We start from the raw sequence: 54,292 nt of genomic DNA on the forward strand, positions 1-54,292 counted from the left end.
GGGCGCCGTACTCGGTCCAGTCGGCGGCGTAGACCAGCGTCTCGCCGTGGGTGAGCCGCGTTCGCACCGCGCGGGCGAGGTCGATCAGCGCCGCCACCGCCGGGTAGCCCTCGCCGGCGCCGCGCACGCGGGTGAGGCCGACGAGCTCGCTCGCCAGCACGAAGCCGGCGAGCGGCGTGCCGACGGCCGCCCAGCCGGCCGCGAGGTCGGCATAGTGCAACGCCTGGCGGCGGTAGCCTTCCGCACCCGTGAAGTAGGCCAGCACCTGCGCTTCGGCCGCCGCCGTCCCGTCGGGCGAGCCGGGCAGGTCGGGGGCGGGATCGCAGGTGATGCGGCCGCGCCAGGGGTAGGCCGCCTGGCCGAGCGCACCGGGCCGGTAGGGGTCGGGCAGCGCGTTGCCGACCGCGACGTCCATCATCACGAACGGGTAGAGCACCACCGCGAGGCCGCGGCGGGCGAGTTCCGCCACGAGGCGAGCGAGGCCCGCATCCGAGGGCGTGCCGCCGTAGGCCGGGGTTCCGTCCGGCGCGGTCGAGACCGACCGGGCCTGCGCGCGGTCGAGGCCGGCCACGTGCCAGGTGTCGCCGACGGTCGCCTTGGTGCCGATCTCGACCCGCGGGGCGACCGTGCACTGTCCGGCGCGCAGGTCGTCGCCGAACCACGTCACCACCACCGCGACGCGGACGAGGTTCGGGCACAGCGCCTGAAGCGCGTCCAGCGACGCGACCACGTCGCTCGCCGCCTGCAGCTGGAACCGGTTGGCGGCCTGCGTCCGCCCGAGGCCGAGGTCGACGGTGACGCCGGTGGGATCGAGGCCGAACTCGGACGCGCCGGGGATCAGGTTCACGGCGCGGACCAGCGGCGCGACGCCGTTGACCGGCCGCACCACCTCGAAGGCGAATTGCGGGATGCGGTTGCCGTAATCGGCCAGCGGCAGCCCCTCGAACACCACGTAGGCGAGGCCGCGATAGGCCGGCGCGTCGGCGCCCTCCTTGGCGACGATCAGCGGATCGGGCGCTTGGGTCGCCGCGCCGACGTGGACGCGGCAGGTGATCGCGGTGCGGTCGAGCTCGGTCCCGTCCGCCCAGATCCGCCGGACGAGGGCGATCTCGCCCTCGCACAGGCCGACCGCGAGGTTGGCGAAGTAGGCGTAGCTGGTCCGCACCGTCTTCTGCCCGCCGCCGCCCTTCGACGGGGCGGCGGCGCGCTCGACGGCGGTGTTGGCGACCTCGAGCGGTCGCGTCGCCCAGATCAGGGTGCCGCCGAGCTTCGCCCGGCCGTAGACGCGCGGCACCGGGTCGCCCTCCGTCGAGGACAGGCCGGCGACGTCCGACAGCCGCGGGCCGGCAACGTACCGCGGGCTCGCGCCCGCCCCGAACAGGGCGCCGTCGAGGCCCGCCCCCGCCGCAGCGCCGACCGCCTGTCCGACCACGCTGCCGATCGGCCCGCCGAGCGCGGTCCCGACCGCCGCCCCCGCCGTGGACAGGATCAGCGTGGCCATGGCGGGCTCCGTGGTGGAGATGTGGGGCGGGCACATTCGAAGGCTTGAGGGATCGTATCCGGTCGGATACGATCCAGACTGTGGCGACGATCCTGATGCCGACGCGTTCAGGGGCTGGCTGAGCGGATTGCGAGATGCCCGGGCGAAGGCCCGCATCGCCTCACGCATCCGGTCAGCGACGCTGGGCGATTTCGGAGATGTCGAACCGGTGGGGGATGGCGTCGACGAGATGCGCATCCATCATGGTCCGGGCTACCGCCTCTACTATCTCCGTTGAGGAGCGGCTCTCTACCTGCTCTTGATCGGCGGCGACAAAGCCAGCCAGAGTCTTGATGTTCAGAAGGCGAAGGTGATGGCCGGCGACCTTGATCGGATCTCCTGATGCGCTTCACGCCTTTCGACGCCTCCGAGTTCCTCGACGACGAAGAGGCCATCGCCGAATACCTCGCCGCGGCTCTGGCCGACCCCGATCCCGACTTGTTCGTCGCAGCGCTCGGCGATGTCGCCAAGGCGCGGGGCATGAGGCAGATCGCGCGCGAGGCGGGTGTCGGGCGAGAGAGCCTGTACAAGGCTCTGACACCGGGGTCGAAGCTCCGCTACGAGACGATCCGCAAGGTCATGGATGTCCTCGGTGTCAAGCTGACGGTCGCGTCGCGGGTTTGAGCGCGTCGGAAGTGCCCGCGGCAGCCGAAGCGAGGGCGCGGGGCGCTTCCCGTCGCATCCTCACTCCGCCGGGAACCGGAACACGCCGACGAGGTGCCGCCGCCACCACGGCGTGAAGGCCACCTCCGTCACGGCGGCGTGGTCGTGGGCGTGGATCATGCCGGCACCGGTCGCGATGGCGCAGTGGCGGGCGGGCAGGTGCGCGCGGAAGGCGAAGAGCAACACCTCGCCGGGAGCGGGCGCGTGGCGTGCGAGGTCGGCCGCGACGGGCAGGAGGTGGCGGGACGCGGCCTCCAGGAACGGGTCGGTGCCGGAGGCGGCCGATTCCGCCCAGGTGCCGGCATAGGGCGGGGGCGCCTCGGGCTCGTCGCCCAGAAGGCCGCGCCAGACGCCGCGCAGCAGGCCGAGGCAATCGCAGCCGACGCCGAGCAGCGAGGCCTGGTGCCGGTAGGGCGTGCCGAGCCAGCGCCGGGCCTCGGCCTCGACCGCGGCGCCGTCGAAACGGTTGCGCATCGGAGATTCCTTCAGCGGAACAGCGAGCCGCCGTCGAGGCCGGGGCCCGCGCCGGGGGCGTAGCGCACGACGAAGTCGTTGCCCGGCATGTGCGGAAAGCCCTGGAAGTTCAGAGCGTTCGCGAAGGTGCCGCGGCAGGTGGACAGGCGCTTGTCGCAGCCGGCGACGAGGGTGAAGGCGTCGCCCGGCGCGACGCCGCGCGGCGGCGCCTCCCACAGCTCGACCAGCGCGCCGAGATGCGTGCGCACGTCGCCGGACAGACCAAGGTTGGCGCCGCCGGTCCAGGTCAGGCGACCGCCGGTGAACAGCCCGTCGGCGACGATGCCGGCGAACGACACGGCGAGCGTGCCGGGTTCGGCCAAGCGATCGACCGTGCCGGCCGTGCGGAACCGCGCCACGTCGACGCCGCAGCGGGCGTCGCCGAGGTCCGCGCCGCAGGTGGCGCGGTAGGTGCGGCCGCGCTCGGCGTCGAGCCGGTCGGCGAGGCCGCGGACCTCTGCCACGAAGGCGTCGCCGGCCCGGCGGATTTCGCCCAGCGTGCCCACGTCGAGGAGCAGGCGGGTGTCCGGGTCGGTCCAGTCCACCAGCCAGGTCTCGACGGCGGCGCCGTCGTAGAGCCCGCCGGCGATGTCGGCCTCGGTCAGCCCGAGCCCGGACAGCGCGCCGGAGACATCCCCGCCGGAGACGGCGAAGCCGAGCTCGGCCGCGGCCTCCGCCGCCTCCAGGCCGGTGCGGGCGGCGTAGGTCAGGCCGGCGATCGTCATGTCGCGGTCGTGGTCGGTGAAGCCGAGGGCGACGCCGTCGCGGCGGCGCAGGGCCCAGCAGCGGCAGAGGGTCGTCACGCCGCCGGCGAGATGCGCGGCGAAGGCGGGCGGCAGGTCGCGCATGGTTGCAGTTTCCCTAGGGCACGATCTCGACCAGCGGCACCTTCGGGATCTCGCCCGCGGTGAAGGCTTCGAGGTTGATCACGAGGTCGTCGGCGTCGAACCGGACCGGCACGTCGAAGGCGAAGCCCGCGGTGACGACGGCGCCCGCCGGGGGCACGGCGCCGGCGGCGAAGACGACCTGCCCGGTGGCGGGATCGCAGGCGAAGCGTTGCGCGGGCGTCTCGACGCCGGCCACCGCCACCCGCACGCTGCCGGCCACCGGCTTGGCGATCGCCCGCCGGTAGGGCGTCGGCCCGGTGCCGTAGGTCTTCAGCAGGGCGAACGCCCGGGACGCCCCGTCGCCGATTCCGAGGCGCTGGTCGGTCGGCGCCGGCACCCGGCCCGGCGGCCCGGAGCGGAAGTCGACCCGGTCGCGATAGCGGAAGCCGTAGAGGCGCCCGCGCCGCTCCTCGAAGAAGCTCAGCACCGCGTGGAGCGTGTCGAGCGAGCGGATGCCGAAGCCGGCGTCGTAGCGGCGCCGGGAATCGGCCCAGCGGCTGTTGCGGTGCTCTCGCCCCGAGGCGAGCGTGACGATCTCGGTCAGCCGGGTTGGGCCGCCGCTGCCGCGCAGCGCGACGTCGAGGGGAAAGGACACCTCGTGGAAATCGTCCGGCATCGGTTCTCCTCCGGTCGTGGCGTACGCTCTCACAGCGCGCGCTGGCCGCGGGCCACGGCGCGGGCGAGGCTCGCGGTGACCTGCGCCTCGGACTTGCGGAACGAGGCCGCGTCCGGCGTCGCGATGTTGACGGTGACCGCGACCGGCCGCCCGCCCGGTCCGGCGCCGACCCCGAGGCGGCCGTCGGAGCCTCGCCGGAGCGGCAGGATCGCCTCCGGCCCGGCCTCGCCCATCAGGCCGGTGCCGCCGCTCATCGGGAAGTAGGTCGGGGCCGCGACCACCCCGCCGCCGGCGAAGGCCCGCACCCGGCCGCCCTGGAGCACGCCGCCCCGTGCGAAGGCCGCGTCCGCCCCGACGGCGGAGCCGAGCAGGCTGTTGACCAGGCCGGTGATGCCGGTGCGGACCGGCTTCAGCGCCGCCCGGACCGCGGTTCCGGCCAGGCGCGTCCCGAGGGAGCCGAGCACCCCGTCGAGCTGGCGCCCGGAAGTGAGGCTGCGCGTCAGGGCCGTCGACAGGCTCTGCCCGAAGCGCTGGGCGAGCTTGTCCAGGGTGTCGAGCTGCTTGATGCGGGCGGCGTTCGCCCGGTCGAGGTCGGTCTCCGCCATGGGTCTCTCCTGCAAGCGCGGACCGGCCTCACGCCGTGTCCGGATGGTCCTGGATCAGCCGCGCCAACCCGTCGAGGCCGAGCCCGGCGCCACTGGCTCGGAGCCCGGCGGCGAAGAGCAGCTCGCGCGGCGTGGCGCGCCAGAGGTCGCGCGGCCGCCAGCGCAGGCGCCCGAGCGCCAGCGACAGCGCGTCGTCCCACGGGAAGGCGGGCGTGGTGCCCGGCGCCGTCCCGCCCGTGGCGCTCAAGGGTCCGGCGGCGCTCCGAAGGCGGCGAGCAGGGCCTCGCCAAGGGCCGTGGTGACGGGCTCCAGCCCGCCGGCCAGCGGCAGGGCCGCGACCGCCGCGTCGTCGAGGGCGTGGCCGCCGCCGCGAAGCGCCGCGCCGAGCAGCGCGATCAGGTCGCGTGCCGCGAGCCGGCCGGCGGCGAAGCGCTCGGCGAGGCCGGCGAGGTCGCCCGCCTGCAACGCGTCCTCGAGCTCCGCCAGGGCGCCGAGGGTGAGGCAGAGGGTGTAGCGGGTCCCCCCGAGATCGAGCGGCACCTCGCCGCGCCTGCGGTTGGCCATGGATGGGTGTCTCCTTGGGTGGCCTTCGACCGGCTCGGTCGAAGGCGTCCGCCGCACCGGCGGCGGCGCGCGGTCGCGCTGGCCGACTGCCGTCGGGATGGTTCCTTCCTGGTGGCCTTCGACCGAAACCGGTCGAAGGCGCCCGCCGCACCCGCGGCGGCGCGCGGTCGCGCTGGCCTCCCAAGGTCGGGATGCTCGGCTTGGTGGCCTTCGACCCAAACGGGTCGAAGGCGTCCGCCGCACCGGCGGCGGCGCGCGGTCGCGCTGGCCGACTGCCGTCGGGATGTCCGTGCTGGATCAGAGCGCGGTGAAGGCGACGGCGCCGGCCGATTCCAGGCTCATGTCGAAGGTGACCTCGCCGGCGTGGTCGCCGCGATATTCGAGCGCGGTGATCTGGAACGGACCTTCGAGGGTGCCGAAGGCCGGCACCACCACCTGGAAGGTCTCGATCACCCCGTCGAAGAACACCTGCCGCAGCCGCAGGTCCGAGGCCTCGTCGCGGAACACGCCGGAGCCCGAGATCGCGGCGCGGCGCACGCCGGCGCCGGCGAGCAATTCGCGCCAGCGCCCGGCGGAATCGGCGTTGGTGACGTCCACGGCCTCGGCGTTGAAGGCGACCTGGCGCGCGCGCAGGCCCGCCACGGCGACGAAGCCGCCGGCGCCGTTGCCGGCGCGGATCAGCAGGTCCTTGCCCTTCTGAGCGGTCATGGTGGGTTCCTTTCGGTGACGGCCTGGAGCGTGAGGGTGGCGCGGGCCTCGCCGGTGCGCTCGTCGCGCCGCGCCGCGATGGCCTGGACCCGCAGGGTCACGAGGGCGTGGCCGGTCAGCGCCAGGGCCGGGTCGGCGACCAGCGCCGACATCCGCTCGGCGGCGTCGAGCGCGGTGCGGACCGAGCCCGGCCGGGCGAACACCACGAGGGCGTGGCTGTGCTGGTGGCGGACGGCGCCGTCGACGGAATCGTCGCGGATCTCGGCGTCGCCGAACAGGGCGTAGACCGGCTGCGCGCCGGCCGGCGGCTCGTCGTAGAGGCGGAACGCCCCGCCCATCAGACGGGCGAGCGCCGCGTCAGTGGAGAACCGCGCGATCAGCGCCGCCCGCATGGCGAGGAGCGGGCTCGGCGCTGGCGGCATGACGGAGGGGATGCCGCTCATGCGCTCGCCTCCGGCAGGGCCTCGACGTGGCAGACGAGGTCGCGGCCGCGGTCGTCCGGGTCGAGGATCGCCCGGATGGCGAACCGGCGCGGGCCGGCGGCGAGCCGCATCGCCGCGGTGAGGCCTGCCCGCGCCCTCAGGGTGATGCGGTGGGTCGCGACGCCGTCGTCGCGGCCGCCGCGCAGGCGATCGACGATGCCGACCGGCTCGATCGCCCCCCACAGCACCGGCCCGGCGACGTAGCGCCGGAGGGTGCCGCCGAAGCCGTCCGGCTCGTCGATCGGCAGCTCCAGCACGAGCCGGCGGCGGCGCGCGCCGATCGCCGGCGGAACGGTGGCGGGCATGGCGGGCTCCGGAAAACGCGTGCTTGGAAGCGGGAGGCGGATGCGGCGGCGCGGGTCACAGCCGCAGCCGGCGGAAGGGCGCGGCGCAGGCCGCGAGGTCGCCGCCATCCGGGGCGGCGTCGTCGCCGCGGTGCTCGTAGCGGGCGGCGGTCCGGCGCAGGACCGCGAGCCTGAGCGGCGGCGGCAGCGGCGGGCCGTCGCCGCCGTATCCGGCAGCGACCTCGACCAGGAGGGCGCGGCCGGCCGCATCGGGAAGGGCGCCGAGCTGCAGCCCGGGCGCCTCGATCCGGTCGGCGCCGAGGGCGACGAGGCCGGGGCCGAGTGCGACGAAGCCGCCATCCGCGGCGGAGAAGCCCGCGCGTACCAGGTCGACGAGGGGGCTCAGCGGTACCGGCACCCGGCCGTCCGCGGGCGGGCGGTCCAGCACCAGCCGCCAGGTGCCGGGCACGAGGATGCGCCGCGTCTCGGTCTCGAGCTCGGCGCGGGCGGCGGCGATCAGGGCGGCGAGCAGGTCGTCCTCGGCCGCGTCGTCCGGATCGAGGCGGAGGTAGCCGCGCAGCTCGGGCACGGTCACCGGCTCGACGACGGCGCCGGCCACGCGTATCGGCATCATCGCGCATCTCCATGAATCGGGGATCGAGGGGTTGGTGGATCGAGGGGTCTCGATGGTGTTCCGAGCAGGCGTTCCGCGCCCGGCCGCGATCGGCCTGGCGTGGCTCGCGACCGTGGCCTTCGCCGGCGGCCCGGCGGGCGCGGTGGTCGGCGGCGCCGAGGCGACGCCCGAGGGCGCGGTGATGGTCCTGTCCTCGAAGGGCGGCGTCTGCTCGGCCGTGGTCGTGGCCCCCGACGCGGTGCTCACCGCCGGCCATTGCGCGGCCGCGGGGCTGGAGCACCGCGTCCACTTCCGCGACGCCTCCGGGCAGCCGGTCCTCGTCGCGGTCGCGGCCCGGGCGGTCCATCCGGGCTACGATGCCGGGGCGATCGCCGGCCGGCGCCGGTCGATCGACCTCGCGCTCCTGCGCACGGAAACGCCGCTGCCGTCGCGCTTCGCCCCGGCGACGTTCAGCGCCGCGAGCCCGCGGGCCGGCGAGACCCTGACGCTCTCCGGCTACGGCGCCGACACGCCCGGCGACCCACGCTCCACCGGCACCTTCCGCAGCGTCGCGCTGCCGGTGATCGAGCCGCACGGCCCGAGCCGCATCCTGGTGTGGCTGAAGGGCCCGGGCCGCGCCGGCGGCTGCCGGGGCGATTCCGGCGGCCCGGTCTCGGACGGATCGGGCGTCGTCGCCGTCACCGCCTGGATCGGCGGCGCCTGCGGCGGCCTCACGCAAGCCGTGCTCGTCGCGCCGCAGCGGGACTGGCTCGACCGCACGCTCGCCGGCTGGGGCGGCGCGGCGCGCTGGCGCTGAGCGGACCCACTCCCTCAAGGAACGGAACCTTGGCCGACGGATTGGTTTACGTTACGCTTGAGTCCCACCGGGCCGAGTGCGCCTTCGGCCCCCGGAGTGAACGATGCTCGCCACTGTCCTCCGCGGCGCCCTCCTCGGCGGTTTGTCCCTCGGCCTGCTGAGCTTTCTGCCGGCGCCGGCCTCGGCCGTGATCAACGGCGCGGTGACCCGCGACCCCAACGGCACGCGCAACTTCGTCGTCCGGATCGAGAGCACGCTTGGCGAGATCTGCTCGGGCACGTTGATCGCACCCGACCTCGTGCTGACGGCCGCCCACTGCGTGATGCAGCCGGCCGGCTACAGCATCGTGGCGGTCGACCGCGGCTTTCGCCAGCGCCGGGTCTCCGTGATCGCCGCCTCGATGCATCCCGACTTCGTGCCCGGCACCACGCCGGAGGACCAGCCGGGCATCGACCTCGCCCTGCTCAAGCTCGAGCAGCCGCTCGGGGCGGACTACGCCCCCCTCGATCCGCGCGGCGCCGGGACGATCGGCAACGGCGACGCGGTCGACATCGCCGGCTTCGGCGTCGTCGCCGAGAACCGCCGCAACAGCGCACGCACCCTGCGCCAGGCCCACCTTGTCTCGATCGGCTCGCTGCAGGTCGCCAACCGCGTCACCGTCGTCACCGACCGGCGCCGCATGGCCGAGACCGCCGGCGCCGGCGCATGCCTGGGCGATTCGGGCGGCCCGATCCTGTCGGGCGGCCCCGGCGGCTACCAGATCGTCGGCGTCGTGAGCTGGTCCAGCGGCGCGATGCGCCAGGACGCCCGCCACCGTACCGCCTGCGGCGGCTTCACCGCGGTGACGCCGGTGGCCGAGCACACCGGGTGGATCGCCGCCCGCTCGGCGGAACTCGCGCGGATCGAGGTCGGCCAGGCGATGCCGGCCGGCCGCGGCAACCGCTCGGACTGGATGGCCCGGCCCGGCCGCGCCCGCTGAGACCCACCATCTGATCTTGGAATGGCGGCGAAACACACGGTCGTCGTACCGGCTGCGGGTCGATCGCCGGGAGTGGCGGCGCGATTGTATTTTCAATTCAGTGGATGATACCGCTGGCGGCATCGGCATCGGCGCATCCGGGCCCCGCAAACCCGATGCGCCTTCGTGCAAGGGTATCGTTCATGTTCGACGGTTCGACACCCGTCACGCCTTCGCTCGCCTCGGCGCTGAACGCCTTCGGGTTCGTCGGCGTCTGGGAGACGAACGTCGCGTCGGGGCGGTCGGTGCTGGATGCGGGGGCCTCCAGCGTGATGGCGGGCGACGCGTCGTTGGCCGGAAAGCCGCTCACCCTCGACGAGGCGCTGGCCCGCATCCATCCCGAGGATCGCGATTGGGTCTTCGCACAGATCAAGCGGGTGCGCCGGACAGGCGGGACGTTCGCCGCCGAGTTCCGCATCCTGACGCAGGCCGGCGAAATCCGCTGGATCCGGAACCGCGGGCATCTGGTGCCCACGGCAAACGGGATGCACGGCCACGGCGCCTACGTGGACATCACGGACACACGTCCGAATTTCAGCGTGCTGTCCGGGCCGAAGCTTCGCGTGCTGCCTCCGTCCGACCCGCTGGAGCAGGCCGCCGACCAGATCCTCGCCGCGCGCCTGGCGATCGACCGCACCGGGCAGACGCGGCTGCGGACGCTCGTCGACACGCTCCTCCTCGAAGTCGGCCGGGCGCTGGCGAGGCGCCCGGACGCGTGAGGCCGGCGCGAGACCCGCGCCGCCCTGCCCTCAGGCGAACTTCAGCAGCTTGATCGCGGCGAAGTCCTGCACGCCGCCCCCGACGCGCTTGGTCGTGTAGAACAGCACGTAGGGCTTGGCGGAGTACGGGTCGCGCAGCACCCGCAGCCCGGTGCGGTCGACCACGAGGTAGCCGCGGCGGAAGTCGCCGAAGGCGACGGCGAGGCTGGCCGGCCCGATGTCGGGCATCGCCTCGGCCTCCGTCACCGGGAACCCGAGCAGGGTCGCGGCCCGGTCGGAGGCGGTCGGCGGCAGCCAGAGGTAGTTGCCGTCCGCGTCCTTGAACTTGCGGATCGCGCTCTGCGTGCGCCGGCTCATGACGAAGCCGGCGTTCTGGCGGTAGCCGGCCTTGAGGCCGTAGACGAGGTCGAACAGCACGTCCGCGGGGTTGGCCGCCGGGAACGCGCCGGCCGCGCCGGTGCCGACGATGCCGACCTTGCCCGGCACCCAGGCGTCGTTGGCCACGGTGTCGTAGCTGAGGAAGCCGCGCGGGCGGCTCACGCCGTTGCCGGTGACGAAGGCGACGCCCTCCTGCTCGGAGAACGCGGTCTCGACCTCGTCGGCGAGCCAGGCGTCGAGGTCGACGACGGCGTCGTCGAGGAGCGTCTGGGTCGCCGCCGGCATGGCGTAGAGCTCCATCGCCGGGAAGTTCAGCTCCGACAGCACCGGCCCGTCGGTGGCCGGTCGCGGCGCGGCTTCGCCGATCCAGCCGGCGGACGGGGCGCCGGTCGCCACCGCGCGCTTGTACTGCCCGCCCGAGATGGTGCGGACGCTGGCGATGGCGCGGATCGGCGACAGGGCGGACAGGCGCTTGAGCACCTCGCGCTCGATCGTCTGCGGCACCAGGTAGCCGCCGTCCGGGCCGGAGCCGGCCGAGAGCGCCTTGGCCTCCAGGCCCTTCAGGCCGCCGCTCTCGCCGGCCCGGACGTAGAGGTCGAAGGCTGCCTTGTGCTCGTCGGTCATCGCGTCCCGCGGCTGCTCGGGGCGGCCGAGCGGCGGGCGGGCGCGGTCCAGGGTGATGCGGTCCAGCCGCGTCCGGGCGCTGTCCAGGGCCGCGTCGATCCGCGCCAGCTTCTCCTCGGTGAGCACGTCCGGCCCAAGGCGGCCCTCGATCTGGCCGAGCCGGATGTCGTTCGTTTCCTTGAACGCCTCGAAGGCCTGGGTCAGCCCGTCGAACGCGTCCCGCGCGGTGCCCGGATCGGAGGCGGGCCGCCCGGCCTTGTTCTCCAGGAGCGCGAAGTCGGACTTGGTCTCGAAGGTATCGTGACGGGTCATGGGAACCTCACCGTTGGAAAGCGAAGGGAAATGGAGGGCGGCGGACGCCGCCGCCGGGTGCCAGCCGCCGGGCGAAGGCGCGCAGCTCCGCCGGCAGCGGCGCTTGCGCGACGCGGGCGCCCGGCTGCAGCGGGAAGGTGACGAGCGAGATCTCCCAGAGGTCGACCGCGTGGAGCTGGCGGAAGCCGCCGCGCGGGCGGGCCGCCACGGTGCGGAAGCCGATCGACAGCCCGTCGAGGGCGCCGTCGCGCATCAGCGCGTCGACCTCGCGCGCCCGCTGCACCGCGAGGTTGAGGCGGCCCTCGACGCGCAGGCCGCGCGCGTCCTCGGCCAGCGCCTGCCAGCGGCCGATCGGCTCGGCGGGATCGTGCTGCCACAGCATCCGCACCCCGGCGGCGCCGCGCTGCCGCAGGCTCGCGGCGAAGGCGCCCGCCTGCACCACGTCGCGCCCGAGGTCGGGCACGCCGAACAGGCTGGCATAGCCGGTGAAATGGCCGTCCATGGGCGGTCTCCGAAGCGAACACGGGCAGAAGGCAGGCGTGGCCCGCCCCGTCAGGCGGGCTCGGGCGGGTAGCCCACCGCCTCGCGCTTCTCGGCCGTCGTCAGGAAGTCCGCCGCCTGCACCCGGCGCCAGAGCGACTCGCGCTCGGTGGCCAGCGCCTCGATCGCGTCGAGGTCGGGTTCGAGGCGGAGGTCGCCGAAGGCCGGCGCGAGCCAGTGGGCGAGCGCCTCCGCGGTGCGGCGGGCGAGCGGCACCAGGGTCTGCCGGTAGAAGGCGCGGTTGGCCTCGGCGTAGTTGGCGTGGGTGTTGTCGCCCGGAAGCCCGAGGAGCAGCGGCGGCACGCCGAAGGCGAGCGCGATCTCGCGTGCGGCCGCGGCCTTGGCCTCGACGAAGTCCATCTCCTTCGGCGAGAGCGCCAGCGGCTTCCAGTCGAGCCCGCCTTCGAGCAGCAGCGGCCGCCCGGCGTTGCCGGCGCCCTGGTAGTTCGCCTCGAGCTCGGCCTTCAGCCGCACGAACTGCGCCTCGCTCAGGGACGCCCCGGCCCCGGCGAAGACCAGCGCGCCGGAGGGGCGCGCGGCGTTGTCGAGCAGCGCCTTGTTCCAGGCGCCGGCCGCGTTGTGGATGTCGAGCGAGACGGCCGCCGCCTCCATCGGCGACAGGCCGTAATGGTCGTCGGTGGGGTGGAACAGCGCGAGGTGCAGGATCGGCGGCACGGCGCCGGACTGGTCGTAGACGACGCGGCGCCCGCCGACCTCGTAGACGTAGCCGGCGGGCCAGCCGTCGGCGCCCGGCACCACCCGCATCCGGTCGGGGCGGAGCGCGAACAGCTCGCGCGGGATCCCGTCCAGCGACACCGCCTCCAGGTAGGCGTTCCCGGACACCATCAGGTGCCCGTACAGCGTCTCCAGCAGCCGGGTGCCGCCCTCGCGCGGGTTCGGCCGCGCCAGCAGCGCGGCGATCGGGTGGTCGACGGCCTCCGCGCCGGTGACGACCAGCGGGATCGTCGCGGCGCCCTCGGCGACGAGGCGCACGGCGCGGTGGACGACGGCGTTGCGCTGGTAGCCCTCGCGGGCGAGCGCGGTGCCGTCGCGGGCGGTCCAGACGGCGCGGGCGTCGCCGTACAAGGCGACGCTCGCCCCCCCGAGGGGCGCGGCCTTCACGGCCGGCACGTAGCCGGCGGCGCGCGCCAGCCGGGTGAGCAGGGTCGGCATAGGCGGCTCCTCGGAATGGAAGTTTTCCTATGTCTCATGGGTCGAAACCCATGAGGTCCGGCGGATCGCCGCCGCCCCGCAGTCGCAGGGGCAAGACCTCGATGAGCCGGGCTCATCGAGGCTTGTTCAAAAGCTTCGGATCCGCGGCTCGGCGCGGGGGGCGAGCAGTAGGTGCGTCACCGCCCAGACCAGGGCGTCGAGGCGGTCGGGCGAGGCGCCGGACGAGAGCCCGTCCGGCCCGAAGTCGCAGAGCTCGTCCTCCAGCGCCGGCAGCGCGCCGACGTGGCGGACGCGGCCCTGCGCATAGAGCAGCGAGACCGGCTCGGCCCGCAGGTATTTCCCGCGGGTGGCGCGCACCGGCGTCACCGGCACCGCGGGATCGCACTGGGCGAGCACCGCGGTCGCCATCTCGCCGCCCTGGTTGACCTCGACCACGAGTCCGTCGGCGCCGAGCCGGTGGTAGAGCGCCAGCGCGGCGTTGGCCCAGGCCTGCGGGCCGGCCCGCGCCAGGGTCGCGTCGGCGAGCACGTAGGCGGTGTCGCCGAGCGCGCCCACCGCGACGATCCCGCAGGCGTCGGCCGAGCGGCCGGAGCTCGCCGGCGGATCGACCGCGACGACGATGCGGGGCAGCTCGGGCGCTGCGGCGACGCGGGTCGCCTCGATGATGTCCCGCGTCCACAGGGCGTCGGGCCGGTCGTCGATCAGTTCGCCGTCGAGTTCCTGCCGCCCGAGGCGGGTGCCGGCGTAGCGCCCCACCACCGCCTCCAGGAAGGCGGGGGCGAGGTTCTGGGCGTTGTCGGCGGTGCGCGCCTGGGTAACCACGGTGCGCGGGTCGGCGATGAGGCGTCGGATCAGCGGGATCGGCCGCGGCGTGGTGGTGACGAGGTTGCGCGGGCGGGCGCCGAGCCGCAGCCCGAATTGCAGCATGTCGAAGGTGGCCTCCGGCCGGCGCCACTTGGCGATCTCGTCGGACCATGCGGCGCCGAATTGCGGGCCGCGCAGGGAATCCGGCTCCTCGGCCGAGAACGCCGTCGCCACCGCGCCGTTGGCCCACTCGACGCGGCGCCGGCTCGGCGACCAGCGCGGGCGGGCGCCGCGTTCGGGCAGGCCGAGGAGGCCCGACGGCCCCTCGACCATCACGTCGCGCACGTCGGCGAAGGTCTCGCCGACCAGCGCGATCCGGCCGATCGCCGCGTCGGTGAAGGCCGGGTCGCCGCGGGCGAGCGCGTCGACCCATTCGGCCCCCGTCCGCGTCTTGCCGCAGCCGCGGCCGCCGATCACCGCCCAGGTGGTCCAGTCGTCCTCCCAGGGCGGCGGAAGCTGGTCGGGCCGGGCCTGGTGGAGCCAGTCAAGCGCCAGCGCCCGCAGGAGCGGCGGCGGCAGGCTCGCCAGGAAGGCCGTCATCCGGCCGCTCGTCGCGGCATCGTCCATAGCGGCCCGCGATCTCCGCGCGGAGGCCCGCAAGGTCGAGGGCGGAAGGGTCGGGTGTGCGGCCATCCCCCTCCCCTTCGATCGTGAGGTCGTCGAGCAGGCGCTTGAGGCCGCCGAGGTCGCGCAGCACCCGTGCCGAATCGATCACCGCGGCGCCCTCGCCCCGCAGCGCCTCGTCGAAGGCCGCGATCTGCCGGCCGATATGGGCGCGCAAGGCCGCCCGCAGCGTCGGCAGGTCGGCGGCGGCCAGGCCATGTTCGGCCAAGGCGTGTTCGGCCAAGGCGTGCTCGTCCAAGGCGTGTTCGTCCAAGGCGTGTTCGGCCCCGGCGTGCTCGACCGCGGGCCGCACGACCGCGTCGGGTTCCGTGCTGGCTGGCGTGACGCCCTTGGGTTGAAGGTCCGGACCGCGCCGTGGGCGGGCGAGACGATGCAGGGCGGCCAGCCTCGGAGGCGACGCGTCCCAGTCCCGCCGCCGCTTCCGTATCGGGCGCCAGTTCTCCGCGCGGTTCCACTTGCACAGCGTACCGAGCGACAGGCCCGTTGTGAGGGCGATCGCGCTGAGGGTGAGGTCGCTCTCGCGCATCAATCGCGCGGCGGCCTCGCGCAGCTCCGGCGGCACCCGGTAGTTCGGACTGCCCATCGCCGCCTCCCGAGCCGTCTCGTCACACTTCTGGAGCGTGCGGTTCTTATGCCGGAGGAGCGTGCCGATGTCAAGCACATAATCCTTTTACCGGCCTTTTATCCTTTATCCGGTGTTTGCCCAGAGCCTGCGCTTCGTGCGACGACCCCGGTTGACCAAGCGGGCTGGAGCGCAGATCCCGAGAATGCCGGACGCGACGCACGACACCCTCGCCGCCCTCCGCCGCGGCGACCTCGCGGGCGCCCGCACCTTGCGCCTGCCGGCCGCCGGACTGACTGCGTTTCCACCCGAGATCTTCGGGTTGGCCGACACGCTGGAGCTGCTCGACCTCTCGGGCAACGCGCTCTCCGCCCTCCCGGACGATCTCGGCCGCCTCAAGCGGCTGGAGGTGTTGTTCTGCTCCGGAAACCCGGTCTCGCAGCTTCCGCCGGGCCTGGGGAATTGCACCGCGCTGAGCCAGGTCGGGTTTCGCGGCTGCGGGCTGACGGACGTGCCGGGCGAGGCGCTGCCGCCGCGCCTGCGCTGGCTGACGCTCACCGACAACCGGATCGCGCACCTGCCGGACGAACTCGGCGCGCGCCCGAGGCTGCAGAAGCTGATGCTCTCGGGCAACCGCCTGCGCACCCTCCCGGACAGCCTGGCGGGTTGCGAAAACCTCGAGCTGATCCGGCTTGCGGCCAACCGCCTCGACGCCCTGCCCGCCTGGCTCACCGCCCTGCCCGGCCTCGCCTGGACCTCGTGGGCCGGCAACGCGTTCGAGGGCGACGCGCCCCGCTCCGCGGCGGCCGCGATCCCGTTCGCCGACCTCGATCTAGGCCCGCTTCTCGGCGAGGGCACGTCGGGCCGGGTCCACCGCGCGCTCTGGCGTTCGGGGGCGACGCAGCAGGCCGTCGCGCTCAAGCTGTTCAAGGGGGCGATGACCAGCGACGGCCTGCCCGAGCGCGAGATGGAGGCGTGCCTCGCGGCCGGCGCGCACCAAAACCTCACCGGGGCGCTTGGGCGGATCACCGACCATCCGGACGGGGCCGACGGCCTCGTGATGCCGCTGCTGCCGCCGGGCTGGCGGGTGCTCGCCGGGCCGCCGAGCCTCGCGAGCTGCAGCCGCGACGTCTACGACCCGGCGCTGCGCATCGCCCCGGCGGCGCTGCTGCGCCTCGTCCGGGACGTCGCCGCCGGCCTCGCCCACCTCCACGCCCGCGGCCTGCTGCACGGCGACGTCTACGGCCACAACATCCTGTGGGACGCCGCCACCGGCGCGGCGGCGCTCAGCGATTTCGGCGCCGCCTCGGTGCTGCCGGACGGCCCGGCCGGCGCCGCCCTGCAACGGATCGAGGTCCGCGCCTTCGGGCTGCTGCTCGGGGAAGCGCTGGACCGGTCGGACGCGGATTTCTCGGACGCGGCGGGCTTGCGCGACCTGGAGCGGGCCTGCGTCCAGGCCGACGTGGGCGCCCGCCCGGCGATGGCGGAAGTTTTGCGCGCGCTGTCGTGAGGCGTGGGGACGGCGCTGCTTTGGACTTCCGGGCGTCCTGACGGCGGCAGCGCATCCCCTCGCCCCGCACGGATCTCGGGCTTGCCCGAGATCCGAACCTGCCTGCCGAAGTCGGGCAGGCCCGACTTCGGTGGGGGAGAGGACTTTGCCGACCTCGTCGTCGGCAAAGCGAGGCGGCAGCCGAAGGTGAGGGGGCGCGAACGGAGGAGCCTCACTCGGCACCTCCCCCTCACCGTCGCTTCGGCTTCGCCTCCCGCACGGACGACGAGGTCCGTGCGGGCCTCTCCCCGCCCGCGGGGAGAGGGGAACTCCGCGGTTCACGGTCGACCGGATTGCGCCTCGCGCGTCGGCGATCTCAGAAGAAGATCGGCCGTGCGCTCGCGTGGTGCTCGCCGAGCACCGTGCCGGTGCCGGGCTCGATCTCCTTGAGCACCACGTCGTAGCCCCAGAGGTCGGCGAGGTGCTGCAGCACGCGGCGGGCGTCGTCCTTCTGCAGGGTGATCTTGTTCAGCGCCTTGTGGTGGAGGATCAGGCGGCGGTCGCCCTCGAGGTCCACGTCCACCACCTCGATGTCGGGATCGAGCCATGCCACGTCGTACTGGCGCGCGAACGACCGGCGCATCTTGCGGTAGCCGCGCTCGTCGTGGATCGCGGCGACGTGCAGTTCCGGCTGGTCGGGGTCGTCGGCCACGTGGAACAGGCGCATGTCCCGCATCAGCTTCGGCGACAGGAACTGGGCGATGAAGCTCTCGTCGCGGTAGTTCTCCCAGCAGTCGCGCAGCACCGCCATGCCGTCGCCGGTGCCGGCGATGTCGGGGAACCATTGCCGGTCCTCTGCGGTCGGCTGCTCCACGATGCGGGCGATGTCCTGCATCATCGCGAAGCCGATCGCGTAGGGGTTGTGGCCGCTATAGCTCCGGTCGTCGTAGTTCGGCTGGCGGATGACGTTGGTGTGCGACTGCAGGAACTCGAGGTAGGCCGCCTCGCCGATGAGGCCCTTCTCGGAGAGCGCGTTCATGATCCGGTAGTGGCAATAGGTGGCGCAGCCCTCGTTCATCACCTTGGTCTGGCGCTGCGGGTAGAAGTACTGCGCCACCAGCCGGACGATACGCAGGATCTCGCGCTGCCAGCGCTGCAGGCGCGGCGCCGCCTTCTCCAGGAAGTAGAGGATGTTCTCCTGCGGCAGCTCGAGCAGCGCCTTGCGCCGCTCGATCGCGAGGTCCGGGCGGGCGGCGCCGGCCTTGGCCGGCAGGGTGCGCCACAGGTCGTTGTAGATCTGCTCGCCGTGCTCGACCCGCTCCCGCTCGCGCCGCTGCTCGGAGGCGAGGTCCGGCCGCTTCTTGCGCGGGTAGCGGTGCACCCCCTGGCTCATCAGGGCATGGGCGGCGTCCAGCACCTGCTCGACGGCCTGGTGCCCGTAGCGCTCCTCGCAGCGCGAGATGTAGGTCTTGGCGAAGTCGAGGTAATCGAGGATGCCCTCGGCGTCGGTCCACTGGCGGAACAGATAGTTGTTCTTGAAAAAATGGTTATGCCCGAACGCAGCATGGGCAATAACCAATGTCTGCATCGTCGCCGAGTTCTCCTCCATGATATAGGAGATGCACGGATCGGAGTTGATGACGATCTCGTAGGCAAGACCCATCATGCCGCGGCGATAGCCAGATTCGTGTTGGGCGAAGTGCTTGCCGAACGACCAGTGTTTGTAGAACAAGGGCATGCCGATCGAAGCATAGGCGTCAAGCATTTGCTCAGCGGTGATGATTTCGATCTGGTTCGGATACCACGACAACCCGAGCGCACGCGCCTCGACCTCGCAGGCGTCGTGGATGCGCCGGATGGTGTCGAAGTCCCAGTCGTTGCCGGTGAAGAGGGGCTTGGCGCCACCGGAGATGGTCTGGGGCGTGCGTGCCTCGACGAGTGTCATGCAACCTCCCGATCGATCGGACGATGTCCCGGATAGGCTCGGGACGGGCATTCCCCTCTCCAGCGATGGAGGGACGGACGCGGCGCGGCGCGCATCAACCCTCCGCCTCCGCCCGCGCGTCCTTGCGGCCGAACAGGTCGCGGAAGACCGCGTAGATCTCGCGGCGGTGGTTGACCTTGCGCATCGCGATCGGGCCGCCGGCTTTGGCAATGGCCTCGTAGGTCCGCCACAGGGTGGTGCGGTGCTCGACGAAGCCGGCGCGCGGGCCGTTCTCGTCGCCCACCTCAAGGTAGGCGAAGTGCTGGCAGGCCGGCAGGATGTGGGCGCGCAGCAGGTCGGTCGAGGTCGGGCCGTCCGAGGAGACGTTGTCGCCGTCCGACGCCTGGGCCGCGTAGATGTTCCAGTCGTCGGGCGAGTAGCGCTCGGCGATGATGCGCTTCATCTCCACAAGTGCCGAGGAGACCAGCGTGCCGCCGGTCTCGCGGGAGCCGAAGAAGGTCTCCTCGTCCACCTCCGTCGCCCGGTCGGTGTGGCGGATGAACACGATCTCCACGTGCCGGTAGCGGCGTGTGAGGAAGATGTGCAGCAAAATGTAGAACCGCTTGGCCAGGTCCTTCATATGCTCGGTCATCGAGCCGGACACGTCCATCAGGCAGAACATCACCGCCTGCGCCACCGGGCGCGGATAGGGCTCGAAGCGGCGGTAGCGCAGGTCGATCGGATCGACGTAAGGGATGCGCCGCGTACGCTCGAGCAGGGCCGCCAGCGCCTCGGAGAGGCCGGGAAACGCCGGGTCGCCCGCGGGCAGTTCGGCGATGCGCGCCTCAAGCGCCGCGACCTCGTCCGGCTTCGGCCGCTTGAGGGCGATGCGCCGCGACATCGAGTTGCGCAGCGTCCGGGTAAGCGCGAGGTTGGCGGGCGAGCCGGTCACCGTGTAGCCCGCCCGGCGAAGCGCCTCCGTCTCGACCACGGCGAGCCGGCGCTTGGCGAGGTCGGGCAGCTCCAGGTCTTCGAGGAAGAGCTCCAGGAACTCCTCGCGGGTCAGGACGAAGCGGAAGGCGTCCTCGTTGTTTTCGCCGCCGTCGCCGCCTTCGCCGGAGCCGCGGCCGCCCCCGCCACCTGGCGGTCGCTCGATGCGGTCGCCCTCCACGTAGGTCTTGTTGCCGGGCAGGATATGGTCCTGGAGGCCGGTGCCCGGCTGCCGGGAGAAGCGCGGCTCGCGCACCCCGTCGGCCGGCACGGCGACGCGGCCGTCCTTGCCCAGGTCCTTGATGTCCTTCTCGCGCGCCGACTCGCGCACGGCCCGCTGGGCCACGTCCTTGACCCGCCTGAGGAAGCGCTGCCGGTTGGCGAGGCTCTTGCCCCCTGGATTCAATCGACGGTCGACGATGTGCATTCGGTGATCAAATCCCCGCCCGCAAGATCCGGCGGCGCTTCCGCGCCGACCGGTCGTCCGAAATCACGGCGGATCCCGATCGCGTCCCCCGAGGGGGCGGATCACCCCGCCTGCTTCACCCGCATGTACCACTCGACCAGGCGGCGCACCTGCCGCTCGGTGTAGCCGCGCGCGACCATCCGATCGACGAACTCGCCGTGCTTCTTCTCGGTCTCGCCGTCCTTCTTCGAGCCGAAGGAGATCACCGGCAGCAGTTCCTCGACTTGCGAGAACATCCGCCGCTCGATGACCTCGCGCAGCTTCTCGTAGGAGGTCCAAGAGGGGTTGCGGCCCCCATGCTGCGCCCGCGAGCGCAGCGCGAACTTCACCACCTCGTTGCGGAAGTCCTTCGGGTTGGCGATGCCGGCCGGCTTCTCGATCTTCGTCAGCTCCTGGTTCAGCAGCTCGCGGTTGAGCAGCTGCCCGGTCTCGGAATCCTTGAAGTCCTGGTCCTCGATCCAGGCGTCCGCATAGTCGATGTAGCGGTCGAACAGGTTTTGGCCGTAATCGTGGTAGGATTCTAGGTAGGCCTTCTGGATCTCGTGGCCGATGAACTCGGCGTAGCGCGGCGCCAGCTCGCCCTTGATGAATTCAAGGTAGCGCTTCTCGGTCTCGGGCGGGAGCTGCTCGCGGCGCAAGCTCTGCTCCAGCACGTACATCAGGTGGACCGGGTCGGCCGAGACTTCGGTGGTGTCGTGGTTGAAGGTCGCGGCCAGCACCTTGAAGGCGAAACGGGTCGAGATCCCGTCCATGCCCTCGTCGACGCCGGCCGAATCCTTGTATTCCTGCATCGAGCGGGCGCGGGGGTCGACCTCGCGCAGGGATTCGCCGTCGTAGACCCGCATCTTCGAGAACGCGTTGGAGTTGGCGTGCTCGCGCAGCCGCGACAGCACCGAGAACCGCGACAGCATCTCGAACGTGCCCGGCGCGCAGGACGCCTCCGAGAGCTCGGAGCTCGAGATCAGCTTCTCGTAGATGTGCTGCTCCTCCTGCACGCGCAGGCAGTAGGGCACCTTGATCACGTAGATGCGGTCGATGAAGGCTTCGTTGTTCTTGTTGGTCTTGAAGGTCTGCCACTCGGACTCGTTCGAGTGCGCCAGGATGATGCCGGTGAAGGGGATCGCACCGATGTTCTCGGTGCCGACGTAGTTGCCCTCCTGCGTCGCCGTCAGCAGCGGATGCAGCATCTTGATCGGCGCCTTGAACATCTCGACGAACTCGAGGACGCCCTGGTTGGCGCGGTTCAGGCCGCCCGAATACGAGTAGGCGTCCGGGTCCGCCTGCGACAGCGTCTCGAGGCGGCGGATGTCGACCTTGCCGACCAGCGAGGAGATGTCCTGGTTGTTCTCGTCGCCGGGCTCGGTCTTGGCGATGGCGATCTGGCGCAGGCGCGACGGCCGGACCTTGATCACCTTGAACTGCGAGATGTCGCCCTCGAACTCGTCGAGGCGCTTCAGCGCCCAGGGGCTCATCAGCCCAGTCAGGCGCCGGCGCGGGATGCCGTAGCGGCTCTGGATCTCGGCGCCCATGGTCTCGGGGTCGAACAGCCCGAGCGGGCTCTCGAACACCGGGGAGACCTCGTTGCCGGCCTTCAGCACGTAGACCGGGTGGACCTCCATCAGCGCCTTGAGGCGCTCGGCCAGCGAAGACTTGCCGCCGCCGACCGGGCCGAGCAGGTAGAGGATCTGCTTGCGCTCCTCCAGTCCCTGCGCGGCGTGGCGGAAGAACGAGACGATCCGCTCGATCGTCTCCTCCATGCCGAAGAATTCATGGAAGGCGGGATAGGTCCGGATCGTCCGGTTCATGAAGATGCGGCCGAGGCGGGCATCCTTCGACGTGTCGATGAATTCCGGCTTGCCGATCGCGTCGAGGATGCGCTCGGCAGCGCTCGCGTACATCAGCGGCTCGTCGCGGCACGCCTCAAGAAATTCGGAGAGCGTCATCTCCGTGTCGCGGCGCGCTTCGTACCCGCGGGCGAAGCTCTGGAAAAGGTCGTTGGTCGCATGCATCGGCATTCGATAACCCTCTCAGACCGTCAACAGCTTCATCCTGTCCTGCCGCGAACGCAACCGACAGACCCGCATTTGTCGCAGTGCGGCGAACGCGGTGACGCTGCGTGTGCCGAATGCAACACCTGTCGGGCCGAATTGCGGCATCCGTCAAGCTTCTCCTCGTTGGCTCGGCCGGACTCGAAGAACGATCCGGCCGAAAAAACATGCACGTAAAGATTTCGACTGCCTGCGATCAGAGATCGCTGCTGTCTTTCTTGGCATCGCCATCCTTCTTGGCCGAAGCGGCCTCGACGGTTATTTTGATGTTCTGGGTCTGGACTTGGCCGTCTGAATTTTTGATCTCGAACGTCACCTCGTCGGCTCCGGTGTAGCCAACCTTCGGTTGGTAGAACAGACCCTGAACTGCGGTCTCCTTGTTCGGGCAACGATAGGACGCGGGAGTCTTCTGCTTGCCGACCTTGGTGATCAGGGCACCGTTCTTCGGCGCGCCCGAGACCTTGAACTCCGGCATCGGCCCGGCCGAGCAGTCCTTCTTCAGGTTCGGGACGATGGCGATCCGCACGGTCTTGCCCGAGGCGACGGTCTCGCTCTTGGTGATCGTCGTCTGCGCGAAGGCGGGCGCGGCGAGGAGCAGGCCGCCGGCGGCGAGCGCGAGGACAGGGCGCGCGAGGAGAGGACGAAGGGCGGTCAGGTAGGCGCTCACGGGCGTGTCTCCGAAGGTCTTTTGGCGCGGCATCCGGGGCCGTGAGGCCACGTGCCGGCCGAGTCGATGTGGGGACGCCTCGTGTGCGCGTCGAGGCCGCAGGCCGACGACCAGGGCCGGGAACGCGGCTGCGGTGCCGATTATTGCTGGAGCGCGGCCGCCACGACGCCGGTGACGCGGGCGATCTGGGCGGCGTCGAGTTCGCCTTCGAGCGCGGTCGCGAGGCTGCGCTCGACCCGCGCACGCTCGCCCGCATCCGACGTCGGGGTGACCGGGATGTCGCCCTCGTCGAGGCCGCAGACCCGACGGATCGTCTCGGCCGCAGCCAGCAGCGCGGCCCTGTCGGCCGGTCCCATCTCCCAGAGCGGGTTGCGCAGGCGGCTGACCACCCGCCGGGCATCGCGGTAATCCCGGTCGACGTGGGTCGCGGCCTCGATCTGGCTGACGAGAAACATCAGTTCCAGCACTTCCGAGGCGGCTTCCGGGCAGGTCCGCACGATCCGCATCACGCGGCCGATGAGTTCCTGCGTCGGCGTCATCGAACGGCGGGTGGCGCTCATGCGCCGATCAACGCGGATCGGCTCGCAAAGTTCGCCGAAGCTCGAATCACCGGGCGATCAGGCGGCGCTCAGGCCTCGGGCGGAGCGCGGAAGGCCGCCAGCGCGTCGCGGCAGGCGTACAGCTCCTGCAGCGCGCCGGCCAAGGCGTCACGGTCGATGGTATCCCCATCGAGGGTGCGGCCAATGTTGGCCGCATCGGCGGGCGCCGCCGCGAGGCTGGCTTCCTGCACCGCCGGTGCGGCCGCCACCGCCTCGCCGCGGCCGACCGCCTGGACGAACCGGACGCCGTTCTCCTTGAGGACGCGCTGCGCGCCCTCGATCGTGTAGCGCTGGACGTGGAGCAGGTGGCGGATGCCCGCAACGAGGGCGACGTCGCCGGGGCGGTAGTAGCGCCGGCCGCCCGCGCGCTTGACCGGACGGATCTGGCCGAACCGCGTCTCCCAGAACCGCAGAACGTGCTGCGGCACGTCAAGGGATTCAGCCACCTCGGTGATCGTCCGGAACGCGCCCGGTTCCTTGTCGACGTGTCCCGAATCCTCGGTGAGGGCAGCGAGCGCCATGATTCGATCCGGCTACGAGGCGGCGATGAGGGTGCGGTCGGCGGGGCCGGACGTGTTCAGTCCTCGGCGTGGGCGTCGCCGTTCAGGCCGTTGATCCGGGCCTTCAGCACGTTCGAGGGCTTGAACACCATCACCTGCCGCGGCTCGATCGCCACCTCGACGCCGGTCTTTGGGTTGCGGCCGACGCGCTTGCCCTTCGAGCGGACCACAAAGGAGCCGAACGAGGACAGCTTCACGGTCTCGCCCTCGGACAAGCAGGAGCAGATCTCGGACAGGACCGTCTCGACGAGGGCCGCGGATTCGGTGCGGGAGAGGCCGACCTGCTGGTAGACGGCCTCGCTCAAATCGGCGCGCGTCACCGTCTTGCCTGCCATGCCACGACCCCTCGCGAATTTTCTTGCCGAGAGCCGTCGTTTGCGACGTATCTCTATGATCTGCCACGCTAATCCCCGGTCCCGCCCGGGTCAACCGGCGCGGCTGGGGAAATTCCGGGCTACCAGCGGATCAGCGCCGCGCCCCAGCTGAAGCCGCCGCCGATGGCCTCGATCATCACGAGATCGCCCCGGCGGATGCGGCCGTCCCGGCGGGCCACGTCCAGCGCCAGGGGAATCGAGGCGGCCGAGGTGTTGCCGTGGCGGTCGACCGTGAGCACCACCTTGTCGCGCGGGATGCCGAGCTTGTCGGCGGAGGCCTCGATGATGCGTTTGTTGGCCTGGTGCGGCACGAACCAGTCGAGGTCGGCGGCCGTCGCACCCCCCATCTTCAGCGCGTCCTCGATCACGTCCATCACCGAGCCGACGGCGAAGCGGAACACCTCCTTGCCCTCCATCCGGAGCTGGCCGGTGGTGCCGGTCGAGCCCGGGCCGCCATCGACGTAGAGCTTTTCACGGTGGCGCCCGTCCGAGCGCAGGCTCGCGCTGATCACGCCCCGGTCGGCGTTCGTGCCCGCCGCGTCCTGCGCCTCCAGCACGATCGCGCCGGCCCCGTCGCCGAACAGCACGCAGGTGGTGCGGTCCTCCCAGTCGACGATGCGCGAGAAGGTCTCGGCGCCGACGACCAGCGCGCGCCGGGCGGCGCCCGTCGCCAGAAACTTGTCCGCGGTGGAGACGGCGAAGACGAAGCCGGCGCACACCGCCTGCAGGTCGAAGGCCGCGCCCGCGTGGATACCGAGCGCCGCCTGGATCTGGGTCGCGGTGGAGGGAAAGGTATGGTCGGGCGTCGAGGTGGCGCAGATCACGAGGTCGATGTCGTCCCCGGTCAGACCGGCATCGTCGAGGGCCGCGCGCGCCGCGCGGATGCCGAGCACCGAGGTGGTCTCGGAGGCATCCGCCAGGTATCGCTGCCGGATGCCGGTGCGCTGGACGATCCATTCGTCCGAGGTCTCGACCCGCTCGGCGAGTTCGGCGTTGGTCACCACCCGCGCAGGAAGCCCTGAGCCGGTGCCGACGACGACGGAACGCAGGGTTGTCATCGGTTTCCTTCCCGTCGCGAAACGCGTTTCACAACCATCGGCTGCTAGACCCGCATCGCTCCGATCTCCATCGCGTTCAACCGCCGAACCGGGTCCCGGATCGGCGTAAAGGTCGACGCCGGCTAAAAGCTCACGCCGGCGCGAGGGTGGGCGTCTGGTCGAGCATCTCGCGGATCGTGCGCATCAGGTCGTGGCGCGCCATGTCGTGGGCGAGGTCCACCGCCGCGGCGAAGCCTTGCGCGTTCTCCGAGCCGTGGCTCTTGATGACGATGCCCTCGAGCCCGAGGAACACGCCGCCGTTGGCCCGGCTCGGATTCATCTTCTCCCGCAGCGCACGGAACGCCTGGCGGGCGAACAGCGCGCCGATCTTGGCCGACAGCGTCCGCGTCATCGCCGAGCGCAGGTAGGTGCCGATCTGCTTGGCGGTACCTTCGGCGGTCTTCAGGGCGATGTTCCCCGTGAACCCTTCCGTGACCACCACGTCGACGGTGCCGCGGCCGAGGTCGTTGCCCTCGACGAAGCCGTGATAGGCAAAGTTCGGCAGGTCGATCTCGCGCAGCAGGCGCGCGGCCTCCTTCACTGCCTCGTTGCCCTTCATCTCCTCGGTGCCGACGTTGAGCAGGCCCACCGTCGGGCGCTCGAGGTCGAACACGATGCGGGCCATGGCGGAGCCCATCACCGCCATCTCGATGAGGTGCTCGGCATCGGTGCCGATGGTGGCGCCGACGTCGAGCACGACGCTCTCGCCGCGCACCGTCGGCCACAGGCAGGCGATGGCCGGGCGCTCGATGCCGGCCATGGTCTTGAGGCAGATCTTCGACATCGCCATCAGCGCACCGGTGTTGCCAGCCGACACCGCGGCGTCGGCCTCGCCGTCCTTCACCGCCTGGATCGCCTTCCACATCGACGACTTGCCGCGGCCCTGGCGCACCGCCTGGCTCGGTTTGTCGTCCATGGCGACGGCGTAGGTGGTGTGCCGGATCTCGACGGCGCCCTTCAGGCGCGGCTCGGCGGCGACGAGCGGGGCGACCACCGCCTCGTCGCCGAAGATCAGGAAGGTGGTTTCGGGGTGGCGCTCGCGGGCAATCGCGGCGCCAGGCACGACGGTCGACGGTCCGTGGTCGCCGCCCATGGCGTCGAGCGAGATGCGCACGCGTTGGGGCATGAGGGGGGTTGTCGCGGCCTTCGATGGGATGCCGTCGCGGGGGCGACGGCCGGGATCGGCGCGGCGGAAAATAGCGATCCCGCCCCGGCGGGCAAACGAATTCTCGCGCGGCGTCGCGCCGGGCGGCGCTCAGGGCTCCTCGAGGCGCAGGGTGCGCAGGACGTCGAAGGGCTTGGCGTCCTCGCCGAGCTGGACCTCCTCGAACACCACGCCGGGCTTGCGCGGGTAGGGATCGATGCCGAGCGCCAGGAACTCGGCGGTCAGCAAACCGAAGTCGATCCGGCCGCCGACGATCGGGTCGGGGATGTCGGCATCCTCGGCATCGGTGCCGGCGAGGCGGTCGGTGTCGGTGAACGCCACCTCGACCGGCTCCGACACCTTCGTCTCGAACGGCTCCAGGCTCACCGTGCAGACCAACGTGACGGTGCCTTCGACCGTGCCGGTGACGACGAGGCGGCTCGTCGGCCCGGCGACGGCGAAGCGTCCGACGAGGTCGCGGATCGCCTGGATCTTGAAGTCGGCGGCGAGGGCCGCGCACTCCGCCGGCGTCGCCTCGACGGTGACGGCGCCGCGGCCCGGCGGCAGCCGCGCCACGCTCACCCATCGGGACAGGGGGGTCTCGCTCGCGCTCATCGGTGTTCCGGGTTGGATGTCGGGGTGGCGTCCGCGGGCGGAAAGGGCGGCCCGGCGCCGAGCAATGCGTCGAGGTCGGCCTCGGCCAAATCGCGGTCGGCGGCGAGGACGTAGGCGGCCAGCCCCGAGGCCGCCCCCGCGTCGTCGCCGCCGAGCACGTTTCGAGACAGCGCCGTGGCGAGCGCGTCGGCGTCGCCCGCGTCGAGCGCCGCATCGTAGTTGGCGGCCCGCCCGTAGAAGGCGGCGCCGAGCTTCTTCATGCGCTTGGGCACGCCGAAATCGCCGACACCGAGCTCGCGCAACGACGCGTCGAGCTGGAGGAAGACCGAGTTGACGAGGTCCTGCGCCACGTCCGCCGCCGGCGCCGGCAGGCGGTTCAGCCGGCGCAGCACCAGGATGACATGGAGGATCAGCGACTCGAAGCGGCCCTCCACGCCGTCGGGCACGCCGAGCCCGGTATAGAGGCCGGGCTGCCGCGAGGCGGCGTTGATGCGCATGTGCAGGGTCTCGATGGACCGCCGCCGCGCGTCGTTGCGGCGAAAGAATCGGGCGATCATGCGGTGCGCCTCGGCCCCATGGGTCGACCCCCGGACGGGGCCCGTCGGAACGATCCGGCGCGCTTCCGCTGCGCTGTGGCCTGTGGCCGAGCTTGCCTTGTCAAAGCCATAACCCCGCGGTACGGCAACCCACGGTCAAGGTGCAAGCACTCTCAGACCGCCCCTGGTGTCGCGCTCCGGCGTGCCTAGCGGCGTCCCGTCCCATCAGCAACATAAGGTGGCCGATGTCGCGCCGTCTCGTTCCGTCCCTCGCGCGTCTCGGCCTCGTCGGCCTGCTGGGCCTCGGCCTGTCCGGCTGCATCGGCGAGGAACTCCGCCACGGCTACCAGATCGACCAGGCCGCGCTCGCGACCGTGAAGCCCGGCATGAGCCCGGAGCAGGTGCTGCAGACGCTCGGCACGCCGTCCACGGTCTCCACCGTCGGCAACAAGTCCTGGTACTATATCTCCCAGAACACCTCGCGCACGGTCCTGTTCCTCGGCGAGCAGGTCGAGGACCAGAAGGTCACGGCGGTGTACTTCACCCCTGGCTTCAAGGTCGAGCGCGTGGCCCTGTACGGCCTGCAGGACGGCAAGGTGTTCGACTTCATCGAGCGCACCACGCCGACCAGCGGCGCCGACCGCGCCTTCCTCAGCCAGCTGTTCAAGGGCCTGACCAAGTACGAGCCCTTCGGCTCCGGCAACGGCGCCAGCGTGGTCCCGGGCGCCCAGCGCGGCATGTGAGGCGTCGGGCAAACGCCCGACGGTATCCCCCTCCCCCCTCTGTGGGGAGGGAAGAACGGAGCGCTTGATCGCTCATCAGCCCCGCGCGGGCAGGACGGCCTCCAAGAGCTGCGCGGGCTCAGAGAGCAGGCGATCCGGGCCGGCCGCCGCCAGCGCCGCTGGGTCGGTGTAGCCCCACGCGACCGCCCAGAAGGCGCAGCCCACGGCCCGCGCGGCGTCGAGATCGCGAAGCTCGTCGCCGATGCAGAGCACTCCGGCCGGCTCGATTCCCATCCGGCGCAAAAGGCCCCTCAGGCGCCGCGCCTTGCCGAACACCGACGCGCCGCAGGCGTAGCGGTCGATCCGCCCGGCGACCTCAGTCCCGAGCACGCGGCGGACGTTCGCCTCGGTATTCGAGCTGAGCACGGCCGTCGCCACCCCCGACTCCGACAGCCCCGCCAGCGCCTCCGCGATCCCCGGGAACAGGTGCAGCTCGGCGGCGTCGCGCGCGGCGAGCCCGTGCATGTGGCGGGCGATCAGCGGCAGCTTCCAGCGCGGCACGCCGAGCCGCGCCATGATCGCGCGCGCAGGAAGTGTGCGGAGTTCGTCGACCTCGTGCGCGGCGATCCGGCGAAAGCGGTAGCGGTCGGCCACCGAGCCGAGCACGCCGCAGAACCACGGGAAGGTGTCGGCGAGCGTCCCATCGAAATCGAGGACGACGAGGCGGTATCCGCCGCCTGGGGCCACGCGCGTCAGAACCGCAGATTCTCCGCGGGCACGTCGAGGCGCAACACCAGGCCGCCGGGGGCCCAATCGTGCTCGAGGCTGCCGTCGAGCTGACCCGCGACGCTGCGCTCGGCGAGTTCCGTGCCGAACCCTTTTCGCGATGGCGCGGCGGCGATGGGCGGACCGCCCTGCTCCGCCCAGGTCAGGCAGTAGCGCGACGCGGTCTGCAGCCCGGTGAGCGTCACGGTCCCGGCCTCGTTGGAGAGCGCGCCGTACTTGACCGCGTTGGTCGCCTGCTCGTGCATGATCAGCGCGAGCGCCGTCGCCGTGCGCTCGCCGACCACAGCGTCGTCGCCGTCGACGGCGACGCGGCAGCGCCCCTCCTCGGCATAGGCCGACAGGATCAGGCGCATCAGCCCGAGGACGGTCTGGCCACCGTCGCGCCGCGCGCTCTCGGTGGAATGCGGGCGGACGTATTCGTGGGCCTGGGCCAGCGCCCCGAGGCGCTCGCGGAACACCTTCGCGAAGGACCGCGCGCCCGGATCGCTGCGGGCGCTGAGCGCGGCGATGCCGCCGACTACGGCGAAGATGTTCTTGATCCGGTGCGACAGCTCCTTGATCAGCAGGTCGCGCGCCTCCTCGGCGCGCTTGCGCTCGCGCAGGTCGCGGGTGACCGTGCCGTAGCCGGCATGGTGGCCGGCCGCATCCCGCACGGCGAACACCGTGAACAGGACGGCGATGGCCTCGCCGGTGGCGAAGTGCCGGAAGGCGAGCTCGCCCTCCCACCAACCGTCGCGCGCGAGGGCCGGCACCACCGTTCCTTCGAAGGCTTCGCGGCTTTCCGGCGTGAAGTAGTCGGCAATCGCGGTCCGCCGCGCCGCTGCGAGGTCGAGCAGCCCGACGAGCCGCAACGCGGCCTCGTTCAGGTGCGCGATCCGGCCGTCCTCGCCGGCCAGGCCGATGAAGTCCTTCGAGGTCTCGACGACGGCCGCGAGCTTGCGCGCGTCGGCGACGGCCTGCTTCAGCTCGTGGATGTCGGTGCAGGTCCCGAACCAGCGCTCGATCCGCCCGTCGGCGCCGCGGATCGGCATCGCGCGCCCGAGCGTCCAGCGATAGGCACCGCTGTGGTGGCGCAGGCGGTACTCGACCTCGTAGGGCTCGCCCGTCGCGAGGCTGTCGCGCCAGCGGCGCCACGCCTCCGGCTGGTCGTCGGGGTGGAACATGTCGGTCCAGCCGGCGCCGTCGGTCGAGCCGTAGGGCACGCCGGTGAACTCGTACCAGCGATCGTTGTAGAAGTCGTGGAAGCCGTCGGGCAGCGTCGTCCAGACCATCTGCGGCATGGCCGAGGTCATCACCCGGAAGCGGCGCTCGCTCGCGGCGAGTTCGGTCTCGCGAGCGTCGACGTCGGCGAGGGTCCGGCGATGTTCGACCAGGGTCGAGACCTGGCGGGCGAGCGCGCCCAGGGTCTCGCCCTGCGCCTTCGTCAGCCCGCCGGGACGAACGGTGCGGTCGAGCACGCACATCGTCCCGATTGGGACGCCCGAGCGGCTGCGGATCACCGCGGCGGCGTAGAAGCGGAACCCGTCCTCGGCCTGGATCGCGGGGTTGTCACGGGTGCGCGGATCGGCGGTCAGGTCTGTGATGACGAAGAGGCCGTCGGCCTGCACGTCGTCGGCATGAAGCGCGTGGACGCAGACCGATCGGTCGATCCCGGTCTCGCGCTCGCCGTAGCCGATCTCGGCCTTGAACCATTGCCGGTGGGCGTCGACGAAGCCGATCAGTGAGACGGGGACGGCGCAGACCAGGGCCGCGATGCGCGCGAGGTCGTCGTAGGCCGGGTCCGGCTCAGTATCGAGGATCCGCAGCGCGCGAAGCTCCGCCAAGCGCTCGGCCTCGTTCCACCGTTCCCGCTCCGTCGCACGCGTCTGGTTCGCAATTGTAATCGGCCGCTCCCGGATTCCGCAGTTACAGATAGGGACACGGAACGGCCACGCCTAGATTCACCGGCAGACGAACCGGCGAATTCGAAGGACCTTCGCTGCAATAGATCGATGATCGATAGGGCTGCGGTTCGCAAAGTAACAAATGATACGATGCGAACCGCGAACGATAGCCTCAGGCGGCCTTCGCGGCGTGGAGAGTCGGATAGTCGACGTAGCCCTCTGGGCCCTGGCTGTACCAGGTCGCGGCCTCGTCCTTCTGGAGCGGGGCGTCGGCGGCGATGCGGGCCGGCAGGTCCGGGTTGGCGATGAACGTCCGGCCGTAGGCGATCGCGTCGGCTGCGCCGGCATCGAGCGCCGCCTGTCCGCTGCGGCCGTCGTAGTCGGCGTTGAGGATCATCGTGCCGGCGAAGACCCGCTTCATCGCCGGAGCGATCGGCGGGTGGTCGGCCTTGCCGAAGGTGCCGTTCGGGCCGGGTTCGCGCATCTCGAGGAAGGCGATGCCGACGTCGGAGAGCGCCTTGGCGGCGGCCACGAACAGCGGCTCGGGGTTCGCATCGTTGGTGCCCTGGATCTCGCCGTTGGGCGACAGGCGCACGCCGGTGCGGTCCTTGCCCGCGATCTCGGCGACCGCCTCGGTGACCTCGCGCAGGAGGCGCACGCGGTTCTCGATCGAGCCGCCGTAGGCGTCGGTGCGGTGGTTGGTGCCGTCGCGGAGGAATTCGTCGATCAGGTAGCCGTTGGCCGCGTGGATCTGCACGCCGTCGAAGCCGGCGGCCATCGCGTTGCGGGTGGCGCGCCGGTAATCCTCGAGCAGCCGCGGGATCTCCTCGGCCGGCAGCGCGCGCGCCTCGGCGTAGGGCTTCTTGCCCTGGTAGGTGTGGGCGGCGTCGGGCGCGGTGGTGGCGGAAGCCGAGATCGGCGGGGCGCCGTCGAGGAAGTCCGGGTGGACGAGCCGGCCCATGTGCCAGATCTGGCAGACGATGCGCCCGCCGCGATCGTGCACCGCCTTCACCACCGGCTTCCAGGCTTCGACCTGCGCGTCGTTCCAGATCCCCGGTGCGAAGGGCCAGCCGAGGCCTTCCTGGCTGATGCCGGTCGCCTCGGTGATGATCACGCCGGCGGTCGCGCGCTGGGCGTAGTACTCGACCATCAGCGGGGTCGGAACGTGCTCGCGGGTGGACCGGCCGCGGGTCAGCGGCGCCATCCAGATGCGGTTCTTCGCGTCGATGGCGCCGACGCGGATCGGATCGAGCAGTGAAGGCATGGCATTCCCTTGTTCTGTCTGCGGCGGGTGCGGAGCGTCGCACCTCGTGCGACGCATAGGTGGCGGGGAGGACGCCCGCCGCAAGGCACCGGGCGCATGGCCAGCGGTGCCCGCGTGCGCGGTCGCACATCGGTCCCCCGCGGCGTCTTTCGCGCTGCCTTGATCACAGGATCCGGGCATGCTGGGCACGCATTCGCGTTCGCGGGGCCGATCGGGTATGATCCGGCCTCTCATTTCCAAGGTCTTTGCAAGAACATGGCGACGGCGTCGTTCGACACCGCCCGGCGCACGGGCAGCGATTTCTCCGACATCGAGAAGGCTCCCGAGTTCCGGCCCGAGCCGACGCCGACGGCCGTGCCGGGTCAGCGCAGCTCGCTCGTCGGCCTGCCGCGGGCCGCTCTGAAGGAGCGCCTGCTCGCGATCGGCGTCACCGAGCGCGAGAGCCGGATGCGCTCGGGCCAGCTCTGGAATTGGTTGAACGTCCGCGGCGCGCAGGACTTCGACCAGATGACCAACGTCGGCAAAGCGCTGCGGGCGCAGCTCGCCGAGGCCTACACCCTCGACCGGCCGGAGGTCGTCAGCCAGCAGGTCTCGCGCGACGGCACCCGCAAGTGGCTGCTGCGCATGGCGCCGACGGGGCGGCACGACCACAACCGCGGCGCCGAGATCGAGTGCGTCTACATTCCGGGGCCGGATCGCGGCACGCTCTGCGTCTCGTCGCAGGTCGGCTGCACGCTGACCTGCTCGTTCTGTCACACGGGCACGCAGCGCCTCGTGCGCAACCTGTCGGCCGCCGAGATCACCGCCCAGCTCGTCGTCGCCCGCGACGCGCTCGGCGACTGGCCCGGCCTGATCCCCTCCCGCGACGCCTCGGGCGGCGGCGAGGTCGGACGGCTCGTCACGAACATCGTGTTCATGGGGATGGGCGAACCGCTCTACAACCTGGAGAACGTCGTCGACGCGGTGGCGACGATGTCGGACCCCGAGGGGCTTGCGCTCTCGCGCCGTCGCATCACGGTCTCGACCTCCGGCGTCGTGCCGCAGATCCGGCGGCTCGGCGAGGAGGCGCACGCGATGCTGGCGATCTCGCTGCACGCCGTGCGCGACGAGCTTCGCGACGAGCTGGTGCCCCTGAACCGCAAATACCCGATCGCCGAGCTGATGCGCGCCTGCCGCGAGTATCCGGGCCTCACCAACGCCCGGCGCATCACCTTCGAATACGTGATGCTGAAGGGCGTCAACGACACCGACGGCGACGCGCGCGAGCTGGTGCGGCTGCTCAAGGGGATCCCTGCCAAGATCAACCTGATCCCGTTCAACCCCTGGCCCGGCAGCAAGTACGAGTGCTCGGACTGGGAGCGGATCGAGCGCTTCTCCGAGATCGTGTTCGACGCCGGCTACGCCTCGCCGGTCCGCACCCCACGCGGCCGCGACATCCTCGCCGCCTGCGGCCAGCTCAAGAGCGAGACCGAGAAGCTGCGCGCCCGCGAGCGGATGCTGCTCGACGCGGGCGGAGACTCCGAAGGCGCGGTTTCGGCGCAGGGCTTCTACGCCCTGCACGACGGCGAGGAATAGGGCCGGTCGCCAATCGGTGGGTCGTCCGGTGGAAGGTGGCCGCCTCTTCCCTCCCCACTCTGCGGGGGAGGGTGGGCCTCGCGTCAGCGAGGGGCGGGAGAGGGATGCACCCTATCCGGATAACGTGCACCCCTCTCCCGACCCACTTCGTGGGCCACTCTCGCCCGCAAAGGGGGGAAGGGAGATCTCCGCCCGCCTCAGCCCTGCGGCAGGTCCGGCGTGATGCCGAGCGCGTCCATGCCCTCCTCCAGGAGGTCGCCGGCGTCGGGCGTGCCGAGAAGCGTCTTCACCGCGCCGTCGCCGGCGCCTTCGCGCTCGCGGGCGAAGCGGACCGCCTCGGCCCACTCTTCGGGCTCCATGTCGCCGCGGCCGACATAGAGCAGCGCCAGCAGGTCGGCGCGCTCGTCGTCGTTGAGGCCGGCGATCATGCCGCGCAGCTCGGATTCGGTGGCGTCGTCGGTGCCGGAGGTGAGCACGTCGGTGGCGCCGTCGTCGATGGCGTTGGAGCCGGCATCCGGATCGGTCGCGCCCTCCTTCACCTCGACCGCGCGCAGGCGCAGGATGATCTCGGTGACCGTATCGGGGGCGATGTCCATGTCGAGCTCCGGTTGGCGGGCCCGTCGAGGCCCTGAAGCAGCGACAACTGGCGAGAGCGGTGCCGGTTCGCCGCGTCCGGCCCCATCATGCGCCGAGCCGCAGGGTTTGCGGCGCCAGCCGGCCCTGCGCGATGCTACGCTGCCGCCCGAACGGGGGCGCGCCGGGGGACACGGATGAAGCGGGACGGGCTCGTCGGCTGCCTCGCGCTCTACGCCGCCCTCTACGGCGCCTACGGCTGCATCTCGCCGATCTTGCCCAACGTGCTCGCCGCAGGGGGGCTCTCGCCGGAGCGGATCGCGGTCCTGCTCGCGGCCGCGACTCTGGTGCGGCTGGTGGCGGGACCGATGGCCGGGCGCTCCGCCGACCGGCACGCGGCGACTCGTCCGATCCTCGCCGCCGCCTGCGGCCTCACCGGACTCGCGGCCCTCGCGCATCTCGCGGCAAGCGGGTTCTGGCCGCTGCTGGCGGTCGGCATCGCCTACGCGGCGGCTACCGCCCCGCTGGCGCCGCTGGCCGACGTGCTGGCGCTCGCCGCCGCGCGGGGCGGGGCGGCGTTTCCCTACGGCTGGGTGCGCGGGGCGGGCTCGGCCGCCTTCATCGTCGGGGTCGGCGCCGCCGGCTGGCTGGTGCAGGGGTTCGGGCTCGCGGCCGGCCTCGTCGCCGGAGCGGTGTTGTTCGTGGGGGCCGGCGCGGCGGCGCTCGCCGGGCGGGCGTCGGGCGGCGCGCGCGCGCAAGCCTCGGAGGCTGGGATCGGCTTTGCCGGCCTGCTGCGCCTCGCCGCCTTCCGCCGCACGGTGCTGGTCGCGGCCCTGGTGGTCGGCGCGCACGCGATGCACGACGCCTTCGCGATGATCCTGTGGCGCGGCGCCGGGATCGGGGCAGGCGCCGCCGGCCTGCTTTGGGCGGAAGCCGTGGCGGCGGAGGTGTTCGCGTTCCTGATCGCCGGGCCGCCGCTGCTGGCGCGGATCGGGCCGGCCGCCGGCCTCGCCGTCGCCGCGGTCGCCGGGGCCGTGCGCTGGGCGGTGCAGGCCGAGACCGTCGCGCTGCCCTGGCTCGTCGCGATCCAGTCCCTGCACGGCCTGAGCTTCGCGCTACTGCACCTCGCCTGCCTCGGCCTGATCGAGCGGGCGGTGCCGCCGACGGCCCGCGCCACGGCGTTGACGCTCTACGGCACCGTCGGGCTCGGGCTCGCGGGCGCGGCGGCGACGCTGGCCTCCGGCCCGCTGTTTTCGGCCTTCCACGGCCGGGCCTTCTGGGCGATGGCTGGGCTCAGCCTAGCGGCCGTGCCGCTCGCCCTGCGCTTGCGCGCCGAGCCCGCGCGCACGACCTCTGCGTGATGGTACGTTTTATGGTACAAAACCGGAACATGCAGCCATTCTCCGAAACCGACGCCCTACGCCCATGCCGCACGTCGCCGAGATCCTGATCCCCCTCGCGATCGACACCGCCTACAGCTACGCGGTGCCGGCGCACCTGACGCTTTCCGTCGGCGACGTGGTGCAGGTGCCGCTGGGCCCGCGTGAGACGGTCGGCGTGGTCTGGGGCGTGGCTGAGACGGCCGGCGGCTCGAACCTGCGCCCGGTCACCGGGCCGCTCGGCGTGGCGCCGCTCTCCGAGCCGGTGCGCAAGCTGGTGGACTGGATCGCGCGTTACACCCTCGCGCCGAAGGGCTCTGCGCTGGCCATGGTGCTGCGCCTGCCCGACGAGGCCGCGGCGGCGGAGGTCGTGCGCGTCGGGGTCCGAACCACCGGCAAGGCGCCGGCCCGCCCGACCAAGGCGCGGGACAAGGTGCTGGCGGTCGCCGCCGACGGCGAGGTCCGGGGCAAGGGCGCGCTGGCGAAAGCGGCCGAGGTCTCGCTTTCGGTGGTCGACGGGCTCGTCGACGACGGCGCACTGGAGGCGGTTGCGCTCGCGCCCGAGCCCGTCGCCCTCCCCCCCGATCCGGAGTTTCCGCGGGTGCCGCTGTCGGAGGCGCAGGCCGCGGCGGTCGCGGAACTGGTCGGGGCGCCCGCCGCGGCGGAGGCGGCTGGCGGCGCGGTCCTGCTGGAAGGCGTCACCGGCTCGGGCAAGACCGAGGTCTACTTCGAGGCGGTCGCCGAGTGCGTCCGCTCAGGCGGGCAGGCCCTGATCCTGATGCCCGAGATCGCGCTGACGGCGCAGTTCCTCGACCGGTTCGCCGCCCGCTTCGGCGTCCGCCCGGCGGCCTGGCACTCGGGCATCGGCGGACGGCGGCGCGAGCGGCTGCGCGCAGGGGTCGCTAACGGCGAGGTGCGGGTGGTGGTCGGCGCCCGCTCGGCCCTGTTCCTGCCGTTCCGAAAGCTCGGCCTGATCGTGGTCGATGAGGAACACGAGAGCGCCTACAAGCAGGAGGACGGCGTCCACTATCACGCCCGCGACATGGCGGTGGTGCGGGGCAAGCTCGAGGGCTGCCCGGTGGTGCTGGCCTCGGCGACGCCCTCGATCGAGACGCGGGTGAACGTCGAACGCGGGCGCTACCGCCGCGTGCGGCTGCCCGAGCGCTTCGGCGGGCGGCGCCTGCCCGACATCCAGGCGATCGACATGCGCCTCGACAAGCCGGAGCGCGGGCGCTTCCTCTCGCCGCCGCTGGTCAACGCGGTGAAGGCCAACCTCGCTGCCGGCGAGCAGGCGCTGCTGTTCCTCAACCGCCGTGGTTATGCGCCGCTGACGCTGTGCCGCGCCTGCGGCCACCGCTATCAGTGCAAGAACTGCTCGACCTGGCTGGTGGAGCACCGCTTCCGCAAGGCGCTCGTCTGCCACCAGTGCGGCTACAGCGAGCGCCGGCCCGAGGCGTGCACGGAATGCGGCACCTTCGACAACCTCACCCCCTGCGGCCCCGGCGTCGAGCGCATCGCGGAGGAGGCGGCCGAGCTGTTTCCGGATAAGCGCATCATCGTGCTGTCGAGCGACTTTCCCGGCGGCGCCGAGCGGCTGCGGCAGGAATTGGAACTGGTCGCGGCCGGCGAATGCGACATCGTCGTCGGCACGCAGCTCGTGGCCAAGGGCCACAACTTCCCGCACCTGACCCTCGTCGGCGTGCTCGACGCCGACATCGGGCTGACCTCGGGCGATCCGCGGGCGGCCGAGCGCACCTTCCAGCTGCTGCAGCAGGTCACCGGCCGGGCGGGCCGCGGCGAGCGGCCGGGCCGCGCCATGGTGCAAACCTACCAGCCCGAGCATCCGGTGATCGCGGCGCTCCTGTCGGGTGATTCCGAGCGCTTCTACGAGGAGGAGATCGCCGCCCGCGAGGCGGCCGGCCTGCCGCCGTTCGGGCGGCTGGCGGCGTTGATCGTCTCGGCCAACGACCGGGCGACGGCCGAGGCCCACGGGCAGGCGCTGGCGCGCGCCGCCGAGCCGCCGGACGGGGTGATGGTGCTCGGGCCGGCCGAGGCGCCTCTGGCGCTGGTGCGCGGGCGTTACCGGTTCCGCCTTCTGGTCAAGACCGAGCGCAACGTCGACCTGCAGAGCTACCTGCGCGACTGGCTGGGGCGCGGGCCGAAGGTGCGCGGCAACGTCCGCGTTGCCGTCGACGTCGACCCGCAGAGCTTTTTGTAGGCGATCCGGGACGCGTTCTGTAGGAGTGTGCGGTGCCGCGAGATACTCGGTCGGCGGCAGGCCTGTCAGGAGCGCGCATCGTGCTGAGCTACACCAAGAAGCCCGAGTCCAGCGTCGCCGAGATCGTGGTCGACGGGAAGATAACCGACGACGAGATGAACGCGGTCATGACCGCGATGAAGGCCGACCTCGACAAGGGCGGCAAGCTCAAGCTGCTGGAGGACATCCGCGCCTTCGAGGGCATGGAGCCGGCCGCCTTCTTCAAGGACCCGCGCTTCGGCCTGTCGATGATGAAGGGCGTCAGCCACGTGGCGCTCGTCACCGACGCGCAATGGCTCAAGGTCGTCGCCGAGACCTTCGGCTTCGTCTCCCCGGCCCAGATCAAGGTGTTCGAGCGCGCCCGCCTCGACGAGGCCCGCACCTGGCTCGCCGCCGCGTGACGGACGCAGACGGTCCCGCCGCGTGACGGACGCAGACGGTCTTGCCGCGGGCGGGACCGTTCTACTCGGCCTGGGCGGTGTGCGTCGTGTTGCGCCGCGCCGTCCAGCGGCCGGAGCACAACGCCGACACCTTCCAGGTCCCAGCCCCGCCGGCCGCCTGAAGCCGGCCCGAGGCCGCGCCGCTCGCGGCCCCGTTCGAGACGTTGAGCCCCACCGTGCCGTCCGGTCCGACCTGGCCGGTGACCCGCGCGCCGGACTCCTTCGCGGACGCCGTGCGCACCTGCCCGTCGCGGATCGCGATGGCGGTGGTGTAGCGCGCGTCGCACAGGCCGCTCTCGGTCACGAGATCGACGGCCCAGGTCCCGTTGAAGGCACCCGGTTCTCCGGCGGCTACCGGCGACACGGTCGCGCCGGAGAGGAGGCCGACGAGAACGATCGGGGTGAGCTTCAGCATTCGGGACCTTTCTGTAGATCGGAAGGCGACCGCCGGGCACGACGGCAGCGACATCGGAAGACGAAACCGCAACGAGGCGTCTGACGCGGTGCCAGATTGATGAACGGCGGTGGCGGCAAGACGATGACGCCACGCGGATCCGACAGATACGCGTTCGGCCGTCGGTCGCGTCGGCGATGATTGGGGGCGGGGCATCTGTTCCTTGCGCGCCCGCCGCATTGATCATGTCTTATAGCATGATGACCGCAAAAACGAAAGTTTTACGGGTTTCACGGGCGGGCGACGCGGCCTGCGGGCGTCGGCGGGCGCCTCCCGGCATCCAGCCCGATGCGGCGCGTTAACGCTTCATCAACCATGCCGCGTCCACGCTGTCCCGAGGAGAGACACCGCCATGAAGCGACGCCCGAGCCGCGACTTCGATGCCCTGAGCCAGGCGCAGATCGCCGCCGGGCGGACCGACGCCCGCCGGGTGGACGCGGCGCGGCTGATGTCCGCGCAGGCGCCCAAGCGCATGGCGGACCTTCTCGATGCGATCCAGCACGTGACGGAGGCCGCGACCGGCGAGCGCAGCTTCCTCCACGTCCGCCCGCGTTCGTAACGCCCGCGCGGCCGACCGTCCGCGTGCGCCTCAGAACGCGTCGGCGACGGGCTTGAACGCGCGGACGAGGTCGCCGTCGAGCCGCCCGGCCATTCCGACGAGGATGTCGTAAGCCGGCATGCTCTCCATCCGCGCACGGTAGGGGCGGTGCTCGGTGAGCGCCCCGAAGATGTCGCAGATCGTGACGAGGCGAACCAAGTCCGAGATCTGGCTCCCGACCAGCTTGTCCGGATAGCCCGAGCCGTCGAGCATCTCGTGGTGCGAGTGCGCGACGGCGAGCAGGCTCTCGTCGAACCCGCGGCCGACCAGCATGGCGTGCCCGTGCGCGGGGTGGGTGCGCATCTCGGCCATCTCTACGGCGTCGAGCTTGCCCGGCTTGTTCAGGATGGCGGCGTCGATCGCGATCTTGCCGACATCGTGCAACAGGGCTGCCTTCACGAGGTGATGGCGGTCGGCGGCGCCGAGCATCAGGACGCCGCCGAACGCGGCCGCGAGCCCGGCGACCAGCAGGCAATGCCGGTGCGTGGCGTCGTCGAAGCGTCGCACCGCCCGCACCCAGGAGCGGATGCCGCCCTCCTGCAGGGCGGTCTCGATGAGCGTCGTTCCCGCCGCGATCTCGACCGGCGAGAGCGGCCGTCCCGGGACGAAGGTGGTGCACAGGAACCGCTCGGCCCGCTCGCCGTGGCGCCGCATCGCGTCGGACATCGGATCGATCCGGTTCCGCAGCTCCGCCAGGGCGCTGCCGAGGGCGGCCGGGCCGGAGGCGGCGCTGAGCAGGCTGGAGGCGCCGAGCAGCTCGGCGTAGGCGCGGGTCCGCGCACCGTTGTCGTGGAACAGGCAGACGTAGGGCACGTCCTGGCCGCGGACGCGCTCGAGCAGCGTGCGCAGGCGCGACAGCGCCTCCGAGGTCAGCGCCTTGACGTCGCTGACGATGAGTTCCGCGGCCGCCGGGCAGGAGGCGTCGTCGTAGAGGTCGAAGACCGTCGACCGCTCGACGTTCGGGAGGTCCCGTGCCAGCCGCGCCGTTCGGTGCGTGTCGTCGCTGATCAGGAGCAATTCGGCCATGACGGCGGTCCACCGGGGAGATCGTGGTCGTTCGGGTCTCGAAAGGCGGGCGCAGGTCGCGAACGCGGCTCACGCCGCAGCCGCCGGGCCTCAGCCGAAGGCGCGGGCGGCCGAGCGGACCTGACGGGTCGCGTCGTCCACCCGCTCGCTCGCCTGGGCGATCAGGTCCATGCCCGAGGCGATCGCCGTGACGCCGTACGACGCACTCTGCATGCTACCCGAGATCTCCTGCGTGACCGCGGATTGCTCCTCCACCGCGGCCGCGATCGCGCTCGCGCTCGACACGTCGCTGAGCGTCTGGATCGTGGTCTTGATCGAGGCGATCGCGTCAACGGCGTCGCGGGTCGCGTTCTGCGTCGCGGCGATCTGCGTGCGGATCTGGTCCGTCGCCTTGCCGGTCTGCTCGGCCAGCGCCTTCACCTCGGCCGCGACGACGGCGAAGCCCTTGCCCGCCGCGCCCGCACGCGCGGCCTCGATGGTGGCGTTCAGCGCGAGCAGGTTGGTCTGCGCCGCGATGCCCTGGATGAGCGCGACGACATCGCCGATCTGTGCCGCCTGGCTGCTCAGGCCGGCGACGATCAGGCCCGTGCGCTCGGTCTCCTCGACGGCCTGTCCGGCGATCCGGGCCGCGTGGCTGACCTGCTGGCTGATCTCGCCGACCGAGGCCGAGAGCTCCTCCGCACCGGAGGCGACGGCCTGGATGTCGCCGGAGACGCGCCCCACCGTGGCGGCGGCGTCGGTCGTCTGGCGCGTGACGTCCTCCGTCGCCGTCCCGATCGCGTCGAGGTCGGTGCCGATCGCCCGCTGCGCCTCGGCCCGGCGCTGGCGCTCGTGCACCTGTTCGGTGATGTCGGTGGCGAACTTGACGATCTTGGTCGTGCGGCCCTCCGCATCGGTGACGGGATTGTAGGTCGCCTGGATCCAGACCTCGCGGCCGCCCTTGCCGATCCGGAGGTACTCGGCCGACTGGAATTCGCCGCGCGCGAGCGCCGCCCAGAACGCCTGGTAGGCCGGACCGACGCGTTCGGCCTCGGTGACGAACATGCGGTGGTGCCGGCCCTGCACCTCGTCGAGCCGGTAGCCGACCGCGTCGAGGAAGTTGGGGTTGGCGGTGAGGATCGTGCCGTCGGGTTCGAAGTCAATCACGGCCTGCGAGCGGTGCAGGGCGGCGATCTGGCCTTCCATGTCCAGCGCCGCGAGCTTGTAGGCTGTGATGTCGGTGGCGAACTTCACGACTTTGACGGTCTTGCCGTCCCGGTCGAGCACGGGATTGTACGAGGCCTGGAGCCAGACTTCACGACCGCCCTTGGCGATGCGCCGGAAGGCGGCGGAATCCGCCTTGCCCTTCGACAGGCCCTCCCAGAACAGACGATACGCCTCGCTCGTCCGCTCGGACGGCTCGAGGAACAGGCTGTGGTGCCGACCTTGGATCTCGTCGAGGGCGTAGCCCATCGTCGCGAGGAAGTTGGCGTTGGCGGTGATGATCTTGCCGCTGCCGTCGAATTCGATCACGGCCTGCGACTTGTGCAGCAAATCCGAGGTGACCGAAGTCCGGCGATTCAGAAGACTCAGCATGTCGCTCCCTCGATGGAACATCGACGCCACGACGCGCGGGACCCTTGAAGAGGGGTGGCGGCGGGCTGACGATCGGCTTGGGAGGACGATACGTCGAGAGACGTTAAATCTGGTTTATTTTCTTAGAAACCCTTGGGTCCGCGACACTCTGGCATCGCTTGCGCGCAATTCTTATAGTCCCCGGCATGATCACGATGTCGATTGCGCGGGGCGCCGCCGCAGAGGCACGTGCGGGGACAGGACCCGTGATCGCGCGACGACGCGGGGCGGCAGGCTCCCACGCGGACGCTAGACAATTCTGCGTGATGCCGACGACCGTGCAGGCGCGTCTCCCGAAGCCGTCAGGCGCCGGGCGTCGCCGCATCGCCGTCCCGCATCGCTTCGGCGACGCTCTCGAAGGCGGCCACCACCGCTCGCGCGTTGGCCTGGCGGATGGCGTCGAGGTCGGGAACTCCGGCGCCGGGAATCTCGATGTCCGACATCTCGGCGCTGAGGCTTTTCCCGAGCGCGCGCACCCGGTCCGGCGGCAGGCCGCTCTGCTCGAACACCAGCACGGCGACCGTCTGGACCAGCACCCGCAGGGCGGAGGCCTCCGCGAGCCGCTCGACCGCTTCCTGATTGATCGCCATCGTCATCCCGTCGCTTGGCCCGAGAGCATTTTCCGTGATCCCCGGATCACGGAAAATGCACCGACCTGCTGTGTGGTCGCGTTTTCTTCACGCGAGCCGGCATCCACCTCGCTTGAAAACGCTCTGAAAGCCGTCTCGTCGCCGCCCGCCATGCCCGACACGGCGTGCCGCTGGCAACCGCTCAGGCGGCGGTGGGGAGCCAGTCGCAGAAGGCGCGCACCGCCGGGTCTTCGGCCCGGGCCTCCGGCACGTAGGCGTGGTAGCTTCGCGCCGGCAGGGCCGGGCCGGAAAACGGCAGCGTCAGCCGCCCCGCGGCCACATCGTCGGCGATCGGCCGCTCCGGGCCCATGGCCACGCCGAGGCCGTCGAGGGCGGCCTGCAGCGTCAAGTAGAAATGTTCCAGCGTCACCGAGCGCTGCGGGCGCAGGTTCGGCACGCCCGCGGCCTGCAGCCAGTGCGGCCAGACCTCGGGCAGCGTCGCCGCATTCAGCAGCGTATGCTGCGCCAGATCCGCCGGCGCCCGGAGCGGCAGACGTCGCAGCAGGCCTGGGCTGCAGACCGGGATGCGCCCCTCGGGAAGGAAGGCGATCGCGACGTGCCCCGGATACGCGTCCGGGCCACCGCGGATCGCGACGTCGAACGGTTCGGCGAGGTGGGCGAGCGGCACGTTGGAGGTCGTGAGCCGCACCTCGATCGCAGGGTTGGCCCGCTGGAAGGCCGAGAGGCGCGGGATCAGCCAGCGCAGGGTGAAGGTCGCGAGCGCGTTCACGTGCAACACCCGCGTTTGTCCGCGCCCGATCTGCCGAGCGCTGGCGAGGGCCACGCGGTCGAGGGCGGCACCGATCTCGGCGAGGTAGGCGCGCCCGGCCTCGGTGAGCACCACGCGGCGGTTGTGGCGCTCGAACAGCGGCGCCCCGAGCCAAGCATCGAGCGCCTGCACGTGCCGGCTCACCGCACCGTGGGTCACGCAGAGCTCGGCCGCGGCCAGGGTGAAGCTCTGGTGCCGGCCGGCAGCTTCGAAGGCCTTCAACGCATTCAGCGGCGGCAACCGGCGGTGCATGCGTGCCAGCTTTCCTCACACGTGCGTCAGCACAAGGCGTTTGTCGCGAGACCGCGAGACCGGCATCGTGCCGGCCATGAACGCCGACAGCCGAACCTCGCCCGCCGAAAGCCTTGCTCCTCCAAGCCTCGCCGACTCAAGCCTCGCCGCCCCGCCCGCCGGCGGCGCGGAGGCCGGGCGCGCGCTCGCGGTGGTCGGGGTCAACCATGCGCTGCACGACCGCTACGCCGACCTGATCTACGTGCTCCTCCCGGTCTGGCAGGCGGAGTTCGGCCTCGGCTACGTCGCACTGGCGCTGCTGCGCTCGCTCTACGTCGGCGCGCTGGCCGGGTTGCAGATGCCGGCCGCCGCGCTCGCCCGCCGACTCGGCCTGCGTACGGTGCTGGTGCTGGGCACGTTCGTCGGCGCGGCGGGCTACGCGCTCGCCGGCGCCTCGGGCTGCCTCGTCGTCCTGTGCCTCGCGCTGGCGCTGTCGGGCGCCGGCAGCAGCACACAGCATCCGCTCGCCTCGGCGGTGATCGCCCGGGCCTACGGCGAGGCCGCCCGCGGGCCGCTCGGCACCTACAACGTCGCCGGAGACCTCGGGAAGGCGGCGCTGCCGCCCCTGGTCGGGTTCGTCCTCGCCTATGCCGGCTGGCGCCCGGTGCTCTGGCTCGTCGCCGGCCTCGGCGCCATGGTCGGCCTCGGGGTCGCCGTCCTGCTGCCGCGCGAGCCCGCCGCCCGCGAGGCGGCGCGGGGGGCGGCACAGGCGACCGCGCGGGTGGATTCCTCTCGCAGCGCGCAGAAAAAGTCCGGGTTCGGGCTGCTCGTGGCGATCGGTATGCTCGACAACGCGGCGCGCCCGGCCTTCCTCGTCTACCTGCCGTTCCTGCTCCAGGCGAAGGGGGCGGCGCTCGCGACGGTGGGCGTCGGGTTCGCACTCGTCGCCGTCGGCGGAGCGCTGGGCAAGGCGGCGTTCGGACGCCTCGGGGCCCGCTTCGGGGTGACGCGCAGCGTGATCCTCACCGAGGTGGGGACGGCGGCGGCGATCCTCGCCGTCGTCGCCCTGCCGCTGGCGCCCGCCATCGCGGTGCTGCCGCTGCTCGGCCTGCTGCTCAACGGCACCTCCTCCGTCCTCTACGGCACGGTGCCGGAGCTCGCGCCGGGCGGCCGGGTCGAGCGCGCCTTCGCGATCTTCTACACCTGCACCCTCGGCGGCAGCGCGCTGGCGACGCCGCTGCTCTACGGGCCGCTCGGCGACGCGCTCGGCCCGGGCCGGGCGACCATGGCTGCCGCGGTCACGGCGTTGGCGGTCGTCCCGCTGATGCTCGCCCTCGCGCCAAGGCTCGCGCCGCGGGAGGGTGGCCCCGGATAAGCCCCGTTCGGCGCCGGGCCCGGCGCGGGTGATCCGGCATGCGCAGACCAAGCCTGCAGAAGGAGACGAGATGAGGAACGACACGACCATCCGGACCGGCGGCTGCCATTGCGGCGCGGTGCGCTTCGCGGCGACGCTGGGCGACGGCTTCCGTTCGATCCGCCGCTGCACCTGCTCCAACTGCCGGATGCGCGGCGCCGTCGTCGCGATGGCGGAGGCGGGCGGGGTCGAGATCCTGCAGGGCGCGGCGGCGCTGACGAGCTACCGCTTCCACACCGGGACGGCGCAACACTTCTTCTGCGCGCGCTGCGGGATCTACACCCATCACCAGCGCCGGTCCGACCAAAACCTGTACGCGGTCAACGTCGCCTGCCTCGACGGGGTCAGCCCGTTCGATTTCCCGGAGGTGCCTGTGATGGACGGGATCAAGCACACCGGCGACACCGGGACGCCGACCCGGCGCGCGGGCACGCTGCGCTTCGTCCCGGCCGAGGACTGACGCCGCCGGCTCAGCGCCAAGTCAGCGCAAGCCGCGGATCGCCATCTCCTCGGGCGCCTGCTCGGCTTCGTCCAGCCGGGCGAGCACCTCGGCGAGGTCGACCGGGCGATAGTCTTGCGCGTCCACGCCCACGTCGCAGGAGCGGCTGGTGTCGGGCAGGCAGGCATGAGTGTGGCCGTAGAGGTGGCGGGTCTCGCGCCAGAAGCCCGGCCAGGAGCGATGCGGATAGTGCGACAGGAACAGCCTCCGCGACGTGCCGCCGGCGTCGACCACGCTGATGCGGGCGCTGTCCACCGGCGGCTGCGCCCAGGGCAGGTCGAGCACGCGGTTGGTGTCGTGGTTGCCGCGCACCAGCCGCTTCACGCCGTTCAGCCGGCGGAAGATCGCCGCGCAATAGTCTCGGCTGGCCTCGGCGGCGAAGTCGCCGAGGTGCCAGACCTCGTCCTCGACGCCGACGCGGGCGTTCCAGCGGGCGACCAGCGCCTCGTCGTGATCCTCGACCGAGCCGAAGGCGCCGCGCCGGCGCCGGACGAGGTCGGCATCGCCGAAATGCGTGTCGGCCGTGAAGTAGGTCGCCATGGGGTTTCGGACCGGTCCTCGGCCGCCCGGGCCCGTGCGCCCGGCAGAGACCCGAGATGGCGCCCGTCGCCGGCAGCGCCAGCCGACGCGGCATCGGACCGCGCTCCCGCGCCGCGCCTCAGGGCGCGTGACGCGGCGGCGGCTCCTTCTCGAGCCCGAGGAGGCCGGCGAGCTGCCCGCGGGCGCGGCTGACCCGGCTCTTCACCGTGCCGACCTGGCATTGCAGCCGCACCGCGGCCTCCTCGTAGGTGAGGCCCTCGGCGCCGACGAGGAGGAGCGCCTCGCGCTGCGTCGCCGGAAGCGTCTCCATGACCGCGTAGAGGCGTTTGAGGGTGACGACGTCCTCCTGGTCCGGCACCGCGGTCAGCTTGCCGGCCTGGACGCCGTCGGCATCCTCCACCTCGCGCTTGCGCTTGCGGATCTCGGTGTAGAACTGGTTGCGCATGATCGTGAACAGCCACGCCACCAGGTTCGAGCCCGCCTGGAACCGGTGCTGGTTCATCCAGGCCTTCATCAAGGTTTCCTGGACCAGGTCGTCGGTCCGGCTCATGTCGCCGACGAGCGAGAACGCGAAGGTGCGCAGCGCCGGGAGAACGGCCATCAGGTCGTCGCGGAACGCCGTGGTCGGCGTCTCGCCGCGGCTCGCGAGCACGTCCTCGAAGCGGCGCACCAGGGCGCGCAGCGGCTCCGGCAAGGCGTCGCCCGCCGGCAGGGCGAAGTAGGCGCGCAACTCGCCGCCGAGATGGTTGCGGACGACGGCCGCGACGTCGACCGCGCCCAGCTCGGCGTCGAAGGTTTCGTCCCGGCCGTTGGAGATGGCTTGCGTCATGCCGATGGAGCGTCCCAAGGTTCTCACGGTCAAGCTCTTTTGAGCCGGTCTAAGGTAATTGCATATTAAATTCTGAGCCGGTGATGAACGGCCCTTAACCGTGACCGACTCCGACGGAACGTTGCTTTAGCAACGAACCCCTTTGCTCTGGCCTCATCGTGGCCCGGATGGTGAAGGCGGGCAATCGAGGCGGGGCGGGACTTTAGGGCGGGTGCGCGGCACGGGCCGCGCATGGCTGTCGCAGGTGGGTCTCAAGTCGGAACCGATCCGATCAGGCCCGATTTCATCACGGGCAACCTTCTCGCGCGGGGAAGGTTGAGGTATCTATTCATCATGTCTCGCCGAGTTTCCTATCGCATCCACGACCGGGACGACGGTCTGTTCGACGCAGCCGCCACCGTCGCGCCCGACAAGACGTATAGGCGCGAGGGCTTCGCCTCGCTCGCCGACGCCGAGGAATGGATCGATGGGCTGCGCGTCCTGATGGCCGCGATCGGCGCGCCGGTAGTGCAGGCGCAACCGGAGCCGGGCCTGCGCGATGCCCCTCCCCTTCCGTTCAGCGCGGCGCGCGCGACCGAACCGAAGACGGCCGGCGCCCGGCTGCGGCGCTTCCGCGATGCGATGTCCGCCTCCGAGGACGAGGCGGACTGAACCACCGACTGTGCGGCGGCCTCCCCACGGAAGAGCCTCCATCCGGCCGGGCAGTACGGCCTTGCCTTCGGAGCCGGGCGAACCAGACTGCGTCGGGCGAGCGCGGCCGATCCGGTCCGCGCGAGGAAACCGCCGATGGTCCGAACCCGAACCGGCGCGCGCGTGCTCGTCGACCAGCTCCTGGCGCAGGGCGTCGACTGGCTGACCTGCGTCCCCGGCGAGAGCTACCTCGCCGTCCTCGACGCGCTCTACGACACGGACGTCGACGTGCTGGTCTGCCGGCAGGAGGGCGGGGCCGCGATGATGGCCGAGGCGGCGGGCAAGCTCACCGGCCGGCCGGGCGTCTGCTTCGTCACCCGCGGCCCCGGCGCCACCAACGCGTCGGCGGGCCTCCACGTGGCGCAGCAGGATTCGACCCCGATGATCCTGTTCGTCGGCCAGGTCGCCCGCGGCATGCGCGACCGCGACGCCTTCCAGGAGATCGACTACCGCGCGATGTTCGGCACGGTGGCCAAGTGGGTCGTCGAGGTCGACGACGCCGCGCGCATCCCAGAGCTCATCGCCCGCGCCTTCCGGGTGGCGATGCAGGGGCGCCCCGGCCCGGTGGTGGTGGCGCTGCCGGAGGACATGCTCGACGACGCCGTCGCCGTCGCGGACGCGAGGCCCGTCGCGCCGGCGGAGCCCGCGCCCCGGCCGGAGGACGTTTTCGCGCTGCGCCGGATGCTCGATGGCGCGCAAAAGCCGGTCGTGCTCGTCGGCGGCTCGCGCTGGAGCGAGGCGGCGCGGGACGACCTCGTCGCCTTCGCCGCGGCCGAGGACCTGCCGGTGGCGACCTCGTTCCGACGCGCCCACCTGTTTCCCGCCGACCATCCGAACTACGCCGGCGAGCTCGGCATCGGCCCGAACCCGGCCCTCGTCGCGCGCATCCGCGAGGCCGACCTGCTGCTGATGGTCGGCGGCCGCCTGTCGGAGATGCCGGCGCAATCCTATCGCCTGCTCGGCATTCCCGATCCCGGCCTGCCGCTGGTCCACGCCCACCCGGATGCGAACGAGCTCGGCCGCGTCTACCAGCCGACGCTGGCGATCCAGTCCGCGCCCGGCCCGCTCCTGGCGGCGCTGCGGGCGTCGCCGCCACCCGTCTCGAACCCACACGGCCGGGCGGCGGCGGCGCATGCGAGCTACCGCGACTGGTCCGAGCGCCCGGCCCCGACGCCTGGCGCCTTCCAGTACGGCGAGGCCGTGACGTGGCTGCGCGAACGGCTGCCGCCCGATGCGATCCTGTGCAACGGGGCCGGCAACTTCGCCACCTGGATCCACCGCTACTACCGGTTCCGGCGTTTCCGCACCCAGCTCGCGCCGACCTCGGGCTCGATGGGCTACGGCGTGCCCGCCGCGATCATGGCCAAGCGCATCCGGCCCGAGCGCATCGTGGTCGCGCTCGCGGGCGACGGCGACGTGCTGATGACCGGCCAGGAATTCGCGACCGCCGTGCAGTACGCGATCCCGATCCTCGTAGTGGTGCTCGACAACGGCATGTACGGCACCATCCGCATGCACCAGGAGCGCACATATCCCGGCCGCGTCTCCGGCACGCGGCTGGGCAACCCGGACTTCGCCGCCCTCGCCCGCGCCTATGGCGGCCACGGCGAGCGGGTGGCGCGGACGGAGGAGTTCGCGCCGGCCTTCGAGCGGGCGCTCGCCTCCGGGCTGCCCGCGATGCTGCACTGCCTCGTCGACCCGCAGGCCCTGACGCCGACCCAGACGCTCGACGCGATTCGCGCCGGGGCGGTGGCGCAGGGCAAGGGAGAGCAGAGCAAGGGAGAGCAGAGCAAGGGAGAGCAGAGTAAGGGCGCCGGCGGTTGACGCGTCGTCCGCCTGCGCCCGCATCGTCAGAAGATCGAGATCAGCAGGATGCCGGCCACCATCAGCGCGGCACCGCCGAGCCGTGACGGGCCGGCCTTGACCTGCTTCATGCCGACCCAGCCGAAATGGTCGAGCGCCACCGAGGTCAGCAGGTTGGCGGTGATCAGGAGGCCGTTGAAGGCGCCGGCGCCGACCGTGTCGACGAAGAGCAGGCCGCCGAACACCGCCACCGCACCGGTGATGCCGGCCAGCGGCATCCACCAGCGCACGCCCTCGACGTCCTCGCGCTTCGGCAGCGGGGTCGGGCGCACCAGGAACACCAGGGCGAACACGAACACCACCGGCAGGAACGAGACGGTGGCCGCGAGCCAGGGGTTCACGAGCGCGCCGCGCAGCTGCGAGTTCCAGACGACGCCCACCGCCTGCAGGATGCCGGCGACGACGATGAACGGGTAGAGCAGCTTCGGGTTGAGGCCGTGGCCCTCGTCCTTTTCGCCGCCCTTGTCGGCGGTGGTGCGGGCGATGAACACCACGCCGACCGCCATCAGCAGCCCGCCGAGCCACGGCAGCGGCTTGAAGCCGCCGCCCTGAAGCCCGAACAGGCCGAGCGAATCCATCGCGAGGGAGGCCAGGATGTTGGCCGTCAGCGTGAGGCCGTTGAACGGCCCGGCGCCGACCTTGTCGATGAAGGCGAGGCCCCCGAACACCGCGACCGCGCCGGCGACGCCGCCGAGCGGCGCGTACCAGGGCATCTTGCCCAAGGTCTCGAGGGTCGGCAGCGGGGTCGGCATGATGAAGAACAGCGTCGCGAACACGAAGACGATCGGCGCGAACGACACCGTCGCCGCGAGCCACGGGTTCACCAGCCGCCCCCGCAGCTGGGCGTTCATGGAGTTGCCCAGCGCCTGGAGGGCGCCGGCGACCAGGATGAAGGGATAGAGCAGGGCGGCGTTCAAGGGCGGATCTCCGGTCCGAAAGACGGGGTTTTGACGCGAGAGGTCAGACGAGGAGCAGGCCGGCGAGCGCCAGCAGGAGGGCCGGCGGCATCACCAGCAGGCCGAGCTTGAGGAAGCGCCAGAAGCCGACATCCTCGCCCTCGCGCCGGATCGCGGTGAGCCAGAGGATCGTGGCGAGCGAGCCGGTGACCGAGAGGTTCGGCCCGAGGTCGACGCCGATCAGGATCGCGGCGGCGATGGTCTTCGAGACCGCGGCGGCGTGGACCGCGGCCCCGGCGAGCAGCCCCGCCGGCAGGTTGTTGACGAGGTTCGAGCCCACCGCCACGACAACGCCCGAGCCCCAGGCGGTGCCTGCCGGGTCGACCTGGGCGTAGGCCTTGAGCTGGTCGGCGATCATCTTGAGGACGCCGGACTTCTCCAGCGCCTCGACCAGGACGAACAGGCCGGCCACCAGCGGCAGCACGCTCCACGACACGTCCTTCACCACCGCGACGAGGCCGCCGCGCTTGATCGCGAGGACGACGAGGGTGGTGGCCAGACCCGCGATGAAGGTCGGCAGGCCGAGCTCGATCCCGGCCGCCGACGACCCGATCAGCGCAACCGCGGTGGCGACGATGCCGGCACCCGCAACCTTGCCGCCGAGCCCGAGCGACGCGGCCTCGACGTCGGTGGCGATCTCCTGGCTCTTCAGGACGCCGTTCTGCGTGACGCGCAGGACGAGATAGGTGGTGACGATCGCCAGCACCGAGGGCAGGCCGAAGGTCTTGAGCCATTCCCCCAGCGGCGGCATGTGGTCGGCGAACACGACGAGGTTGGCCGGGTTCGAGATCGGCAGCACGAAGCTCGCCGCGTTGGCGATGAAGGCGCAGATGAACAGGTAGGGCAGCGGGTTCTCGACCTTCGCCGCCTTGGTGGCGGCGTAGACCGCCGGCGTCAGCACCACGGCGCAGGCGTCGTTCGACAGGAACACCGTCACCACCGTGCCGACGACGTAGACCAGCAGGAACAGCCGCGTGGCCGAGCCCTTGGCCATCCGCACCGCGATCGTCGCGAGCCAGTCGAACAGGCCCTCCTTCCGCGCGATCTCGGCGAGCAGCATCATGCCGACGAGGAACAGGTAGACGTCCGTCCCCTTGGCGACGCCGTCGAGCGCATCGTGCCACGGCAGCAGCCCGAGGACGACGAGGAGGACGGCCCCGAGCACCGCCCAGACCGCCTCCGGCCATCCGAACGGCCGCAGGATCACGCCGAGCGTCGCGGCGCCCGCGATCCCCCAGGTCGCGAGGTTGGGTGTCATGGCCAGTCCAGCGATCACGTCGATAGTCCCCCGGCGCCCCGCAGGGCGCATTGCGTCTCGAAAGCCTGGTGTCAGGCGCTCACCACTTGCGCCCGGCCCGGTTGGGCCCGAGCTGGTCGCCGCGCACGCCCTTCTCGGGCCACGCATCGACTCGCGGCACGTCGCTTCCGGGCTTCGTCGGGATCGAAAGCGCAAGGTCCGGGTCGTCGAAGACGGTGACCGGCTCGATCACGTCGGTGTCGACGAGATCCGGCCCGTGCCCCTTCCAGTCCGGATGGACGGCCTCGACTTGGATCTCGGAGGCCCCCTTCGGCCAGGGAAGCCATGCCTCGTAGACGCGCCCCGTCACGAGGGTCATCAGGTGCCATGCGCCGGTCCCGGCGCGGCAGTGGACGTATTTCGGCGGCACCTCCGACAGCACGACGGCGCGGACCTTGATCCGACCCCGCTTGATCCCCTTCATGCCGGTGTTCCGCTTGGACGTCGGCCGCGTCGCCACGCGCCGGTCGGCGGGGCTGGTGATCAGCACGAACGGCCACGGCCGGTCGAGGGGCTTGAAGCGCCAGCTCGTCACCGGCCCATCGATCGCCGACACCGCGTAGCCGACCGAGCCGTCCTCGTTCTGCCCGACCGAGCGCGCCGCCGCGTAGAGCGTGCGGCCGTCATGCGCGAGTTCGTTGTAATGGGTGTGGCCCATTTCCACGAGGCGCACGCCCGCCTCCCAGAAGAGCCCTCCGACGTCGGCCCGGTCGTCGGGCTCGCGCAGGTCGTCGGGATAGGCGTGCATGAAGACCGCGACGGGGACCCCGTCCTCGGCCGCCCGCACCAGCGCCTCGCTGAGCCAAAGCGTCTGATGCGGCCCGAGCCGGAAATCGAGGCCGATCCCCTTCCGGCCGTAGCCCGGGCTGACGATGTCGACGAACAGGCAGCGGACGCCGCGGATGTCCTCGCACGCGCAGTAATGCGGAATCTCCGCCGTCGGCCATGTCTCGACCGGCGATCCCACCGGCGGCTGGTCGAGCGTCCAGATGCGCGGCGGTTCCAGCGCCCGCGACGCCACGAGCCCGGCATGGAACGCCTGGAAGTCGTCCATCGCCCCCTGCTGGCGATCGTGGTCGCCGGGGATCAGACGGACCGGCAGTTGCGGATGCCGGGCGAGGGCGTCGGCGAGGATCGCGTATTCGCAGGCCCAGCCGTTCTCGGCGAGGTCGCCCGGCAGGTAGACGAAATCGAACAGGTGCCGCGGCGCGATCGCCGCGATCTGATCGAGGATCGCGCGGAAGTCGTCGGCGTTCCGGGCGTCGGGCGTCGTGAGGTGAAGGTCGCCGACATGCAGGAACACGAGCGGTTCGCGGGTCGGCGTCCCGCTCGCGGCGTTCGGCGGGGGCTCGTGCGGCATGGGGGCGGTTTCGTCCACGGTCTGTCCGATCAGGCGGTCGCGGGCATCGCGGACGACATGCCGCCGTCCGAGCCGCCCCCGACCGCGGCCTCGTCCCGCGTCTCGGGCATCAGCGTCAGGTAGAGGACGAAGCCGAGCCCGGCGGTCGCCGCCAGCGCCAGGAACGCGGCCGAGTAGCCCGCCGAGACGATGATCAGGCCGGCGAAGGTCGCGCTGAACGCGGCGCCGAGCCCCTGCGCGGTCGCCACCGCGCCCTGGGCCGCGTTGAAGCGTCCGCCGCCGCGGGTCAGGTCGGCCACCACCACCGGGAACAGCGCGCCGTAGACGCCGGCGCCGACCCCGTCGAGGAGCTGGACGCCGACGAGCCAGAACGGGTTGTCGGAGAGCGTGTAGAGCAAGCCGCGGAGCGCCAGCACGCCGAAGGCCGCGAGGAAGATCGGCTTGCGCCCGATCGCGTCGGCCTTGGCGCCGACGAACATCGCCACCGGCACCATCACGCATTGCGCGGCGACGATGCAGATCGCGATCAACGAGGTCGCGTGGTCCTTGCCCGACAAGTGCGTGAGGAGCTGCCCGACCGAGGTCAGCATCGCAGCGTTCGACAGGTGGAACAGCGCGCACAGGCCGGCGAAGAGCAGCAGCGGCTTGTTCTTGAGCAAGGTGGCGAGGCCCGACGGCGCGTCGTCCTTGCCCGCCGCGTCCCGGGCCGCCTCCTGCTCCTTGGTCATGCCGCGGGCGAGGTCGTCGTCGATGGCGTCGGCCGGCACCAGCAGCATCGCGCCGACGGAGCAGACGGCGAGCCCCCCCATCAGCCAGAACACCACGACGGGTCCGAAGAAGTAGGCGAGCCCACCCGCGAGGGCGGCGGAGACGGCGTTGCCGGCATGGTTGAAGCCCTCGTTGCGGCCGATCCGCCGCGAGAACATCTTGGGGCCGACGATCCCGAGGGTGATGGCGGCGAGCGCGGGCGGAAAGATCGCCCCGGCGACGCCCGCCACCGACTGGGTCGCGGCGACGAGGTAGAAGTTG

The 54,292-nt window shown here is 71.8% G+C and carries 58 protein-coding genes (2 of these 58 only partly in view); 16 read left to right on the top strand and 42 right to left on the bottom strand.

What is annotated here, in order from left to right:
* Positions 1–1,501 carry the start of a baseplate multidomain protein megatron gene (locus MFF13_RS03720; RefSeq protein WP_238270904.1) on the bottom strand. Its footprint begins 2,390 nt before the window's first position, so only the first 1,501 of its 3,891 coding nucleotides appear in the window; the start codon lies at positions 1,499–1,501; its stop codon lies beyond the left edge, outside the window.
* Between MFF13_RS03720 and MFF13_RS03725 the strand changes: the two genes are divergently transcribed.
* Entirely contained in the window at positions 1,500–1,778 is a 279-nt protein-coding gene (locus MFF13_RS03725) for a type II toxin-antitoxin system RelE/ParE family toxin (RefSeq protein ID WP_306422406.1), read from the top strand. The two genes, MFF13_RS03720 and MFF13_RS03725, sit on opposite strands and share 2 nt — an antisense overlap.
* 104 nt (positions 1,779–1,882) lie before the next feature.
* Complete coding sequence (locus tag MFF13_RS03730) at positions 1,883–2,164, top strand: addiction module antidote protein (protein WP_147828351.1); 282 nt, start codon at positions 1,883–1,885, stop codon at positions 2,162–2,164.
* Positions 2,165–2,224: 60 nt separating this feature from the next.
* On the opposite strand, the gene MFF13_RS03735 is transcribed toward MFF13_RS03730, so the two are convergent.
* The 10 genes from MFF13_RS03735 to MFF13_RS03780 form a co-directional block, all read right to left on the bottom strand.
* Positions 2,225–2,677, bottom strand: a complete 453-nt coding sequence (locus tag MFF13_RS03735) for a C40 family peptidase (protein WP_147761754.1) — start codon at positions 2,675–2,677, stop codon at positions 2,225–2,227.
* An 11-nt stretch (positions 2,678–2,688) separates the two neighbouring features.
* Positions 2,689–3,564, bottom strand: a complete 876-nt coding sequence (locus MFF13_RS03740; protein ID WP_147828350.1) for a phage/gene transfer agent baseplate hub protein — start codon at positions 3,562–3,564, stop codon at positions 2,689–2,691.
* 13 nt (positions 3,565–3,577) lie between these two features.
* The gene (locus MFF13_RS03745; protein ID WP_147761756.1) at positions 3,578–4,219 is read right to left on the bottom strand and encodes a DUF2460 domain-containing protein; all 642 of its coding nucleotides are present in this window, start codon (positions 4,217–4,219) and stop codon (positions 3,578–3,580) included.
* A gap of 29 nt (positions 4,220–4,248) precedes the next feature.
* Entirely contained in the window at positions 4,249–4,824 is a 576-nt protein-coding gene (locus MFF13_RS03750) for a phage tail tape measure protein (RefSeq protein ID WP_147761757.1), read from the bottom strand.
* A gap of 28 nt (positions 4,825–4,852) precedes the next feature.
* The gene (locus MFF13_RS03755) at positions 4,853–5,071 is read right to left on the bottom strand and encodes a phage tail assembly chaperone (protein WP_147828349.1); all 219 of its coding nucleotides are present in this window, start codon (positions 5,069–5,071) and stop codon (positions 4,853–4,855) included.
* Positions 5,068–5,388: a gene transfer agent family protein gene (locus tag MFF13_RS03760; RefSeq protein ID WP_147761759.1), complete on the bottom strand. Its 321-nt coding sequence runs from the start codon at positions 5,386–5,388 to the stop codon at positions 5,068–5,070. The genes MFF13_RS03755 and MFF13_RS03760 overlap by 4 nt, the downstream gene beginning before the upstream one ends.
* A 297-nt stretch (positions 5,389–5,685) precedes the next feature.
* A complete protein-coding gene (locus MFF13_RS03765) occupies positions 5,686–6,096 on the bottom strand; it encodes a phage major tail protein, TP901-1 family (RefSeq protein ID WP_147761760.1) in 411 nt (136 codons plus the stop codon).
* Complete coding sequence (locus tag MFF13_RS03770) at positions 6,093–6,539, bottom strand: DUF3168 domain-containing protein (RefSeq protein ID WP_147754760.1); 447 nt, start codon at positions 6,537–6,539, stop codon at positions 6,093–6,095. Before MFF13_RS03770 ends, MFF13_RS03765 begins: the two co-directional genes overlap by 4 nt.
* On the bottom strand, positions 6,536–6,883 hold the full coding sequence (locus tag MFF13_RS03775; protein ID WP_147754761.1) for a head-tail adaptor protein: 348 nt from the start codon (positions 6,881–6,883) through the stop codon (positions 6,536–6,538). The genes MFF13_RS03770 and MFF13_RS03775 overlap by 4 nt, the downstream gene beginning before the upstream one ends.
* Before the next feature lie 55 nt (positions 6,884–6,938).
* A complete protein-coding gene (locus MFF13_RS03780; protein ID WP_238270906.1) occupies positions 6,939–7,496 on the bottom strand; it encodes a head-tail connector protein in 558 nt (185 codons plus the stop codon).
* Positions 7,497–7,548: 52 nt separating this feature from the next.
* On the opposite strand from MFF13_RS03780, the gene MFF13_RS03785 reads away from it, so the two are divergent.
* The 3 genes from MFF13_RS03785 to MFF13_RS03795 all read left to right on the top strand — a co-directional run bounded on the left by MFF13_RS03785 (position 7,549) and on the right by MFF13_RS03795 (position 10,029).
* On the top strand, positions 7,549–8,292 hold the full coding sequence (locus tag MFF13_RS03785) for a S1 family peptidase (protein WP_238270908.1): 744 nt from the start codon (positions 7,549–7,551) through the stop codon (positions 8,290–8,292).
* Positions 8,293–8,395: 103 nt separating this feature from the next.
* Positions 8,396–9,271, top strand: a complete 876-nt coding sequence (locus MFF13_RS03790; RefSeq protein WP_147754206.1) for a S1 family peptidase — start codon at positions 8,396–8,398, stop codon at positions 9,269–9,271.
* Positions 9,272–9,453: 182 nt separating this feature from the next.
* Complete coding sequence (locus MFF13_RS03795; RefSeq protein ID WP_147761765.1) at positions 9,454–10,029, top strand: PAS domain-containing protein; 576 nt, start codon at positions 9,454–9,456, stop codon at positions 10,027–10,029.
* A gap of 30 nt (positions 10,030–10,059) precedes the next feature.
* Here the strand turns inward: MFF13_RS03795 and MFF13_RS03800 are convergent, their stop codons facing one another.
* From MFF13_RS03800 to MFF13_RS03820, 5 genes are all read right to left on the bottom strand, one after another.
* Complete coding sequence (locus MFF13_RS03800) at positions 10,060–11,343, bottom strand: phage major capsid protein (RefSeq protein WP_238270910.1); 1,284 nt, start codon at positions 11,341–11,343, stop codon at positions 10,060–10,062.
* Positions 11,344–11,350: 7 nt separating this feature from the next.
* Positions 11,351–11,845 carry an HK97 family phage prohead protease gene (locus MFF13_RS03805; protein WP_147761767.1) on the bottom strand — a complete coding sequence of 165 codons (495 nt, stop codon included), beginning with the start codon at positions 11,843–11,845 and terminating at the stop codon, positions 11,351–11,353.
* A gap of 50 nt (positions 11,846–11,895) precedes the next feature.
* Positions 11,896–13,056: a phage portal protein gene (locus MFF13_RS03810; RefSeq protein WP_147828343.1), complete on the bottom strand. Its 1,161-nt coding sequence runs from the start codon at positions 13,054–13,056 to the stop codon at positions 11,896–11,898.
* 126 nt (positions 13,057–13,182) lie between these two features.
* Positions 13,183–14,460 carry a DNA-packaging protein gene (locus MFF13_RS03815; protein ID WP_238270918.1) on the bottom strand — a complete coding sequence of 426 codons (1,278 nt, stop codon included), beginning with the start codon at positions 14,458–14,460 and terminating at the stop codon, positions 13,183–13,185.
* Entirely contained in the window at positions 14,405–15,205 is an 801-nt protein-coding gene (locus MFF13_RS03820) for a hypothetical protein (protein ID WP_238270920.1), read from the bottom strand. Before MFF13_RS03820 ends, MFF13_RS03815 begins: the two co-directional genes overlap by 56 nt.
* 106 nt (positions 15,206–15,311) lie before the next feature.
* Here MFF13_RS03820 and MFF13_RS03825 point away from each other — a divergent pair, with 106 nt between their 5' ends.
* Complete coding sequence (locus MFF13_RS03825; RefSeq protein WP_147828341.1) at positions 15,312–16,616, top strand: leucine-rich repeat-containing protein kinase family protein; 1,305 nt, start codon at positions 15,312–15,314, stop codon at positions 16,614–16,616.
* Between the two features lie 355 nt (positions 16,617–16,971).
* Here MFF13_RS03825 and MFF13_RS03830 read toward each other — a convergent pair whose 3' ends face one another.
* The 11 genes from MFF13_RS03830 to MFF13_RS03880 all read right to left on the bottom strand — a co-directional run bounded on the left by MFF13_RS03830 (position 16,972) and on the right by MFF13_RS03880 (position 27,636).
* Complete coding sequence (locus MFF13_RS03830; protein ID WP_147761771.1) at positions 16,972–18,540, bottom strand: SpoVR family protein; 1,569 nt, start codon at positions 18,538–18,540, stop codon at positions 16,972–16,974.
* A gap of 94 nt (positions 18,541–18,634) precedes the next feature.
* On the bottom strand, positions 18,635–19,936 hold the full coding sequence (locus MFF13_RS03835) for a YeaH/YhbH family protein (RefSeq protein ID WP_147828340.1): 1,302 nt from the start codon (positions 19,934–19,936) through the stop codon (positions 18,635–18,637).
* A 101-nt stretch (positions 19,937–20,037) separates the two neighbouring features.
* Positions 20,038–21,990: a PrkA family serine protein kinase gene (locus MFF13_RS03840; protein ID WP_147828339.1), complete on the bottom strand. Its 1,953-nt coding sequence runs from the start codon at positions 21,988–21,990 to the stop codon at positions 20,038–20,040.
* 229 nt (positions 21,991–22,219) lie between these two features.
* Complete coding sequence (locus tag MFF13_RS03845; protein ID WP_238270922.1) at positions 22,220–22,690, bottom strand: 4-aminobutyrate aminotransferase; 471 nt, start codon at positions 22,688–22,690, stop codon at positions 22,220–22,222.
* Between the two features lie 140 nt (positions 22,691–22,830).
* The gene (locus MFF13_RS03850; RefSeq protein WP_147753199.1) at positions 22,831–23,229 is read right to left on the bottom strand and encodes a hypothetical protein; all 399 of its coding nucleotides are present in this window, start codon (positions 23,227–23,229) and stop codon (positions 22,831–22,833) included.
* 89 nt (positions 23,230–23,318) lie between these two features.
* Positions 23,319–23,810, bottom strand: a complete 492-nt coding sequence (locus MFF13_RS03855; RefSeq protein WP_147828338.1) for a MerR family transcriptional regulator — start codon at positions 23,808–23,810, stop codon at positions 23,319–23,321.
* 56 nt (positions 23,811–23,866) lie between these two features.
* Positions 23,867–24,184, bottom strand: a complete 318-nt coding sequence (locus MFF13_RS03860; RefSeq protein ID WP_147828337.1) for an integration host factor subunit alpha — start codon at positions 24,182–24,184, stop codon at positions 23,867–23,869.
* Between the two features lie 119 nt (positions 24,185–24,303).
* Positions 24,304–25,281, bottom strand: a complete 978-nt coding sequence (locus MFF13_RS03865) for a beta-ketoacyl-ACP synthase III (protein ID WP_147828336.1) — start codon at positions 25,279–25,281, stop codon at positions 24,304–24,306.
* A gap of 130 nt (positions 25,282–25,411) precedes the next feature.
* The gene (gene plsX, locus MFF13_RS03870; protein ID WP_238270932.1) at positions 25,412–26,446 is read right to left on the bottom strand and encodes a phosphate acyltransferase PlsX; all 1,035 of its coding nucleotides are present in this window, start codon (positions 26,444–26,446) and stop codon (positions 25,412–25,414) included.
* A 129-nt stretch (positions 26,447–26,575) separates the two neighbouring features.
* Entirely contained in the window at positions 26,576–27,079 is a 504-nt protein-coding gene (locus tag MFF13_RS03875) for a YceD family protein (RefSeq protein WP_147828335.1), read from the bottom strand.
* Positions 27,076–27,636, bottom strand: coding sequence for a ubiquinol-cytochrome C chaperone family protein (locus MFF13_RS03880; RefSeq protein ID WP_147828334.1), 561 nt, complete (start codon positions 27,634–27,636; stop codon positions 27,076–27,078). Before MFF13_RS03880 ends, MFF13_RS03875 begins: the two co-directional genes overlap by 4 nt.
* Positions 27,637–27,860: 224 nt before the next feature.
* On the opposite strand from MFF13_RS03880, the gene MFF13_RS03885 reads away from it, so the two are divergent.
* Complete coding sequence (locus MFF13_RS03885; RefSeq protein WP_147753187.1) at positions 27,861–28,358, top strand: outer membrane protein assembly factor BamE; 498 nt, start codon at positions 27,861–27,863, stop codon at positions 28,356–28,358.
* 75 nt (positions 28,359–28,433) lie between these two features.
* Here the strand turns inward: MFF13_RS03885 and MFF13_RS03890 are convergent, their stop codons facing one another.
* The 3 genes from MFF13_RS03890 to MFF13_RS03900 form a co-directional block, all read right to left on the bottom strand.
* Complete coding sequence (locus MFF13_RS03890; protein ID WP_238270934.1) at positions 28,434–29,084, bottom strand: HAD hydrolase-like protein; 651 nt, start codon at positions 29,082–29,084, stop codon at positions 28,434–28,436.
* Between the two features lie 5 nt (positions 29,085–29,089).
* Positions 29,090–30,946, bottom strand: coding sequence for a PAS domain S-box protein (locus MFF13_RS03895; RefSeq protein WP_238270936.1), 1,857 nt, complete (start codon positions 30,944–30,946; stop codon positions 29,090–29,092).
* 232 nt (positions 30,947–31,178) lie between these two features.
* Positions 31,179–32,270 (bottom strand): alkene reductase, encoded by a 1,092-nt coding sequence (locus MFF13_RS03900; RefSeq protein WP_147761778.1) that lies wholly within the window; start codon positions 32,268–32,270, stop codon positions 31,179–31,181.
* A 255-nt stretch (positions 32,271–32,525) separates the two neighbouring features.
* Here MFF13_RS03900 and rlmN point away from each other — a divergent pair, with 255 nt between their 5' ends.
* On the top strand, positions 32,526–33,845 hold the full coding sequence (gene rlmN, locus MFF13_RS03905) for a dual-specificity RNA methyltransferase RlmN (protein WP_147761779.1): 1,320 nt from the start codon (positions 32,526–32,528) through the stop codon (positions 33,843–33,845).
* Positions 33,846–34,042: 197 nt separating this feature from the next.
* Here rlmN and MFF13_RS03910 read toward each other — a convergent pair whose 3' ends face one another.
* Complete coding sequence (locus MFF13_RS03910; protein ID WP_147828332.1) at positions 34,043–34,441, bottom strand: DUF3775 domain-containing protein; 399 nt, start codon at positions 34,439–34,441, stop codon at positions 34,043–34,045.
* Positions 34,442–34,615: 174 nt separating this feature from the next.
* Here MFF13_RS03910 and MFF13_RS03915 point away from each other — a divergent pair, with 174 nt between their 5' ends.
* From MFF13_RS03915 to MFF13_RS03925, 3 genes are all read left to right on the top strand, one after another.
* Entirely contained in the window at positions 34,616–35,779 is a 1,164-nt protein-coding gene (locus tag MFF13_RS03915; RefSeq protein WP_238270939.1) for an MFS transporter, read from the top strand.
* Positions 35,780–35,843: 64 nt separating this feature from the next.
* The gene (locus MFF13_RS03920; RefSeq protein WP_147828330.1) at positions 35,844–38,015 is read left to right on the top strand and encodes a primosomal protein N'; all 2,172 of its coding nucleotides are present in this window, start codon (positions 35,844–35,846) and stop codon (positions 38,013–38,015) included.
* 80 nt (positions 38,016–38,095) lie between these two features.
* On the top strand, positions 38,096–38,455 hold the full coding sequence (locus tag MFF13_RS03925) for a SpoIIAA family protein (RefSeq protein WP_147754169.1): 360 nt from the start codon (positions 38,096–38,098) through the stop codon (positions 38,453–38,455).
* A gap of 61 nt (positions 38,456–38,516) precedes the next feature.
* Here the strand turns inward: MFF13_RS03925 and MFF13_RS03930 are convergent, their stop codons facing one another.
* Positions 38,517–38,909 (bottom strand): hypothetical protein, encoded by a 393-nt coding sequence (locus MFF13_RS03930; protein WP_147815133.1) that lies wholly within the window; start codon positions 38,907–38,909, stop codon positions 38,517–38,519.
* A 391-nt stretch (positions 38,910–39,300) separates the two neighbouring features.
* On the opposite strand from MFF13_RS03930, the gene MFF13_RS03935 reads away from it, so the two are divergent.
* On the top strand, positions 39,301–39,507 hold the full coding sequence (locus MFF13_RS03935) for a hypothetical protein (protein ID WP_147754171.1): 207 nt from the start codon (positions 39,301–39,303) through the stop codon (positions 39,505–39,507).
* Between the two features lie 30 nt (positions 39,508–39,537).
* Here the strand turns inward: MFF13_RS03935 and MFF13_RS03940 are convergent, their stop codons facing one another.
* From MFF13_RS03940 to gcvA, 4 genes are all read right to left on the bottom strand, one after another.
* Positions 39,538–40,572 carry an HD-GYP domain-containing protein gene (locus MFF13_RS03940; RefSeq protein WP_147828329.1) on the bottom strand — a complete coding sequence of 345 codons (1,035 nt, stop codon included), beginning with the start codon at positions 40,570–40,572 and terminating at the stop codon, positions 39,538–39,540.
* Positions 40,573–40,662: 90 nt separating this feature from the next.
* On the bottom strand, positions 40,663–42,147 hold the full coding sequence (locus MFF13_RS03945; RefSeq protein WP_238270941.1) for a methyl-accepting chemotaxis protein: 1,485 nt from the start codon (positions 42,145–42,147) through the stop codon (positions 40,663–40,665).
* Positions 42,148–42,488: 341 nt separating this feature from the next.
* Complete coding sequence (locus MFF13_RS03950; protein ID WP_147828328.1) at positions 42,489–42,776, bottom strand: hypothetical protein; 288 nt, start codon at positions 42,774–42,776, stop codon at positions 42,489–42,491.
* Between the two features lie 181 nt (positions 42,777–42,957).
* Positions 42,958–43,836 carry a transcriptional regulator GcvA gene (gene gcvA, locus MFF13_RS03955; protein WP_238270943.1) on the bottom strand — a complete coding sequence of 293 codons (879 nt, stop codon included), beginning with the start codon at positions 43,834–43,836 and terminating at the stop codon, positions 42,958–42,960.
* 40 nt (positions 43,837–43,876) lie between these two features.
* Here gcvA and MFF13_RS03960 point away from each other — a divergent pair, with 40 nt between their 5' ends.
* The gene (locus MFF13_RS03960; protein WP_238270945.1) at positions 43,877–45,190 is read left to right on the top strand and encodes an MFS transporter; all 1,314 of its coding nucleotides are present in this window, start codon (positions 43,877–43,879) and stop codon (positions 45,188–45,190) included.
* A 70-nt stretch (positions 45,191–45,260) separates the two neighbouring features.
* Positions 45,261–45,689, top strand: coding sequence for a GFA family protein (locus MFF13_RS03965; RefSeq protein ID WP_147828326.1), 429 nt, complete (start codon positions 45,261–45,263; stop codon positions 45,687–45,689).
* Positions 45,690–45,710: 21 nt separating this feature from the next.
* Here the strand turns inward: MFF13_RS03965 and MFF13_RS03970 are convergent, their stop codons facing one another.
* Both MFF13_RS03970 and MFF13_RS03975 read right to left on the bottom strand, forming a co-directional pair.
* Positions 45,711–46,268, bottom strand: a complete 558-nt coding sequence (locus MFF13_RS03970) for a metallophosphoesterase (RefSeq protein WP_147828325.1) — start codon at positions 46,266–46,268, stop codon at positions 45,711–45,713.
* Between the two features lie 118 nt (positions 46,269–46,386).
* The gene (locus MFF13_RS03975) at positions 46,387–47,097 is read right to left on the bottom strand and encodes a sigma-70 family RNA polymerase sigma factor (protein WP_147828324.1); all 711 of its coding nucleotides are present in this window, start codon (positions 47,095–47,097) and stop codon (positions 46,387–46,389) included.
* A gap of 231 nt (positions 47,098–47,328) precedes the next feature.
* Here MFF13_RS03975 and MFF13_RS03980 point away from each other — a divergent pair, with 231 nt between their 5' ends.
* Together MFF13_RS03980 and MFF13_RS03985 are read left to right on the top strand one after the other, a co-directional pair.
* Positions 47,329–47,748: a hypothetical protein gene (locus MFF13_RS03980; protein WP_238270947.1), complete on the top strand. Its 420-nt coding sequence runs from the start codon at positions 47,329–47,331 to the stop codon at positions 47,746–47,748.
* A 135-nt stretch (positions 47,749–47,883) separates the two neighbouring features.
* The gene (locus MFF13_RS03985) at positions 47,884–49,611 is read left to right on the top strand and encodes a thiamine pyrophosphate-binding protein (RefSeq protein ID WP_238270948.1); all 1,728 of its coding nucleotides are present in this window, start codon (positions 47,884–47,886) and stop codon (positions 49,609–49,611) included.
* Positions 49,612–49,637: 26 nt separating this feature from the next.
* On the opposite strand, the gene MFF13_RS03990 is transcribed toward MFF13_RS03985, so the two are convergent.
* The 4 genes from MFF13_RS03990 to MFF13_RS04005 all read right to left on the bottom strand — a co-directional run.
* Positions 49,638–50,567 carry a DMT family transporter gene (locus MFF13_RS03990; RefSeq protein WP_147752215.1) on the bottom strand — a complete coding sequence of 310 codons (930 nt, stop codon included), beginning with the start codon at positions 50,565–50,567 and terminating at the stop codon, positions 49,638–49,640.
* A 43-nt stretch (positions 50,568–50,610) separates the two neighbouring features.
* Positions 50,611–51,864 carry an arsenic transporter gene (locus MFF13_RS03995; RefSeq protein WP_147828322.1) on the bottom strand — a complete coding sequence of 418 codons (1,254 nt, stop codon included), beginning with the start codon at positions 51,862–51,864 and terminating at the stop codon, positions 50,611–50,613.
* Between the two features lie 79 nt (positions 51,865–51,943).
* Complete coding sequence (locus MFF13_RS04000) at positions 51,944–53,263, bottom strand: metallophosphoesterase family protein (protein WP_238270957.1); 1,320 nt, start codon at positions 53,261–53,263, stop codon at positions 51,944–51,946.
* A gap of 29 nt (positions 53,264–53,292) precedes the next feature.
* Positions 53,293–54,292, bottom strand: the 3' portion of a protein-coding gene (locus MFF13_RS04005) for an MFS transporter (RefSeq protein WP_147828320.1). It continues 335 nt past the right edge of the window; the window shows 1,000 of its 1,335 coding nt (coding positions 336–1,335); its start codon lies off the right edge, out of view — the gene reads right to left on this strand; the stop codon is at positions 53,293–53,295.

It is taken from the genome of Methylobacterium cerastii, from assembly GCF_022179125.1.
In the GTDB taxonomy this organism is placed as follows: Bacteria; Pseudomonadota; Alphaproteobacteria; order Rhizobiales; family Beijerinckiaceae; genus Methylobacterium; species Methylobacterium cerastii.

Coding starts and splice junctions, on each gene's coding strand:
- MFF13_RS03725 (WP_306422406.1), top strand. CDS start 1,500: ATGGCGGGCTCCGTGGTGGAGATGTGGGGCGGGCACATTCGAAGGCTT.
- MFF13_RS03730 (WP_147828351.1), top strand. CDS start 1,883: ATGCGCTTCACGCCTTTCGACGCCTCCGAGTTCCTCGACGACGAAGAG.
- MFF13_RS03735 (WP_147761754.1), bottom strand. CDS start 2,677: ATGCGCAACCGTTTCGACGGCGCCGCGGTCGAGGCCGAGGCCCGGCGC.
- MFF13_RS03740 (WP_147828350.1), bottom strand. CDS start 3,564: ATGCGCGACCTGCCGCCCGCCTTCGCCGCGCATCTCGCCGGCGGCGTG.
- MFF13_RS03745 (WP_147761756.1), bottom strand. CDS start 4,219: ATGCCGGACGATTTCCACGAGGTGTCCTTTCCCCTCGACGTCGCGCTG.
- MFF13_RS03750 (WP_147761757.1), bottom strand. CDS start 4,824: ATGGCGGAGACCGACCTCGACCGGGCGAACGCCGCCCGCATCAAGCAG.
- MFF13_RS03760 (WP_147761759.1), bottom strand. CDS start 5,388: ATGGCCAACCGCAGGCGCGGCGAGGTGCCGCTCGATCTCGGGGGGACC.
- MFF13_RS03765 (WP_147761760.1), bottom strand. CDS start 6,096: ATGACCGCTCAGAAGGGCAAGGACCTGCTGATCCGCGCCGGCAACGGC.
- MFF13_RS03770 (WP_147754760.1), bottom strand. CDS start 6,539: ATGAGCGGCATCCCCTCCGTCATGCCGCCAGCGCCGAGCCCGCTCCTC.
- MFF13_RS03775 (WP_147754761.1), bottom strand. CDS start 6,883: ATGCCCGCCACCGTTCCGCCGGCGATCGGCGCGCGCCGCCGCCGGCTC.
- MFF13_RS03780 (WP_238270906.1), bottom strand. CDS start 7,496: ATGATGCCGATACGCGTGGCCGGCGCCGTCGTCGAGCCGGTGACCGTG.
- MFF13_RS03785 (WP_238270908.1), top strand. CDS start 7,549: ATGGTGTTCCGAGCAGGCGTTCCGCGCCCGGCCGCGATCGGCCTGGCG.
- MFF13_RS03790 (WP_147754206.1), top strand. CDS start 8,396: ATGCTCGCCACTGTCCTCCGCGGCGCCCTCCTCGGCGGTTTGTCCCTC.
- MFF13_RS03795 (WP_147761765.1), top strand. CDS start 9,454: ATGTTCGACGGTTCGACACCCGTCACGCCTTCGCTCGCCTCGGCGCTG.
- MFF13_RS03800 (WP_238270910.1), bottom strand. CDS start 11,343: ATGACCCGTCACGATACCTTCGAGACCAAGTCCGACTTCGCGCTCCTG.
- MFF13_RS03805 (WP_147761767.1), bottom strand. CDS start 11,845: ATGGACGGCCATTTCACCGGCTATGCCAGCCTGTTCGGCGTGCCCGAC.
- MFF13_RS03810 (WP_147828343.1), bottom strand. CDS start 13,056: ATGCCGACCCTGCTCACCCGGCTGGCGCGCGCCGCCGGCTACGTGCCG.
- MFF13_RS03815 (WP_238270918.1), bottom strand. CDS start 14,460: ATGACGGCCTTCCTGGCGAGCCTGCCGCCGCCGCTCCTGCGGGCGCTG.
- MFF13_RS03825 (WP_147828341.1), top strand. CDS start 15,312: ATGCCGGACGCGACGCACGACACCCTCGCCGCCCTCCGCCGCGGCGAC.
- MFF13_RS03830 (WP_147761771.1), bottom strand. CDS start 18,540: ATGACACTCGTCGAGGCACGCACGCCCCAGACCATCTCCGGTGGCGCC.
- MFF13_RS03835 (WP_147828340.1), bottom strand. CDS start 19,936: ATGCACATCGTCGACCGTCGATTGAATCCAGGGGGCAAGAGCCTCGCC.
- MFF13_RS03840 (WP_147828339.1), bottom strand. CDS start 21,990: ATGCCGATGCATGCGACCAACGACCTTTTCCAGAGCTTCGCCCGCGGG.
- MFF13_RS03850 (WP_147753199.1), bottom strand. CDS start 23,229: ATGACGCCGACGCAGGAACTCATCGGCCGCGTGATGCGGATCGTGCGG.
- MFF13_RS03855 (WP_147828338.1), bottom strand. CDS start 23,810: ATGGCGCTCGCTGCCCTCACCGAGGATTCGGGACACGTCGACAAGGAA.
- MFF13_RS03860 (WP_147828337.1), bottom strand. CDS start 24,184: ATGGCAGGCAAGACGGTGACGCGCGCCGATTTGAGCGAGGCCGTCTAC.
- MFF13_RS03865 (WP_147828336.1), bottom strand. CDS start 25,281: ATGACAACCCTGCGTTCCGTCGTCGTCGGCACCGGCTCAGGGCTTCCT.
- plsX (WP_238270932.1), bottom strand. CDS start 26,446: ATGCCCCAACGCGTGCGCATCTCGCTCGACGCCATGGGCGGCGACCAC.
- MFF13_RS03875 (WP_147828335.1), bottom strand. CDS start 27,079: ATGAGCGCGAGCGAGACCCCCCTGTCCCGATGGGTGAGCGTGGCGCGG.
- MFF13_RS03880 (WP_147828334.1), bottom strand. CDS start 27,636: ATGATCGCCCGATTCTTTCGCCGCAACGACGCGCGGCGGCGGTCCATC.
- MFF13_RS03885 (WP_147753187.1), top strand. CDS start 27,861: ATGTCGCGCCGTCTCGTTCCGTCCCTCGCGCGTCTCGGCCTCGTCGGC.
- MFF13_RS03900 (WP_147761778.1), bottom strand. CDS start 32,270: ATGCCTTCACTGCTCGATCCGATCCGCGTCGGCGCCATCGACGCGAAG.
- rlmN (WP_147761779.1), top strand. CDS start 32,526: ATGGCGACGGCGTCGTTCGACACCGCCCGGCGCACGGGCAGCGATTTC.
- MFF13_RS03910 (WP_147828332.1), bottom strand. CDS start 34,441: ATGGACATCGCCCCCGATACGGTCACCGAGATCATCCTGCGCCTGCGC.
- MFF13_RS03915 (WP_238270939.1), top strand. CDS start 34,616: ATGAAGCGGGACGGGCTCGTCGGCTGCCTCGCGCTCTACGCCGCCCTC.
- MFF13_RS03920 (WP_147828330.1), top strand. CDS start 35,844: ATGCCGCACGTCGCCGAGATCCTGATCCCCCTCGCGATCGACACCGCC.
- MFF13_RS03930 (WP_147815133.1), bottom strand. CDS start 38,909: ATGCTGAAGCTCACCCCGATCGTTCTCGTCGGCCTCCTCTCCGGCGCG.
- MFF13_RS03935 (WP_147754171.1), top strand. CDS start 39,301: ATGAAGCGACGCCCGAGCCGCGACTTCGATGCCCTGAGCCAGGCGCAG.
- MFF13_RS03940 (WP_147828329.1), bottom strand. CDS start 40,572: ATGGCCGAATTGCTCCTGATCAGCGACGACACGCACCGAACGGCGCGG.
- MFF13_RS03945 (WP_238270941.1), bottom strand. CDS start 42,147: ATGCTGAGTCTTCTGAATCGCCGGACTTCGGTCACCTCGGATTTGCTG.
- MFF13_RS03950 (WP_147828328.1), bottom strand. CDS start 42,776: ATGGCGATCAATCAGGAAGCGGTCGAGCGGCTCGCGGAGGCCTCCGCC.
- gcvA (WP_238270943.1), bottom strand. CDS start 43,836: ATGCACCGCCGGTTGCCGCCGCTGAATGCGTTGAAGGCCTTCGAAGCT.
- MFF13_RS03965 (WP_147828326.1), top strand. CDS start 45,261: ATGAGGAACGACACGACCATCCGGACCGGCGGCTGCCATTGCGGCGCG.
- MFF13_RS03970 (WP_147828325.1), bottom strand. CDS start 46,268: ATGGCGACCTACTTCACGGCCGACACGCATTTCGGCGATGCCGACCTC.
- MFF13_RS03975 (WP_147828324.1), bottom strand. CDS start 47,097: ATGACGCAAGCCATCTCCAACGGCCGGGACGAAACCTTCGACGCCGAG.
- MFF13_RS03980 (WP_238270947.1), top strand. CDS start 47,329: ATGGCTGTCGCAGGTGGGTCTCAAGTCGGAACCGATCCGATCAGGCCC.
- MFF13_RS03985 (WP_238270948.1), top strand. CDS start 47,884: ATGGTCCGAACCCGAACCGGCGCGCGCGTGCTCGTCGACCAGCTCCTG.
- MFF13_RS03995 (WP_147828322.1), bottom strand. CDS start 51,864: ATGACACCCAACCTCGCGACCTGGGGGATCGCGGGCGCCGCGACGCTC.
- MFF13_RS04000 (WP_238270957.1), bottom strand. CDS start 53,263: ATGCCGCACGAGCCCCCGCCGAACGCCGCGAGCGGGACGCCGACCCGC.